This is a genomic window from Nocardia seriolae NBRC 15557 (genome assembly GCF_007990715.1).
GTDB classification, from domain to species: Bacteria; Actinomycetota; Actinomycetes; order Mycobacteriales; family Mycobacteriaceae; genus Nocardia; species Nocardia seriolae.
On record NZ_BJWY01000051.1, the window covers coordinates 1 to 45,757 of the forward strand.

Here is a 45,757-nt window from a genome sequence, read left to right on the forward strand (position 1 = left end):
GTATTAAGAGTCTGTTCAGTGAAATGCAAGGCGCAGCACCGACGATTTGGTTCGAAAGTTCAAACGCCGTGCCTGCGTGTGGAGGGATGCCATGACGATCGACCGACCCGAGGTCGACGCGACGATCGAACGCCCAGAGGCCGCAGCGACGATCGCGAACTCCGAATCCGGGAACTCGGAACTCGGGAACTCGACCCCCGAGGGTGAATTCCGCCGGCCCCCGCTCGACGGCCCGCCGCCGATTTCGAATGTCTGGGTCTACAACGGCAAAGCCTACGACCTCAGCGACTGGATTTCCAAGCACCCGGGCGGCGAGTTCTTCATCGGCCGCACCAAGAACCGCGACATCACCTCGATTGTCGGTTCGTACCACAAGAATCCGGAAGCCATCGGAAGGATCCTGAAGAAGTACTCGCTGGATCGCGACGCGCTGCCCGAGGACATCCACCCCAAGGCCAACGCGCCCGCCTTCCTCTTCAACGAGGGCTTCGACAGCTGGCGCGACACCCCGAAGTTCAGCTTCGACAACAAGGACGACCTGCTCCACAAGGTGAAGGCCCGCCTCAAGGAGCCCGAACTCGCCGCGCGCATCCGCCGCATGGACACCTACTTCAATATCGTGGTGGCCCTGCTGGCGGTGGCGTACTTCGCGGTGCAGGGGCTGCGGCTGTTCGAGCGCAGCTGGATGCCGTTGCCGGTGTTCGTGATCGCCATGGTGCTGCTGCGCAGCGGCCTGGCCGGTTTCGGGCACTACGCCATCCACCGCGCCCAGAAGGGCATGAACAAGATCTACACGAATGCCTTCGACTGCAATTACGTCGCACTGGCTTTCGTGACCGCCGACGGCCACGCCCTGCTGCACCACCCGCACACCCAGAGTGAAGTCGACATCAAGAAGAACGTCTTCACCATGATGATGCGGATCCCGCGGCTGTACCGGGTGCCGATCCACACCATGCACAAGTTCGGCCACACCGTGACCGGCATGACCATCCGCCTGCTCGATGTCTGCCGCCTCACCCGCATGGTAGGCATCAAGGACATGTACGGCACCTGGGGTGGCGCGCTACCGCACTTCATCGGTTCCTTCGGCGTGCGGTTCCTGCTGCTGGGCGAGCTGATCGTGTTCACCGTGATGGGCGATTTCTGGGCCTGGGCACTGCAATTCGTGCTCACCCTGTGGGTCTCGACCTTCCTGGTGGTGGCCAGCCACGACTTCGAGGTCGAAGCCGAGGAGCTCGAGCACAATACCGAGGACTGGGGCGTCGACCAGATCGAGCAGGCCTACGACCTCAAGGTAGTCGGCAACCGGTATGTGGACTGCTTCCTGTCGGCGGGCCTGAGCTCGCACCGGGTGCACCACGTATTGCCGTACCAGCGCAGTGGTTTCGCGAATATCGCGACCGAGGATGTGCTGCGCGAGGAGTCCGCGAAGTTCGGTGTCGAGTGGCTGCCGGCGAAGAGTTTCTTCACCGACCGCTTTCCCAAGCAGATCCGCACCTACATTCTGGCGCCGTCCGACGACGCGGTGGAACGCAAGTGGGGATTCGTGAAGGAGCACTTCTCACCGCTCGCCCTGAAGACCTGCGCCGTCTACACGGTTCAGGGCTTCACCGGAATCGGAACGGTCTGAACCGATTCCGATAACCGCGGTGCGTTCGATTCATGCGCCGAGCGCACCGCGGGTTGTCAGTTGAAAACGAGGGGAGTATTTCGTGTCTATCACCATCGATGAAGGGGGCGCTCTGCCCACTTCGGCAGGATTGCCCACGTCGGCAGCGGCGACCCGGTTCGTGGGAGGCGAGCCCGGCTCTGCTTATTTCAAAAGCGGAGACTTCGCACCGACCCCGCTACCGCCGACCCCGCCGACCGCCGTCGGAGTGATCGAGTCCATCGCCACCGGCGCACCGGCCCAGATCTTCTCGCAGGCCGACGCCGCCGCCCAGGTGGCCGGACTGTTCAGCGATCCGGCGCAGCAGGCCCGGATTCCGCGGATCTACCAGACGACCCGGGTCACCACCCGGCACCTGGCGGTCAACCCGATCGATCCCGAATTCCTGTCCTACAGCCGGGAAGTCGGCACCATCCGGGGCCGGATGAACACCTTCTACGACCACGCGGTGCCGCTGGCCGTGGACGTGGCCGGGCGTGCCATCGCCCACCTCGAGGATCCGGCGTCGGAGATCGGCATGCTGGTCTTCGCCACCAGCACCGGCTTCATCGCGCCCGGCGTGGACGTGGCCGTGGTCAAGCAGCTGGGGCTCTCCCCCGCGATCAACCGCCTGATGGTGAACTTCATGGGCTGCGCCGCCGCCATGAACTCGGTGCGGGCCGCCGTGGATTTCGTCCGCGCGCACCCGGACAAGAAGGCGCTGGTCATCTGCCTCGAACTGAGCTCGGTGAACGCCGTCTTCGACGACAATGTCAATGACGTCATCATTCACAGCCTCTTCGGTGACGGCTGCGGCGCGGTGGTCATCGGCGCCAGCAACCCGCAGCAGCAGCTGCCCGCGGGCGCGGTCGTCATCCGCGACAGCTTCAGCTTCCTGTTCGACGACGCGGAGGACGGCATCGTGCTGGGCGTCAACGACAATGGCATCACCTGCGAGCTGTCGGAGAACCTGCCGCAGTACATTCTGCGCGGGGTCGATCCGGTGGTGACCGACGTGCTGGCGCGCAACGGCCTGACCAAGTCCGAGATCGACGCCTGGGCGATCCACCCGGGCGGCCCGAAGATCATCGAGGAGTCGGCGCGCTCGCTGGGCCTGGACCCGGAGCAGGCGGCGACCAGCTGGGACGTGCTCGCCGAATACGGCAACATGCTCAGCGTCTCACTGATCTTCGTGCTCGAGCAGCTCATCGCGCAGCAGGCGGGCAAGCCGATCTCGACGGGTGTGGCGTTCTCCTTCGCGCCGGGCGTCACGCTCGAAGGCATCCTGTTCGACATCATCCGCCCCTGATCTCAGGCGCACAGCCCCTTCGGAAAAGGCTCAGCAGTCATGCAACTCATCAGATTCCTCATCTCCATCTCGTGGATGCGGATCGCGGGCGTCATCGTCTCCGGTCTGGTCTGCGGTGCGGCCAATACCTACCTGGTGACATTGATTCGGGGAGTGGTGTCACCGGAACCGCACCCGGCCGTCACCGTGCAGGCCTTCGTGGCGACCGCGCTGGTCATCCTGATCAGCGGGGTGATCTCGCAGGTGCTGCTGATCCGGCTCGCGCAGGAGGCCATCTACCGCCTGCGGGCGGACCTGAGCGCGAATATCGTGTCCGCGCCGCTCGAGCATCTCGAGCGGCTCGGGCAGCACCGGCTGATCGCGACCCTGACCGAGGATGTGCGGTCACTGTCGCAGGCGGTCACGGCGATTCCGAGCATCTGCATCGACCTGGCGACCATCATCGGCTGCTTCGTGTTCCTGGCGATCGTGTCCGGTCCCATCTTCGCCACCACGGTCGCGGGCACGCTGCTCGGAATCGCCTGTGTCGAAACGGTTCTCAAGAAGGTGCGGCACCTGTACCGGGACGCCCGCGAGAACGAGGACGGGCTGCTGCGCTCGTTCCAGGAGGTGTCGCTGGGCATCAAGGAGCTCAAGCTGCACCGCGGGCGGCGGCGCGACTTCATGGATCAGCATCTGCTCGGCTCGGCCGAGAAGCTGCGGGTGCAGAATGTCGAGGCCGGTTCCAAGTTCACCTTCGCCCAGGGCTTCGGCCAGCTGTTGCAGCTGGGCACCATGGCCCTGATCCTGTTCGGCCTGGCGCGGGCGCTGGAGCTGCCGCAGAACGTCATGGTCGGCTATGTCCTTGTCACCACGTTCCTTTCGATGCCCATGCAGAACTTCATGCACCGGATTCCGGATCTGCTGCGCGGTGACGTGGCGCTGGCCAAGATCCGCTCGCTGAACCTGTCCATCCGGACCGCGCACGACGAGTCGACGTTGCCCTACACCGAGCGGCCGGCCGCCACCGCAGCGCGGCTGGAACTCAATGACGTCGGCTATCGCTATCTGACCGAGGCTCCTCCGGCCTTTCCGCCCGTGCCGGGTGGGCCGCCGCCAGGAACCGGAGCTCACCCGGGTGGCGGTGCGCGGCCGCACCCGGGTGGGTCGGGACGTCCCGGCGCGCCCGGCGCGCCGATGGGCGGTCGTCCCGGAGCGCATCCGCCGCGTCCGGGTGGACGACCCGATGGTCCCCCGCCCGGGCCGCGGCCCGGCGGCGATCGGCCGGATGTCAACGGCCACAGGTTCATCGAGCACGGCGGCCATCCGGTCCCGATGGGCGCGCCCGTGGCCCCGCCCGAGGCCGACGGTTCCGGCTTCTCGCTGGGCCCGCTGGACCTGACCTTCCCCCCCAGCCAGATCTCGTTCATCGTCGGCGGCAACGGCAGCGGCAAATCCACGCTGGCCAAACTGATCACGGGCCTCTACGTCCCGCAGCGCGGCCACCTGTCGCTCAATGGCGAGACCATCGATCACGAGAACATCGAGTGGTTCCGGCAGAACACCTCGGCGGTCTTCACCGACTTCCACCTGTTCGAGGACTACCTGGGCTTCGAGCCCGGCATCGACGACGAGGTCCGGAAGTACCTGAAGGAACTGCGGATCGACCACAAGGTCACCGTGGAGAACGGCCGCCTGTCGATGATCGCGCTGTCCCAGGGCCAGCGCAAGCGGATGGCGCTGCTCACCGCACTGCTCGAGGATCGCCCGATCTACATGTTCGACGAGTGGGCGGCGGATCAGGAGCCCCAGTTCCGTGATGTCTTCTACCGCGAGATCATCGTGAAGCTCAAGGAACGCGGCAAGACGGTCATCGTCATCACCCACGACGACCGCTACTTCGACTGCGCTGACCAGATCATCAAACTCGATTTCGGACATATCGCCGAGGTCAAGGAGCTGAGCCAGCCGCTGGCCGCCGCCGAGTAGCAGCGAAATACGAAGGCCCCATACCACTTCCGGTACGGGGCCTTCGTCTGCGAGCGGGAACCGCTGCCCGTCAGCGCAGGGCGGCTGCCTTGCGGCGGGCGGCCGCCGCCTTCTTGGCGGCGGTGGTCTGGGCTTCGGTCTTCGGGGCGGCCTTCTTCGCCGGGGCCTTCTTGGCCGCCTTCTTCGCCGGTGCAGGTGCGGCGAGGGCAGCGGGCTCGGCGGCCAGGACGTCCTTCAGGAATTGGCCGGTGTAGCTTTCCGCCACGGCCGCAACGTCTTCGGGGGTGCCCTGGGCGATGACGGTGCCGCCGCCGGAGCCGCCCTCGGGGCCCATGTCGATGACCCAGTCGGAGGTCTTGATGACGTCCAGGTTGTGCTCGATGACGATGACCGTATTGCCCTTGTCCACCAGGCCGTTGATGACCGTGAGCAGCTTGCGGATGTCTTCGAAGTGCAGGCCCGTGGTGGGCTCGTCGAGGATGTAGACGGTGCGGCCGGTGGAGCGCTTCTGGAGCTCGGCGGACAGCTTGACGCGCTGCGCCTCACCACCCGACAGCGTCGGGGCCGACTGGCCCAGGCGCACATAGCCGAGGCCGACTTCCACCAGGGTCTTGAGATAGCGGTGGATGGAGGTCACCGGCTCGAAGAACTCCGCCGCCTCCTCGATCGGCATGTCCAGGACCTCGGCGATGGTCTTGCCCTTGTAGTGGACTTCCAGGGTCTCGCGGTTGTAGCGGGCGCCGTGGCAGACCTCGCAGGGGACGTAAACGTCCGGCAGGAAGTTCATTTCGATCTTCAGGGTGCCGTCGCCCGAGCACGCCTCGCAGCGGCCGCCCTTGACATTGAAGGAGAACCGGCCGGGCTGGTAGCCGCGCACCTTGGCCTCGGTGGTGGCCGCGAACAGGGTGCGAATCTTGTCGAAAACACCCGTGTACGTGGCGGGATTCGAGCGCGGCGTGCGGCCGATGGGCGACTGGTCGACCTGGACCAGCTTGTCCAGGTGAGCGAGACCGTTCACCCGGGTGTGGCGGCCCGGCACCTGGCGCGCGCCGTTCAGCTTGTTCTGGAGCACGGTCGCCAGAATGTCGTTGACCAGGGTCGACTTGCCCGAACCCGAGACACCGGTGATCGAGGTGAGCACGCCCAGCGGGAAACTCACGTCGATGTTCTTCAGGTTGTGCTCGACCGCGCCCACCACCGTGAGCTGCTTGCGCTTGTCGATGGGCCGCCGCACCAGCGGCACCTCGATCCGCTCGCGCCCGGAAAGGTAAGCGCCCGTGAGCGATCCCTTGTCCTTCAGCAGCCCCTCGTAGGGACCCGAGTACACCACTTGACCGCCGTGCTCACCGGCCAGCGGGCCGATATCGACCACCCAGTCCGAGGCGTGGATGGTGTCCTCGTCGTGCTCGACCACGATCAGCGTATTGCCGAGACTCTTGAGGCGCGTGAGGGTTTCGATCAGCCGCCGGTTGTCGCGCTGGTGCAGGCCGATGGACGGCTCGTCGAGCACGTACAGCACGCCCACCAGGCCGGAACCGATCTGCGTGGCCAGGCGGATGCGCTGCGCCTCACCGCCGGACAGCGTGGCCGCCGCGCGCGAGAGCGTCAGATACTGCAGGCCGACATCGAGCAGGAAGCCCAGCCGCGCCTGAATCTCCTTGACCACCTGCGCCGCGATCGCGGCCTGGCGTTCGTCGAGGGTCAGCGTATCGAGGAACTGGGCCGCGTCCCCGATCGCCAGATCCGACAGGTCCGCGATGGACATGCGGTCCTTGCCCGCCGACAGCGTGACCGCCAGAATCTCCGGCCGCAGGCGCGCGCCGTTGCACACCGGGCACGGGATGTCGCGCATGTACCCGTCGTAGTGTTCCTTCATCGCCTCCGACTCGGTGGCGTCCATGCGCCGCTGCAGGAACGGCATCACGCCCTCGAAATCGGCGTAGTACGAACGCTTGCGGCCGTAGCGGTTGGTGTAGGAGACGTGCACCTGTTCGGAGCTGCCCTCCAGCACGGCCTTGCGGGCCTTGAGCGGCAGCTGACTCCACGGCGTGTCCATGGAGAAGCCGATGGCCTCGGCCAGACCCGAAAGCAGCCGGGTGAAGTATTCGGCGGTCTGCCCGCGCGACCACGGCGCGATGGCGCCCTCGTTCAGGCTCAGATCCGGGTCGGGCACAACGAGATCGGGATCGACCTCCTTGCGAATGCCCAGACCGGTGCAATCCGGGCAGGCGCCGTAGGGCGAGTTGAAGGAGAACGACCGCGGTTCCAGATCCTCGATATCGAGGGGGTGCCCGTTGGGGCAGGCCAGCCGCTCGGAGAAGCGCCGCTCCCGATCGTGGGCGTGCTCGTCGCGATCCACGAAGTCCAGCACCACGATGCCGTCGGCCAGCCGCAGCGCGGTCTCGATCGAATCCGTCAGGCGCTGTTTGGAACTCGGCTTCACGGCGAGGCGGTCCACGACCACCTCGACATCGTGCTTCTCCTGCTTCTTGAGCTTGGGCGGATCGGTCAGCGGATGCACCACGCCGTCGACCCGGACGCGCGAATAGCCCTGCGAGTTCAGCGACTCGAACAGGTCCACGAATTCGCCCTTGCGGGTGCGCACCACGGGCGCGAGCACCTGGAACTTGGTGCCCTCGGCCATGGCCAGCACCTGATCCACGATCTGCTGCGGGGTCTGCTTGGCGATCAGGTGACCGCACACCGGGCAGTGCGGGGTGCCCGCGCGCGCGAACAGCAGACGCAGGTAGTCGTAGACCTCGGTGATGGTGCCGACCGTGGAACGCGGATTGCGGTTGGTCGACTTCTGATCGATGGACACCGCGGGCGAGAGGCCCTCGATGAAATCCACATCCGGCTTGTCCATCTGACCGAGGAACTGCCGCGCGTACGCCGACAGCGATTCCACGTACCGCCGCTGCCCTTCGGCGAAGATGGTGTCGAAGGCCAGCGAGGACTTGCCGGAACCGGACAGACCAGTGAAAACGATGAGACTGTCGCGAGGTAGGTCGAGATCGACCCCTTTGAGGTTGTGCTCCCGCGCTCCGCGCACCGTCAGGCGATCCGCCACCGGCCATCCCTTCCATCGATAGTCATATCGCTGGTTGGCAACCCGAGGCGATCCGCCACTGGCCATCCTTCCAACGTTTCAGCAATCCAGACTTACCCCCGACGCCATGCTAGGGGCACCCACCGACAAGTTTGGTTACGCCCGCTGAAACGCTGCTCACACTGTGTTTATTGCGCGGTGCCCGCGCCCGCCACGCTGGGCAGTGCCCGCCGCACGCAGCCCGCGATCGCCCGCGGCTGCAACCCCCGATCCCGTTCCCGCATCCGGTCCTCGGACCCGTTCGCGGTCACCAGCGACAGATTCCCGTCGAAGCGCCGGTACAGCAGCCGCCCGCGCCGGGTGTCGGAATCGGTGAAGAACAGATACGGCAGCCCGCCCGTGCACAACCGCGAAACCGCTTCGTCCTCGAGCAGCGCGGGCACGGTGTCGCGCACCCGCCGCACGGTCCGCACCCCCAGCGGCCCGGTCCAGCACACCACCGCCTCGGACCCGCTCTCGGAATCGATGAACAGATGGGCGTCGTAATCCATGGCGTCCAGCACCCGCGCCGCCGCCGCGGGTGTGGCCACCTGTAGTCGACAGTCCTTGCGCCGCACGATCGGTCGCGGACCGGTGACCGCGGAGAGCGAGGGCCGCGCGGGATCCGGCCAGGGGCGCGACAATTCGTCCGGCGGGCAACCCAGCCGCAGGTCCAATCGCTCCAGTGCGAAGGTGGCGGCGAACCGGCCCGGCCCGGCGACCTGCACCCGGAACGCCTTCCCCAGCGCTCGGACACTCGCCTGCACCAGCGTGGTCTCGGCCTCGTGCTCGGGCCAGTGCAGGCGGACCCGCACCGGCCCCTCCACGCCGTGACGGCGCAGAATTCTGCCCAGCCCGCGCACCACCCGCGTCACCTCACCCGACGGGACGGGCCCGTGTGTGATCACCACGAAATCAGGATCTATCCCACTCGACCACACATCGAACGCGCCCATCAGCCGACCCCTCTCTCCCTGTTCCGACCCGGCAACCCGACTCCATGGCAACACAGCACCGCAACCCTTGACAGTGCCGAAAGTCCCAAAACAGACCACTTTCAGGGAAAATTCTCCGACAAAAAAATCATCACCGGTCCGCAGCCGCCCGAAATTAGGGACCTTCGGCGGTATCCCCGGGCCCTGCCGCGAGTTACGTTGGGCCTCTTACCGCGCCGGGCAAACTCCGCGCGCCGGCGACACCGATGAGCTTGGAGGCCGTCGTGATCAAAGTCTTTCTGGTCGACGATCACGAAATCGTCCGCCGCGGTCTGACCGACCTGCTGGAGGAGGATCCCGAACTCACGGTGGTCGGCGAGGCCGGTGACGCGGCCCAGGCGCTGGCCCGGATTCCGGCCCTGCGCCCCGACGTGGCGGTGCTCGATGTGCGCCTGCCCGACGGCAACGGCATCGAACTGTGCCGGGACCTGCTGGCCGACAGCGACGAGCTGCGCTGCCTGATCCTCACCTCCTACACCGACGAGCAGGCCATGATGGACGCCATCCTGGCCGGCGCGAGCGGCTACGTGGTCAAGGACATCAAGGGCATGGAACTGGCCAAGGCCATCAAGGAGGTGGGCGCGGGCCGCTCGCTGCTGGACAATCGCGCGGCCGCCGCCCTGATGGCGCGGCTGCGGCACAGCACCGAATTCGACGGCCCGCTGACCGGTTTGACCGAACAGGAACGCAAGCTGCTGGATCTGCTCGGCGACGGCCTGACCAACCGCCAGATCGCCGAGCGGATGTTCCTGGCGGAGAAGACCGTCAAGAACTATGTCTCCCGGCTGCTGGCCAAACTCGGCATGGAACGCCGCACCCAGGCCGCGGTGCTGGCCTCGAAATTGCGTACGGGTCAGTCCCGTTCGGCATAACAGCCTTCCGGCAACCTCGAGCCGAATAGAATTTCGGTGCCGTGTCGTCTCCGCCGGACCGCAGGACAACCATGCACGACATTCCGCGCACCGGCCCCTACTCGGTGCGTGAAACGCTGTCGCAGCTGCGATTACGCGAATTGCTCACCGAGGTCAAGGACCGGGTCGAACAGATCATCGACGCCCGCGATCGCATCGACGGGCTGGTCGAAGCCATGCTCGCGGTCACCTCCGGCCTCGATCTGGACCAGACGCTGAGCACCATCGTGCGCGCCGCCACCATCCTGGTCGACGCCCGCTACGGGGCGCTCGCGGTGCGCGGGCACGAAAAGCAGATCAGCCAGTTCATCTTTCACGGCATCGACGAGCAGACCCGGGCGTCGATCGGCGATCTGCCCGAGGGCCACGGCGTCCTCGGTCTGCTGCTGGACAAGCCCGAACCGGTGCGACTGGACGAGCTGGCGCGCCATCCGGCCGCCGCCGGCTTCCCGCCGCACCACCCGATCATGCGCACCCTGCTGGCCATGCCGGTGCGAATTCGCGGCGAGGTGTTCGGAAGCCTGTACCTGTGTGAGAAATCCGGCGGCCATCCCTTCACCGAGGACGATGAGGTGCTGTTGCAGGCGCTGGCCGCCGCGGCCGGCATCGCCGTCGACAACGCGCGGCTCTACGAGCAGGCCCGCACCCGCCAGGCGTGGATCGAGGCCACCCGCGATATCGCCACCGAATTCCTGGCCGACACCGAGCCGAACAAGGTGCTGGCCCACGTGGTCGAGCACGCGCGGGAGCTGACCGCCTCGCAGCGCGCGCTGCTGGCCGTGGTCGACCCCGACGATCTGCCCGAACACATCACCGAACTCGTGGTGGCGCAATGGTCCGGCCCGGACGAGCCGCCCGCCGGGCACGCGGTGCGCGCCGCGGGGACCGCCGTCGGGCAGGCGCTCACCACCCGCGCGCCGCTGCGTTTCGACGACGCCCGCCACGTCGATCTGGGCACCTCCCTCGCCGATGTCGGGCCCGCGCTGGTGTTGCCGCTGCACACGCCCGATTCCACCCTGGGCGTGCTGATCATGCTGCGCGCGGCCGAATCCGCGCCCTACACCGACGAATTGGTGGAGCTGATCGCCGCCTTCACCGATCAGGCCGCGCTGGCCATGCAATTGGCGGTGGCCCAGCGGCGCATGCGCGAGCTGGACATCCTCACCGACCGCGACCGCATCGCCCGCGACCTGCACGATCACGTCATCCAGCGGCTGTTCGCCATCGGCCTGTCGCTGCAGGGCACGGTGCCGCGCGCCCGGGTGCCCGAGGTGCAGCAGCGGCTCTCCGACGCCATCAACGATCTGCAGGACGTGGTGCAGGAGATCCGGACCTCCATCTTCGACCTGCACGGCGGCGACGGGCACAGCACCCGGCTGCGGCAGCGCCTCGAGCGCGCGGTCAAACAGCAGACCACCGCCACCGAGATCCGGGCGCTCCTGCACGTCACCGGGCCGCTCTCGGTGGTCGAACCGGCCCTGGCCGACCATGCGGAAGCCGTTGTGCGCGAGGCGGTCTCGAACGCGGTCCGGCATTCGGGCGCGGACACCATCACCATCGACATCGGGGTGGCCGACGATCTCACCATCGTCGTCGCCGACAACGGCTGCGGCATCCCGGAGAGCATCACCCCCAGCGGCCTCACCAATCTGGCCCGCCGCGCCGAACAGTCCGGCGGCAGCCTGGCGGTGTACCCCCGCCGCGGGGCCGACGGCGGCTCGGCCGGCAGCGGCACCAAACTGCACTGGTCGGTGCCGCTGCACTGAAGCCGCGTTCAGCCGACCGGGCCGAGCACCACCGCCGAGTTGTGGCCGCCCATGCCGAGTGCCGTCTTCACCGTGATGCCGTCCACGCCCGGCTGCACGCCGTCGACCAGGCGCGGGTGCGCGGGGGCGACGATCGGCGACGAGACCAGCACCCCGCGGTCGTAACCCAGTGCGGCGGCGGCCAATTCGACCCCGGCCGAGGCGGCCTGGCAGTGCCCGGCCAACGGCTTGATCGCCACCACCTGCGGGCCGTCGTCGAAAAGCTTTGCCAGCAGCTCTGTTTCGGCCACGTCGCACTGCGCGGTGCCGGACCCGTGGGTGTTGAGCACGGCCACCTCGTCGGGGCGGACATCGGCGCTGGCCAGCGCGCGGCGCACGCAGTCGAAGATCTGCTCGTGCGAGGAATCCACCGAGACGACGTGATAGCCGTCGTTGGACATGCCCCCGCCCAGCACCGCCGCGTAGGGCCGGTCCGCCTCCCGGGTCACCACGAACGCCACCGACGCCTCACCGAAGACGAAGCCGCGGCTACCCTCCTGGAAGGGACGGCAGGCATCGAGCGGATCGGCGTCGTCGACCGCCGCGCCCAGTCCCACGAAGGGCTGCACCATCTCCGGAATGGCGGACAGATCGGTCGCCACCACCAGCACGTCGTCGGCGATGCCGTGCGCCAGCCACAGCTGCGCGGTGATCATCGCCACATTCGCCGACGAGCAGGCGGCGGTGACGCTCTGGGCCGGGCCGTGAAAACCGAACTCGTGCATCAGCATCGCGACCGGTGTCGAGGGGAGTAATCGCAGATAGTCGCGGCTGCGCCGCTGTCCGCCGTGCACGGTGTAAAAGTCCCGCCACTCATAGACATTGCCGAGCACGATGGCGTGCAGCAGGCCGACCGTGCGCCCCGGCCGCCACCCGCGTTCCTGCGCGTCGGCCACCGCCTCGCGCGCCGCGCTCATGATCGCCCGGATGTACCGGCTGTCGGGTAAATCCGGATCACCACCCTCCGGCACGCGGGCAACCCACCCGTTGCGATCGCGTTCCGGCCCGTACCCTGGAAAGAGCCGGGCGGCGGGCTTGCCGCTCAGCAAACCTTCCCAGAGGGTTTCGCGGCCCCAGCCATACCCGGTCACGGCACCGATACCGGCGATCGTCATATGATCTTGGTGCTGACCCGAGGTCTCGGGTTCAGGGTTGGTGCCAGGCATTTGCATCGCTCCTATCGGTCCGTTGCCCGTAATGATCACCAATCGCGGGCCGATGCTGTGCGGGACTGTGATTCATTCAATACGGTCGGCAACGGGCATCAGCAACTTTTCGGATAACAGAATGGTGCCGTGCTCCGGCGACGTATCGCAACGACGATCAGGGGGTGCATGAGGTGGTGGGTAACGATCGGGCGAATGACCTGGCCGATGCCGAACAGTTGGCCCAGCGATACCGGTCTCTGGTGGACCACAGCCCCGACGGGATCGTGGTGCACGAACGCGGCACCGTCGTCTACGCCAATCCCGCGATGCTGCGCATCCTGGCCGCCGATGACCCCGAGGACGTCATCGGGCAGCCGGTGACCGACTTCGTGGAGCCCGCCTCCGTCGCCCCCATGCTCGACCGCATCCGCCGGCTCACCATCGCCGGCACCGCCTCCGACCCCACCGAGATGATCCTGCGCCGCCGCGACGGCGGCACCGTCGAGGTCGAGACCGTCTCGGTGCTCACCGCCTGGCACGACCACCTGGCCTATCAGGTCGTGGTGCGCGACCTGACCCCGCAGCGCAAGGCCGAGGCCGCCCAGCACCGCGCCGAGCAGTTCTTCACCACCGTGGTGTCGCAGCTCGAGGAGGGCGTGGTGGTGATCGACCGGGACGGGCGCATCGAATCCGCGAACCCGGCCGCGCGCCGCATCTTCGGCTACGACGCCGAGGACCTGGTCGGCACCCACATCTACGACATCCCGCTGAGCCTGCTCGACGCCAACGCCCAGCCCATGCCCTCGTCCTGGTACCCGATCATCCGCACCCTCGCCACCGGGGAGACGGTGACACGCTTCGTGTTCGGACTGGACCGGCCCGACGGGCAGCGGCGCTGGCTCTCGGTCAACAGTCGCCTGCTCAACCCGGACGATCCGGAATCGGCGGCGGTGTCCTCGTTCAATGACATCACCGAATTCCGGGCCAGCCGAAGGCAATTGGAGTATCAGGCCACCCACGACCCGCTCACCGGGCTGGCGAATCGGGCGCTGGTGCTGTCCCGGCTGGCCGCAGCGCTGGGCACCACCGAGACGCTGCCGGTGTCGAGCGTGCTCTTCATCGACCTGGACGGCTTCAAGGCCATCAACGACACCCTGGGCCACGCCATCGGCGACACCGTGCTGCAGATCGTGGCGCAGCGCCTGCAGCGCGGGCTGCGCGCCGACGACGTGGTGGGACGCATCGGCGGCGACGAATTCCTGGTGCTGCTCTCCGGCCACGCCCGCGGCGACGACCTCGACACGCTCATCACCCGGCTGCGCCAGACCATGGCCGAGCCCATCATCGCGCGCGGCCACCGCATCCACGTCGACGCCTCCATCGGCGTCGCGCACCTGCACGTGGGTGACACCCGCACCCCCGAGGCGGTACTGCACGATGCCGATGTCGCGATGTACCGCGCCAAACCCCCGAATCACCAGGGCGGGACGTTGAGCCGCCGCAGTGACAGCACGCACGCCTCGTAGTCGGGGGTTCCGGGGCGAAGCCCCTGCGAGTACCGAGAGTTGGGCCCGGTTACCTGGGGATACGGCGTCGAGTGGAAAGTCCCAGTAGACTCGACAACTCTGTTCTCGATGCTTCGCGCGCCGTGCCGACACGGCGGATGTGGTGAACAAGGAGTTCCGTTTTGCCCGACCTCACCGAGGAGCGTTCCGTGTCCGATTCCGCCAGCGCGGTATCCCCGGACCTGGAACGCGAGCAGCAGTACCTGACGAAGCTTTACGAACAGCTCGACGGCATGCGCGCCTACGCCCAGCGGCGGCTGCGGACCGTTCTTCTGGAGACCGGCGGCACGCCGCAGGCGCGCAGCGAGCGCGAATCGTTCACGCAGCTCTACTCCGAGGACCTGTCCAAATACGACGCCGCCGAACACGGCCTATGCTTCGGCCGCATCGACCTCACCGAATCCGCGAACGGCGACGGCGAAACCCGGGACGCCGATGGCGAACTGCGCTACATCGGCCGTATCGGCATCCTCGACGAGAGCGCCGATTACGAGACACTGCTGCTGGATTGGCGCGCTCCCCTGGCCCGCCCGTTCTACCTGGCCACCACCGCCGCGCCCGACGGCGTCACCCGCCGCCGCCACATCCGCTCGCGCAACCGCAAGATCACCGCGATCAATGACGAGTACCTGAACCTGGACGCCGCCCGGCGCGCCGGGGTGATCGGCGGCGACGGCGGCGTGGGCAGCGAGAGCGCGCTGCTGGCCGCGCTCAATGCCGCCCGCACCGGGCACATGAACGACATCGTGGAAACCATTCAGCACGAGCAGGACTCGATCATCCGCTCCGAGCACAAGAGCGTGCTGGTGGTACAGGGCGGGCCCGGCACCGGCAAGACCGCGGTGGCGCTGCACCGCGCGGCCTACCTGCTGTACACCTACCGCCAGCAGCTCGACAAGGCCGGGGTGCTCATCATCGGCCCCAACTCCACCTTCCTCGACTACATCGGCCAGGTGCTGCCCTCGCTCGGTGAGACCGGCGTGCTGCTGTCCACCGTCGGCAACCTGTATCCGGGAGTGCAAGCGACACTGGAGGATTCGCTGCGCGCCGGGGAGCTCAAGGGCTCCCTCGACATGCTCGAGGTGCTCAAGAAGGCGGTGCGGGACTGGCAGGAGGTGCCGCGCGAGCCGATCCGGCTCTACTTCGACGGGCATCAGCTGGAGCTGGACCGCAGGATCGCCACCAAGGCCCGCGGCCGGGCCCGCTCCTCGCGCCGCGCGCACAATCTGGCCCGGCCCATCTTCGCCGCCTCGGTGGTGGACGCACTCACCGATCAGCTGGCCGCCGCCATCGGCGCCAACCCGCTGGGCGGGCGAAACCTGTTGAGCCAGACCGATCTCACCGAGATCCGCGACGAGATGCGCGCCGATCCGGAGATCCAGCGCGCCATCGCCGGACTGTGGCCACTGCTCACCCCGCAGGAGGTGCTGGGCGGTCTCTGGGCCGACCCCAAGCGCCTGGCCGATGCCGCGGGAACGATGAGCGAGGCCGATCGCGCCGAACTGCGCCGCTCCGACAGCGGCGAATTCTCCGACGCCGACGCGCCCCTGCTCGATGAGCTCGCCGAACTGCTCGGCATCGACGACAGCGAGGAGCGCGAGCGCTCCCGCCGCCGCTGGCGCGCCCAGCTGGCCGAGGCCCAGGACGCCCTGGACATCCTCACCGGATCCGCGCCCCAGGACCTCGAGGACGACCTGGATCCGGAACTGCTCATGGCCTACGACCTCATCGACGCCTCCCAGCTGGCCGAGCGCCAGCAGGTGCGCACCCGGCAGACCACCGCCGAACGCGCCGCCGGCGACCGCACCTGGACCTACGGGCACGTCATCGTGGATGAGGCGCAGGAGCTTTCGCAGATGGCGTGGCGAATGGTGATGCGCCGCATCCCGAACCGCTGGATCACCGCGGTCGGCGATGTCGCGCAGACCGGCGATCCGGCCGGGGCGTCGTCGTGGCAGCAGGTGCTGGAACCGTATGTGGCCAAACGGTGGAAGCTCACCGAGCTGACGGTCAACTACCGCACGCCCTCGGAGATCATGGCGGTGGCCGCCGACGTGCTGGCCGCCATCGACCCGGGCGCGCCCGCGCCGCGCTCGGTCCGCGACTCCGGCTTCGCGCCGACCGCGACCCGGGTGGCGGGCACCGAGCTGGCCGACGAGATCAAGCGGCTGCTCGCGGCCGAGGCCGAGCAGCCCGGCACCACCGCGGTCATCGTGCCGCACGACCTCGCGCCGAACCTGTCTCACCTGAGCGATGATTCGGCGCGCGTGCTCACCGTCCACGACGTGAAGGGCCTGGAGTTCGACGCGGTCGTCCTGGCCGAGCCGCATGCGATTCTGAGCGAATCACCGCGCGGCCTCAACGACCTGTACGTGGCGCTGACCCGCGCCACCCAGCGACTGGCCGTCGTGCACTCCGAGGAACTCCCCCGGGTCCTGCACCGGTTGAGCTGACCGGACCGGCGAACAACGAAGCGGCCGGGCCCGATCGGGCCCGGCCGCTTCGTTGGCACGGGGATTCCGGGGGCGAAGCCCCCGTTTCCTCCGGGTGTGGGGCGAAGCCCCACTCAGCGCACGGTGTGCACGATCAGGACGTCCGAGCGCGACTTGCGGGCCACATCCGACGGGACCGAGCCGAGCAGGCGACCGGCCAGGGTGTTGAGGCCGCGATTGCCCACCACGAGCAGGTCGGCGTCGACCTCCTTGAGCAGGTCCAGCAGCGACTCGACGGGCTCGCCGACGACGGCCTTCTCCACCACGTTCACCGCACCGACGGCGACGGCCTTGTCCCGCGCCACGCGCAGGATCTCGCTGGTGGGCGCGGAGCCGCGCACCTGGTAGGCCTCGTCCTTCAGCACGTCGGCGGCCGCGGCCACGTCGCGGTCGTCGGTCGGGAAATACGCGCAGGCGATGTACAGCGTGGCGCCCTCGTCGCCGGCCAGAGCCGCGGCCCGCTCGACGGCGACGTACGACGAGTCCGAGCCATCGGTACCGACGACGATCGTCCGGTAGGCGGTCATTTCTCCTCCAAGTACAAGGGTCGGGGCCGCGACGTCCACAACGGTGGGGTTACCGCCGCGGCAACTTCGCCTGACAATAGCGGCATATCCGGCGGAAATATTCGATATCGCAACACATCACACTCACGTGGCGCGCCCGGCGCCCGGCGCATTCCGGTTCGAACCCCGGCACAGCCTTGACTACCAGGGAATTTCCGGGGCGCGGCGATGAACGCCACAAATCGTTAACGGCGTTGCGGCGCTGGGAGATTCGTCACAAGCCCGATATCACGAACAGACGGTTCGGGCCGTTCGTTGTGACAAGACACAACGAACGGCCCTTGAAACAGTGACTTCGCCTTGCTTCACAGCTCGCGATATTCGGCCCACAACCAGCCGAGAATCGCGCTGAGGAGGGCGGTATCCACCAAACGCATGCGACCCTCTTCCTCCGGCCGATCAATGACGCGCAATACTAACGCGCCGCACACGGATCAGCGGCCGAAAAGCGGTCCGGCAGGCTTCAGGAGGGCAGCGAGGTGCGGGCGTATTCCAGCGGCGGCATGCCGACCTCCTTGGCGAACTCGTTGGAGAAGTGCGCCTGGTCGAAGTAGCCGAGTTCGACGGCCAGGGCGGCCAGATCCGAGGTGCGGCCCTGGGCCAGCAGATGCGCGCCGTCCTGTAGTCGGTAGCGGCGCAGCACCCACTTCGGGCTGCCGCCGACATAGCGGCGGAACAGGCGCTGCAGGGTGCGGATCGGAATGTCGAAACGCTGTGTGACCTGGTCGACCCGAGTCAGCTCCGGATCCTGCTCCATGGCCTCGATGATCGCCAGCACCAGGTGATAGGCGGTGTCGTCGCCCTCGCGATGTTGGACCGCGACCAGGAAGTCCTCGATCAGTTCGCGGCGGCGCTCGGAATCGGTCACGGCGAGAACGGCTTCGGCCAGGGCGTCGGCGGCCGGGAAGATATCGGTGGCCGGGACCGAGGTGTCGCTCAGCGCTCCGACGTCCAGCCCCGTGAACGCGCCGAAGCCGCCCGCGCGGAACTTGACGCCGAAAGTCTCGCCCTCCCCGGCCAATTCGCGGACGTACTTGGTGGTCCAGACACCGGTGACGAAGGCGCCGGTGCGTTCGTGGGTGCGTTCGAAGGTCAGGTTCACGCACGGATACGGCAGCACCTCGGCGTGGAAGGGCGGCTGGCCGCGCCGATCCCAGCGCGCCCACCAGTACCACTCGACATAGCGGGACACCCGGGGTCCGGCGGGCAGCCGGGAGTGATTGTTGGCCGCGTTCTGCTGGCGCGGCAGCAGGATGCCCTTCGCGGTCTCCGGCGGCGGCACCGGCCGCGGCGCGAACCGGCCTTCCGCATCGTTGTCGCTGGTCATCGCACCTGTCGCTTTCTTACAAGACCATTCGAGCCGCGCCGACGAGAGTTATCGCCATGAGCGAAACAGTGCATCCCATCCCCGAGGGCTACCACTCCATCACCTGCTTCCTGGCGGTCCCCGAAGCCAATGCGGCCATCGACTTCTACACCGCCGTCTTCGGCGCGAAGGTGCTGAGCCGCAACGATCTTCCCGACGGCCAGGCCGCCCACGCCGAACTGCTGATCGGCGACTCCACCATCCAGGTCGGCATGCCCATGCCCGACGAGGGCCTGCGCGCCCCCGCCGACGACTGGGTCCACACCAGCGTCGTCCACTACTGCCCCGACGTCGACGCCGTCACCGAACTCGCCACCGAACACAACGCCCGCTTCGTAGCCGAACCCGCCACCTTCGTCACCGGCGACCGCTACGGCCGCGTCATGGACCCCTTCGGCCACCGCTGGATCGTCATGACCCGAGTCGAAGACGTCTCCCGAGAAGAGGCCGAACGCCGAGTCAATGAATGGATGGTCAATTCCGCCTCCCCGAGCCTTTAGCGGACGGCCGAGAGCCGCCGGCACCGGGCAACCCATGCCGACGGCCAGGTGCCGAACCGATTTTGGACGTACCCCACGAGTTACCCTCATCGCAACGAAACCAGCTGTCGCGGTGACAATCGAACGCGAATGGGTGTCGTCACACCAATCCGGCGGCGTCCATGCCGCGTAGTTCCTTCTTCAGGTCGGCGATCTCGTCGCGGAGGCGGCCGGCCAGCTCGAATTGGAGTTCGCGGGCGGCGTTCATCATCTGGGCGGTCATGTCCTTGATGAGGTCGGCCAGTTCGGCGCGGGGCATGTTCTTGACGTCGCGGCCCTCGTAGACGCCCGCGCTCACCGCGCGGCCGGGTTCGCCCTGGGCGCGGCGGCCGCGGCTGGCATTGCGGCCGGAGCCGCCGACCTCGACCTCGGTCTCCTCGGCCTCGCGGTAGACCTGGTCGAGGATGTCATTGATCTTCTTGCGCAACGGTTGCGGGTCGATACCGCGTTCCTCGTTGTAGGCGACCTGCTTGGCGCGGCGGCGCTCGGTCTCGTCGATGGCGTGGCGCATGGAGTCGGTGATCTTGTCCGCGTACATGTGGACCTCGCCCGAGACATTGCGCGCCGCACGGCCGATGGTCTGGATGAGGCTGGTCGAGGAGCGCAGGAAGCCTTCCTTGTCGGCATCCAGGATCGCGACCAGCGACACCTCGGGCAGGTCCAGACCCTCGCGCAACAGGTTGATGCCGACCAGTACGTCGTACTCGCCCAGCCGCAGCTGACGCAGCAACTCCACCCGGCGCAGGGTGTCGATCTCCGAATGCAGATACCGCACGCGCACACCGAGACCCAGCAGATAGTCGGTGAGATCCTCGGCCATCTTCTTGGTCAGGGTGGTGACCAGCACGCGCTCGTCGCGCTCGGTGCGCAGCTTGATCTCGTGCACCAGATCGTCGATCTGTCCCTTGGTCGGCTTCACCACCACGTGTGGATCCACCAGGCCGGTCGGGCGGATGACCTGCTCGACGAATTCGCCTCCGGTCTGGCCCAATTCGTAGGGGCCCGGCGTGGCCGACAGGTACACCGCCTGCCCGATCCGCTCGGCGAACTCCTCCCAGGTGAGCGGCCGATTGTCCACCGCCGACGGCAGCCGGAAGCCGTACTCCACCAGGTTCCGCTTGCGCGACATATCGCCCTCGTACATGCCGCCGATCTGCGGCACGGTCACATGCGATTCGTCGATGACGAGCAGGAAATCCTCGGGGAAGTAATCCAGCAGCGTCGCGGGCGCGGACCCGGCGGGCCGCCCGTCGATATGCCGCGAATAATTCTCGATGCCCGAGCAGAAGCCGACCTGTTTGATCATCTCCAGGTCGTATTGGGTGCGCATCCGAAGCCGTTGCGCCTCCAGCAATTTGCCCTGCTTCTCCAATTCCGCCAGCCGCGCCTCGAGTTCCACCTCGATATCGCCGACCGCGCGCTCCATCCGATCCGGACCCGCCACGTAGTGGGTGGCCGGGAAAATCCGGACCATATCCACCTGCCGCACCACATCACCGGTCAGCGGGTGCAGATAGTAGAGCGCCTCGACCTCGTCCCCGAAGAATTCGATGCGCACCGCCAATTCCTCATAGGAGGGAATGATTTCGACGGTATCGCCGCGCACCCGGAACGAGCCGCGGGTGAACGACATGTCATTACGGGTGTATTGCACGTCGACCAGCAATCGCAGCAGCCGATCCCGGTCGATCTCCTCGCCGACCTCGAGCTGCACCGACCGATCGAGGTAGGACTGCGGGGTACCGAGGCCGTAGATGCACGACACCGAGGCGACCACCACCACGTCCCGCCGCGAGAGCAGGCTGGAGGTGGCCGAATGCCGCAGCCGCTCGACATCGTCGTTGATCGAGCTGTCCTTCTCGATGTAGGTATCGGTCTGCGCGATGTACGCCTCGGGCTGGTAGTAGTCGTAGTACGAGACGAAGTACTCGACCGCGTTGTTCGGCAGCATCTCGCGCAACTCGTTGGCCAGCTGCGCCGCCAGCGTCTTGTTGGGCGCCATGACCAGCGTGGGCCGCTGCAACTTCTCGATCAGCCAGGCCGTGGTGGCGGATTTACCGGTACCGGTGGCTCCGAGCAGCACCACGTCCTTCTCCCCCGCCCGGATCCGCCGTTCCAGCTCCTCGATGGCGGCAGGCTGGTCACCGGCGGGGACATGCTCGCTGACCACCTGAAATTGCCCCTGGACGCGCTCGATCTCACCGATGGGCCGGTGCTCGGAATGAGCCAGCGGCAGGTCGTCCGGGATCTCGGTTGCGAAAGCCATGCCCCCAGCCTAGGACGCCCCACCGACAAGTTCGGCGCGGCCGGTGCCCGGAATTCGCGGAGCGATGGCTCCGACCGCGAACCCACGTTCGCGCCGCAATGTCCCGGCCCGAAGTCTCTAGTCTCGCACTCAATTCGGTAAAGGACTTCCAATGTCCGAATTGCCGCCCAGCCCAATGGATTTCACGCCGACCCGGCTCCGCGATGTCGCGTAGATCTCAGTCCGTTCACGGGGGTTTGAATCACGTTCCCCGGGTGTACTCTGGGCTCGCTGGTCGCACGATTCGAGAAGAGGCAGGGCGATGACCGGTCTGCATACGCCACAGCGGAATTCCATCAATGGCGCACGCGCACACCACACGATCGGCGACACTCCTGCGGTGCCACCGCATCGCCCCAGGCTCGAATACTTCAATATCGCGGATCTCTCGTGGACCGATTATCGCGGGTTCTTACACCCCGTGGAGCGGATCCATGCAGAACCGTTCGGTCTGTATGTGGAACGGACCGTGGACAATCCGCGCTACCACTACATCGAGACCTGGATGCTGCCCGAGCTCGGGCTGCGCGCCACGGTCTACCACCTGCGCCCCGGCCACGACCGCGGCCAGACCTACTACCTCGACATCGGCGACTACGGCCCGTGCGAGGCCAAGAAGTGGCGGGCCGAGAGCCACTATCTGCACGTGGTGGCGCGCCCGGGCCAGGTCCCCGAGCTGGTCGGCATCGACGAGTTGCTGACCGCCCACGCCGCAGGGCATTTCGACACCGAGCGCACCCACGGAGCCATCGCGCGGGCCGCGGCGGTGGTGGACGGCATCGCCGGTTGCGGTCACGATGTCGATCGCTGGCTGGCGAGCCAGGGCATCACGCTCAGCTGGCTCTAGCGACGACACCGCCATAAAGACAACCGCCCGGTCCGAAAGGCGGACCGGGCGGGGCCGAAGCTTGCTGTCCGTCCTCCGACTAGCCGGACAGGCTCGGCAGCAGTCCGTTCAGGCCGCAGCCGAAGCTACCGAAGCTGCTGGCCGGATCCACCTGGACGGTAATCGACTTCGAGATCAGGTCCTGGGTGGCGGTCAGCGTGTGCGACCCGGCGGTGCTGGGCGTCCAGTTGATGGTGGCCTTGCCGTTCAACAGGCCCGGGCTGACCGGACTGCCGGTCAGTTCGGTGCCGTTGTCCCGGAAGGCCACCGACAGCAGCCGGTCCACATCCAGGGTCGCGGTCAGGGTGTAGGAGCAGCCGACATTGTGGGTGGATCCGCCCGACACTTGCAGATCGGACGGCCACGCCCCGGCCTGCGGCGCAGCCAGGACGATCACTCCGGCCACCGCGCCGAAGGTCGTGACTCCCAGGCCGGCCCGGCGGGCGCGGGCTGTTTGTTCGTTCATGCAGGTAATTTCCTTGGGTTGAGGTACCCGCCCAGGCGCGGCGGGTGGTCGCGCGAAGAAGCAGCGCACCCGCACATTAGCGAAACACGAGCGCTTCAGATGTTGTTTTCGGTAAATTCGCCCCGCTCGGCACCCGATTCCAGCAATCTATGGGCGACGCGACATCCGCTCCCCTGGACGACCGCCGCCGGACACGCGATGCTGAATGGCATGACTCGGGCACCCGCGGTAGACCTGCACCGACCCAAGGTTGAGTACTTCAATATCGACGAGCTCACCAATATCGACCCCAAGGGTTTCGTGCGGCAGGTGGAGCGCTACCAGGTCGAGCCCTGGGGCCTGTACATGGCCCGAACCTCCGACCATCCCGAGTTCCACTACATCGAATCCTGGCTGCTGCCAACGGTGTCGCTGCGCGCCACGGTCTTCCACTTCACCCCCGCGCACCTGGCGCGACCAGGACTACTACGTCGACATCGGCGAATTCGAGCAGGTCGCCCCGAAGCAGTGGAAGTCCGTGGACCACTACCTGGACCTGGTGGTGCGCCAGGGCCGCGAGGTCGAGCTACTCGACGTGGACGAACTGCTCGCCGCCCACGCCGCGGGTTACCTCACCCTGACCGAGGCCCAGCAGGCCATCGAATCGGCCACCGCGACCATCGACGGAATCGCCGCGCACGGCCACAATTTCGAGGACTGGCTGGCCTCGAAGGGGATCACGCTGACCTGGATGTGAGGCGCGCGAAGACCGCGTCGAACCACGGTTCCTTCACGGCGAGATAGGCCTCCATGGCAGCGGCGCCGGTCAGGCCCGCCGCCTTCGCCTCCGCCGCGCGCTTGACCTCGACGTACTCCGCGCGCGCCGACGCATCGGACCGCAGCCGGTCACGGAAGTCCAGCGCGAACCGCTGACCGGGCGAACCGGCCACGCGCACATGGATATTCGCCAACCGGCCGGGATCGGCGTTGCCGTGCAGCCGCTTGGCCCACAGCGCGGTATCGAGGCCCATCGGATCGGCGGCGGTCGGCTTGGGATTGTCGCCGGTGATGTGCTCGACGCGCGGGAAACCCGCGCCCGTCAACCGGTCCCGCAGCGCGTCGGCGACCTCCAGGCTCGCCACGGAGATCTGCAGGTCGATGACGTCCTTGGCGGGCAGTCCGGGCACCGAGGTCGAGCCGATGTGCTCGATGCCCAGCGCGTCGCCGCCGCACACCATTGCCAGCCGCGCGATCAGCCGCTGCGCCTGGACCGGCCACTCCGGATTCGAATCCACCAGCCGCGGCGACCCTTCCGCCCGCGCGGGGGTGCCGGTGCGGAGATTGCGCTCGAACGGAATCAGCCGCTCGTCCCAGAGGCGGTGCACCGCCGCGTCGATCTCGCCGTTCGCGCCATTGTTGTCGAGCAGCACGTCGGCCGCGGCATGTCGTTGCGCGTCGGTGGCCTGGGCGGCGATGCGGGCGCGCGCGTCGGCCTCGTCGATACCGCGGAACCGCACCAGGCGCTCGACGCGGGTCTCCTCGGCGACGTCGACGATGACCACCAGGTTCATGAACGGCCCCAGCCCGTTCTCGACCAGCAGCGGAATGTCCTGCACCACAAGGCCGTCGGCGGGTGCGGCGGCGATGAGTTCGGCGGTGCGCTTGCCGACCAGCGGGTGGGTGATGCCGTTGAGGGTGGCGCGGGCCTCGTCGGTGGCGAAGGCCTTGGCGGCCAGGGCCGGTCGGTCCAGGCTGCCGTCGGCGTCGAGGATGTCATCGCCGAACGCCGCGACCAGGGCGGCCAGGCCCTCGGTGCCGGGTGCGACCACCTCGCGGGCGATGACATCGCTGTCCACCACGACGGCGCCGAGCTCGGTGAGAATGCGGGCCACGGTGGATTTGCCCGCGCCCATGCCTCCGGTGAGACCGATTCGCAACATTCGACCAGTCTCGCATTGCGGCCGGTCGCGGGGGCGTTCAGGGTTACCCACTCGGAGCTGCGGTTTCACCTGCAAGCACACCGCTTGGCCATTCCGTGATATCGGCGAGATCATTTCGCAACTTTTTCGGTCGATCCAGACCGTTTGTCGGCAACATTCCGACACGCCGGGGCACACGTCGCGCAAAATTCGGTAACCCGCACTTTTGTTCGGCTAAGGTTCGCCGCAGGCGATAGTGGGCCGGTAACACGCAAGAGAAGGAACATCAGTGGGCACCAACAAACTCCAGACGGGTCGCCACCGTCTGGGCCTGGCGGGCACCGTGCATTGCCTCGAGATCCCCGCCGTCGCAGCCGCTCTCGCCGAATACCGGCGACCCTGGCTCACCGCGCTGCTCAGTCCGGCCCGGCACAGCATGGCGGCCCTGCGAAAACGATCACCCGAGACGGCCGTGATGCGCCGCTGGGTGCCTGCCACCGTCGGCTGATTCCACCCCCGAAACGCACAGTGGCTCAGCCCTTTCGGACCGAGCCACTGGTTTCGTGTGCGTGTTACCCGAAGCAGTTCGGGCGATTACGCAGGGTCACCGGATACCGCTGGGCCGACGCCGCGTGCCGGGATCCTGCACGGGCATGGCGTTGGGCGGCACCGGGTAGGGCGCTCCCGCACCCGCCGTACCGAGCCCGATATTCGGACCGCATTGCGCGAGCGCCTCATTGACCTTCCGATCCGCCGGGGCGAACACGGGCTTCGAGGCGTCCGGACCCGAGGCGAAGTCGAAGGCCGAGGTCATGTCCCCGGTCACGCCCCGCCGCCACGCGGTCAGGTTGGGCACGTCCACGCCGAAGCGCTTCTCGATCAGCCGCAGCTGCGAGGTGTGGTCGAAGGTCTCCGACGCCACCAGGCCGCCCCGGCTGTAGGGCGAGATCACCAGGCACGGAACGCGATAGCCGAGCCCGATCGGACCGGTGATGCCCTCGAACTTCGAGGCCAGCGGCGCGGTGATGAACTCACCCGGGGTGCCCGCGGGCGGGGTCGGCGGGGTGACGTGGTCGAAGAAGCCGCCGTTCTCGTCGTAGCTGATGATCAGCGCGGTCTTCTCCCACACCGCCGGATTCGAGGTGAGGATGTCGAGCACCTGCATGATGCCGACCGCGCCGAAGGCGGGCGGCAGCGCCGGGTGCTCGCAGTTGAGCAGCGACGGGATCACCCAGGACACCGCGGGTAGCTGGTTGGCGGCCACATCGGCGGCGAAGTCCGACGGGTAGGCCGGGGCCTTACCGCGCCGTGCCAGTTCGGAATTCGGGTCGGCGGCCTGCTTGAAGCAGCCCAGCATGCCGTCGAGGATCACCGAGGACAGCGGGCCGATATCGCGGTTGTTGTAGATCTTCCAGCTCACGCCCGCGTCGGAGAGGTTCTCCGGCATGGTCCGCCAGCTGTAGGCGTTCTGCGGGATCAGCGTCGGGGTCTCGAGCAGCGGGCCGCCGTTGAGACCGTCCGGGTCGATGGTGCCCGACATCCAGTACAGGCGGTTGGGGTCGGTCGGGCCGAGCACCGAGCAGTGGTAGTTGTCGCACACGGTGAAGGCATCGGCGAGATCCCAGTGCACCGGGATGTCGTCCTTGGTGTAGTAACCCATTGCGGCGGGCCCGTTTCCGGCGCCGACGGCCTCGATGGACATGGGCATCCAGGCGTCGTTCTTGCCGCCGTTCCACGCCTTGTGCATGCCGACCCAGCCGTGGTCGGGGTCGTTGATGCACTCACCGTCGAGGCTCGCGCCGCGGGTGGTGTCGAGGCGGAACGGGTTGATGAAGCCGTCCGGGGTCGGGCCGACGCCGGGCGCGTAGCCGTACTGGTTCCAGGCCGGGGACGGGTCGCCGAAGCCGCGCACGCCGGACATGGTGCCGAAGTAGTGGTCGAAGGACCGGTTCTCCTGCATGAGCAGCACGATGTGCTCGATGTCGCCGAGCCCGCCCATGCCCGCCGGATCCGCGGCGTAGGCCCGCTCGATGATCGGGCCGGCCAGTGAGGCAAGGGAAGCCGCACCACCCGCAGCCATGGCTTTCGCCAGAAAATCACGTCTGTTGATGCCGGCGAACACGCCCATGCTCCGGTAGTGCCTTCCCGCTAGGAGTGAAGTGAATGATCCGCGCAGAACCTATCCGGTCGCACGTCCAGTTCGCATCCAACCTTCGAATGATGACGGCCTAGCGAACCACTCGTAACCGTAGTGGGTCCAGTCGTGGATTCCTGACAGTGACTTGCACCCCATTGCCGGGGCGGCCTAAGCTTGCGGCCATATCTGATAGTGACTATCAGGTATCAACCGCGGGAGGCACCATGACCAGTCCGGCGCTCGCCGATCCGCCCCGATCCCCGGACTCCGCGCCCCGGCCCGGCCGCCTCGGCCGCTGGGGCGAGCTCATGGCCCGATATCCGAAGCTCGTGATCGGCGTCTGGCTGGTGCTGATCGCGGTGTGCGGCGCGGCGTATCCGGCCCTGCACGCGCGGCTGGGCGCACCGGACTACAGCGTCCCGGGATCCGACTCGGCGGCCACCGAAAGCCTTGTCGCACGGCACTTCTCACAGCTCGGCGCGGAGCAGGACCTCATCGTCCTGCATTCGGACCGCTACACCGTGGACGATCCGCGCTTCCGGGCGGCCATCGACCGAGCGGTGGGCGCGGCCCGCGAGGTCTCGGGCGTCGCGGGGGCGGTCGGGCCGTTCGAGGGCGATCCGAGACAGCAGATCTCCGCCGACCGCCACACCGCACTGGGCATCGCGGGCTTGAACGGCGGCATGTCCGAGCGGATCGATGTGGCCGCCCGGCTGCAGACCGCCCTGACCGCCGCCTCCGACGCCGACGTCCGGGCGAACCTGACCGGGTACTCGCCGGTCGAGGGCGAGCTGATCCGGATGGAGACCGCCGACATCACGCGCGGCGAGGCCATCGGCCTGCCGATCGCGGCGGTCGTGCTGGTGCTGGCGCTGGGCGCGATCGTCGCGGCCACCCTGCCGATCTCGGTCACCGCCGCCGGGATCGCGCTGGCGGTGGGCGTGCTGTTCGGGCTCGCGAGCTTCCTGAGCTTCGACTCCTTCGTGCTGTCGGTGGCGACCATGATCGGCACCGGTACCGCCATCGACTACGCCATGTTCCTGGTGAGCCGTTTCAACGAGGAGCTGACCAAGCGCGGCATCCGGGATCGCAAGACCCGCAGGGAGATTCGGGAGGCCGTCGGGGCGGCCTTCGACACCACCGGCCGCACCATCCTGGCCTCGGGACTGATCGTCATGATCTCGCTGAGCTCGCTGACGGTGGTCGGGCTGCCCATGCTCGACGGCGTGGCGCTGGGCGTCGTCACCGCCGTGATCGGCACGCTGATCGCCGCCTTCACACTGCTGCCCGCCCTGCTGTCGGTGCTCGGCCCGGCCGTCAACCGGGGTGCCCTCCCGGCGCGGCTGCGACCGGCCGAGACCCGTTCGACCGCGGCGTCGAGCGCCTGGGCGCGCTGGGCGCACCTGGTGATGGGCAGGCCCCTGGTGTTCGGCGTGCTCGGAGTGGCACTGCTGGCACTGTTGTCGCTCCCGATCACCGGTATTCGCTACGGCATCGACATGGGTCTGAACTCGCTGGGAGATCGGCCGACGGGGCAGGCGACGCGCCTGGTGCAGAAGGAATTCGGCCCCGGTCTGCTGTCCCCCATCCAGGTCGTCGCCTCCGGCCCCGGCGACACCGCGCTCTCCGCCGACGGCCGCACCCAGGTGCTGCGGCTGGTCACCGACCTGGCCCGCGACCCCCGCGTGGCCACCGTGCTCCCGCAGCAGACCGACGGCCGCTATCTGGCCACCGTGGTACCCAAGGACGCCTTCGACTCCACCACGGTCAGCGAGCTCACCGCCGATATCCGTTCCCGCGCAACGGCTGCCGACTCGGCGCGGGTGCTGGTCGGCGGCACGCCCGCCATGTTCGGCGACGTGTCGGGCCTGATCTCCCGGGGCTTCCCCTGGGTCATCGCACTCGTGCTGACCGCGTCGCTGGCCTTCCTGGTGGTGACCTTCCGCTCGATCGTGCTGGCGCTCAAGGCGATCGCGCTCAATCTGCTGGCCACCGGCGCGGCCCTGGGCATTACGGTCATCGTCTTCCAGCACGGCGTCGGCCAGTCGGCACTGGGCTTTCACAGCGCCGGGTTCCTCCAGGTCTTCCTGCCCATGCTGGTGTTCGCCGTGCTGTTCGGATTGTCCATGGACTATGAGGTTTTCCTGATTCGCCGCATGAAGGAGGCATGGGAGCGCACCCACGACAATGCCACCGCGGTGGCCGAGGGCCTGCAACGCACCGCCCGGCCCATCACCGCCGCGGCCGCCATCATGGTCGCGGTGTTCGCGAGCTTCCTGAGCGCGGATGTCACGGAGTTGAAGGAGGTCGGCTTCGCCCTGGCCGTCGCGGTGGCCATCGATGCGGTGATCGTGCGCCTGATCCTGGTCCCGGCGTTCATGCGGCTGTTCGGCCGCTGGAACTGGTGGCTGCCCAGCCTGCCCGGTCTGGTACGCCGGTTCGGTCGTCAGCCGAAGATCGACTCCAGCGACACCAGGATCGACGCCACCACCTCGGCGTAGACATCCTTCAACCGGCCCTCGAAACCCGTTCCGGCCCAATGGTCCAGGGCCGCCATGCACACCCAGATGATGATGGCCGACGCGGTCCGCACCTGGAGATCGTTGGCGTCGCGCCCGGTGACCTCCGCGAGCGCGATCCGGAACTCGTCCTCGAGTTCGCGCATCCGCTCGGCCTGGCGCAGCTTCACCTCGGGAATGGTCGCCACGAATTCCATCCGCACCCGGGTGCGCTGCTCGACGTCCTCGGTCACGATCTCGTCGAGCACCGGCGCGACCAAAGGCCGTGCGATGACCAGTAATTCGCGAAGTTCGCGCGGCTGCCCGCCGCCCACCGCGCGCAGGATCTCCAGGGTCTTCGGGTCGGTCTCGTCGTAGAGGACCAGCATCTCCTTGGTCCCGAAGTACCGATAGATCGAACTCGGCGACACCCCGGCCGCCGCGGCCACCCGCTCGACGGTGATCTCGCGATATCCGTGCGCGGTGAACAAATCCAGCGCGACCCGCTGGATCCGGCTCATGGCCTCGATCTTGCGGCGCTCCCACAGCGAGGGCGTGGACTCAATGGTTGACTCGGACATCTCAATTCCGAGAATAGCGAAAGCCCCCGGGTCCTTGGTGGACCCGGGGGCTTCCTACTTGCCTATTCCCGCACGGGAAGCGAATCAGGCGTTGCCCGACAGCTTCTCACGCAGGGCAGCCAACTGCGCGTCGCTCGCGAGCGAGCCACCGGCCGACTCGGAGGAGGACGAAGCGGCAGCCTGCGAACCGGACTCCGAGGAGTAGTTCTGCGGCCCGCCGTTGGCGGCCTCAGCGGCGGCGTCGGCCGCCATCTTCTCCATCTGAGCGGTGTGCATCTTGTGGCGACGCTCGGCCTCGGCGTACCGGGTCTCCCACTCTTCACGCTGCTTCTCGAAGCCCTCGAGCCATTCGTTGGTCTCGGAGTCGAAGCCCTCGGGGAAGATGTAGTTGCCCTGGTCGTCGTAGCTGTCGGCCATGCCGTACTTCGACGGGTCGAACTCGGCGGTGTAGTCCTCGTTGGCCTGCTTCAGCGACAGCGAGATCCGGCGACGCTCGAGGTCGATGTCGATGACCTTGACCATGGCGTCGTCGCCGACGGCGACAACCTGGTCCGGGACCTCGACGTGGCGCTCGGCCAGCTCGGAGATGTGAACCAGGCCCTCGATGCCCTCTTCGACGCGCACGAACGCACCGAACGGAACCAGCTTGGTGACCTTGCCCGGCCCGATCTGACCGATCGCGTGGGTGCGGGCGAACTGACGCCACGGGTCTTCCTGGGTCGCCTTGAGCGACAGGGAGACACGCTCGCGGTCGAGATCGACGTCGAGAACCTCGACGGTGACCTCGTTGCCGACCTCGACAACCTCGGACGGGTGGTCGATGTGCTTCCAGGACAGCTCGGAGACGTGCACCAGACCGTCGACGCCACCCAGGTCCACGAAGGCACCGAAGTTGACGATGGAGGACACGACGCCCTTGCGGACCTGGCCCTTCTGGAGCTGGTGCAGGAACTCGCTGCGGACCTCGGACTGGGTCTGCTCGAGCCAGGCGCGACGCGACAGGACCACGTTGTTGCGGTTCTTGTCGAGCTCGATGATCTTGGCCTCGATCTCCTTGCCGACGTACGGCTGGAGGTCGCGGACACGGCGCATCTCGACCAGCGAAGCCGGGAGGAAGCCGCGCAGACCGATGTCCAGGATCAGGCCGCCCTTGACGACCTCGATGACGGTGCCCTTGACGGCCTCGTCCTTCTCCTTGAGCTCCTCGATCGTGCCCCAAGCCCGCTCGTACTGAGCGCGCTTCTTCGACAGGATCAGGCGGCCTTCCTTGTCCTCCTTGGTGAGAACGAGGGCCTCGACCTCATCGCCCACGGAAACGACCTCGGCCGGGTCGACATCGTGCTTGATGGACAGTTCGCGAGACGGGATCACGCCTTCGGTCTTGTAACCGATGTCGAGAAGGACCTCATCGCGATCGACCTTGACGATGGTTCCTTCGACGATGTCACCGTCGTTGAAGTACTTGATGGTCTTGTCGATGGCGGCGAGGAAGTCCTCGGCAGTGCCGATGTCGTTGACGGCAACCTGCGGCGAGGTGACAGTGGTGGGCATGTGTTGGGAGGCTCCGGACGGATTGTGGTCGGTAGTGGACATGTGGACTTTCGGTATTGCTGCGAACACACAGCTGTTGGAACTAACGTTTGCAGACATGCACAGCACATCGCTGCGACGCTGCGCAACGCTGCCCTGAGAAGCATGCGGACTCACAGCACGATTGTCTGCTCTACTCGGTCTCGAGAAACCGGGTACAGAAGACACTCGCGGAAAACAGCGTACGCGACGCGTGTTGTACCAAGCAAACATGGGTCCCATCGCAACCCTCGATAGGGTGAGCCCATGTCCGAAGATCACTCTGCCACCCCCGACGACGCCCGGCACGCCGAGGCCAATGCCCTTCTCGGAACGGTCGGAGTGACCCGCGCCAAGATTGACTCCGAGACCAGTCAGCGCGCCAGCCGCAAGTGGTGGGACGCCGACGCGGCCGCCTATCACGACACCCACGCCGACTTCCTCGGCGTGGACTCCCCCGCCGGCGAGTTCGTGTGGTGCCCGGAGGGATTGCACGAAGGTGACTGGCATCTGCTCGGGGATATAGAAGGAAAGCGGATCCTGGAGATCGGCTGCGGTTCGGCCCCTTGCTCGCGCTGGCTCGCCTCGCACGGCGCGCACCCGGTCGGCCTCGATATCTCCCGTTCCATGCTGGATCGAGGGCTCGCCGCCATGGCCGCGGGCGGCCCGCGCGTCCCGCTCATTCAGGCGGGTGCCGAAGAGTTGCCCTTCGCCGACGAGTCCTTCGACCTGGCCTGCTCCGCCTTCGGCGCGGTCCCCTTCGTCGCCGACTCCGGTCAGGTCATGCGCGAGGTCCACCGCGTCCTCAAGCCGGGCGGCCGCTGGGTCTTCTCCGTCAACCACCCCATGCGCTGGATCTTCCCCGACGACCCGGGCCCCGACGGCCTGCGCGCCACCATCCCCTACTTCGACCGCACCCCCTACGTCGAAATGGACTCCGAGGGCGAGCCCACCTACGTCGAGCACCACCGCACCATCGGCGACCGCGTCCGCGAAATCGTCGCCGCCGGCCTCACCCTCGTCGACATCATCGAACCCGACTGGCCCGAATGGCTCGACCGCGAGTGGGGTCAGTGGAGCCCCCTGCGCGGCGAGATCTTCCCCGGCACAGCCATATTCGTCACCGAGAAGCGCGCCTGATCCCATCGCCGTTACCCTCGGGGTGAATCAGGGGGTGTGGCGTGCAGGAGAGCTCGTTCGGCCGATATCGGCTGCTCGATGTGCTCGGCGCGGGCGGCATGGGGCAGGTGTTCCGTGCCTTCGACACCGGGACGAACCGGATCGTGGCGCTCAAGGTGCTGCCGCCGGTGCTCGCGCACGATCCGGTGTACCGGGAGCGGTTCCGCCGCGCGGCGCTGGCCACCGCGCGGCTGACCGAGCCGCATGTCATTCCGATCCACGATTTCGGGGAGATCGACGGGCGGCTGTTCCTGGATATGCGTCTGGTCGAGGGCGTGGATCTGGGTACCCGGCTCGGCCTGGACGGGCCGCTGGCTCCGGCCTCGGCAGTGGCGGTCATCGGCCAGATCGCGGCGGCGCTGGACGCGGCGCATCGCGCCGGGCTGGTGCATCGCGATGTGAAGCCGTCGAACATCCTCATCACCGCGGACGATTTCGCGTATCTGATCGACTTCGGCATCGCGCGCGGCGGCGACGACACCGGGCTCACCACCGACGGCGCGGCGATCGGCACCTTCGCCTACATGGCCCCGGAACGCCTGGAGGATGGGGACTACGACGCGCGCGCCGACGTGTACTCGCTGGCCTGTGTGCTCTACGAATGCCTGACCGGTTCGAAACCGTTCCCGGGCACCAGTGTCGAGCGGCAGATCGCTGCGCATCTGTCCGCGCCGCCACCGCGGCCCTCGGTCGAAGGACGGGTGCCGGGTGCGTTCGACGCGGTCATCGGCCACGGCATGGCGAAGGATCCGAATCACCGCTACCCGTCGGCCGGGGCCTTGGCCGCCGCCGCGCAGGCGGCGCTGGCCGGAGCCGAACCGCCCACCGCGCAGCTACCGGCGCGGGTGAAAGAGGCCGCCGTACGGTCGAATCCGCCGTCGGGCGCGACGGTCACCGAACGCGCGCACCGTCCCGCCGATCCGGCGAAACGGTCACTGCGCGCATTGGTGTGGGCGGCCTCGATGGCGGTGGCGGCGATCGTCGCGGTAACCCTGGTGACCGGTCAATTACGCACGGGCGGAAACAATTCGGCGAGCTCGCCATCGCCCGCGACCTATGCGACCGCAACCTCGCCGCTGGCGCTCCCGGGCCCGGCCACCGCCGCACCGTCGACAGTCCCGTTCCTGTCCACCGCCGCACCCGGCCCCGTGACCTCGACCCCCACGCAGGCCACTGCCCTGGCGGACTTCGTCCGCGCGCACTACGCGCTGCTGCCCGCCGACACGTCGACCGCCTGGGCCCGCCTGACCACGCGGTACCAGACCTTCATCGGTGGCTACGACGCCTACCGAAACTTCTGGGGCACAGTCGAATCGGCTACGGCGTGGGACGTCTCTGCGGATGCGGCGCAGCAGACCGTGACGTACCGCCTGAACCTGCGCTACCGTGACGGCCGCACCGCGACCGAGCTGCGGCGGGCACGCCTGGTCCCGACCGGTGGCAGCTATTTGATCGACAGCGCCGAACTGGTGTCGTGAGCTCTGCGCCGGCGAATGGCCGCTGCCCCGGCCGGTTTCGGCCGAGGCAGCGGGTCGGGATGATCATTTCGGTTCGCGGCCGACGTTTTTGAGGGCCATCCTGAGCGCGTATTCGATTTGGGCGTTGATGCTGCGGAGGTCGTCGGCGGCCCATTTGGCGATGGCGTCGTGGACCGTCGGGTCGAGCCGGAGCAGCACCTTTTTCGGCTCGCGCTTGGACATCAGGCGTAGAGGGAGCCGGCGTTGACGACGGGGGCGGCGGAGCGGTCACCGCAGAGGACCACCAGAAGGTTGGAGACCATTGCCGCTTTGCGCTCCTCGTCGAGTTCGACCACACCCTGTTCCGAGAGGCGGTCCAGGGCCATGCCGACCATACCGACCGCGCCTTCGACAATGCGGCTGCGGGCGGCGACCACCTGGGCGGCCTGCTGGCGGACCAGCATGGCCTGGGCGATCTCCGGCGCGTAGGCCAGGTGGGTGATGCGGGCCTCGATGATCTCGATCCCGGCCAGCTGGGTGCGTTCGCGCAGTTCGGCGGTGAGCTCACCGGCGACCTCGGTGCCGTCGCGCAGGCTCGCGGTGCCCGAATCATCGGTCTGATACGGGTGAGTGGTGGCCAGGTGCCGGACCGCGGTCTCGGACTGGGTGGTCACGAAGTCCTCGTAGTCGTCGACGGCGAAGGCGGCCTTGTAGCTGTCGACCACCTGATAGACCACGACCGAAGCGATCTCGACCGGATTGCCGTCGGAATCATTGACCTTGAGCTTCTGAGTCTCGAAGTTGCGCACCCGCAACGAGATCCCGCGCCGGCTGGACAACGGTGTCACCCAATGGAACCCGGCCTCACTGACCGACCCGATGTACCGGCCGAAGAACTGAATCACCTTGGCCTGGTTGGGATTCACGGTAATGAAACCCGACGCCACCAGCACGGCGGCCAGAATCGTCACCGCCAGCAGCACACCGAGCACGGTCGACGAACCCCCGTCACCATTGCCCCGCCCGTTCAACCCGTACGTCTCGGCCGCGATCGCGACGACCAGCAGTACCAGTACCCCCAACATGACGAAGCCGTTCAGCCGGAAGGCTCGACGCAACTCCATGACATTCTCCTAGTATCGAAGTGATATCACGACGATACTGCTGCGATAGCGCTTCGGCAAGGACCCTCGCGAGTTGCTCAGGCCCCTGCCAGCCGGTCTCAGCGCGGGCGGATATTGCGGTTGTTGCGGAACAGGTTGGCCGGGTCGTATTTCGACTTCAGGGCGGCCAGGCGGTCGTAGGTGGTCGGGCTGTAGCCCGCGCGGGTCTGGTTCTCGTCGGCGCGCTCGCCGCCGCCGTAGAGGAAGTTCAGGTTGTGGCCGAGGGTCCAGGGGTGCACGGTCTTCAGGACGTCCGCGAAACGGGTGTCGATCTGGTCCGCGTTGTCGGTGGTGGGCATGGCCAGGACTCGCACGATGTATTCGGCGGCACGGTGATCCATCGAAATGCCGTTCGGTCCCGGGCGGCCCAGTGCGCCGCCCAGGTGGCGGAACCCCGCGATGACCGGTAGTCCCGACCCCGGAGCGGTGGCGTCGAGGAAGGCGTCGGTGGCGTCGGCGGGCAGCTCGGACAGCAGCGCGTTGCGGGCGACGTAGGCGTGCGGGTGTTCCGGATCCCGGTAGATGGCATGGCTTTCCGTGTAGGGCATCTCCCGCAGGTCGTCGGCCATCCGTGCGCCGACCGCGCGCAGCGGGGCGACCAGCCGTTCGCCCTCCTCGGCCGAACCGGTGAAGGCGATATTGATGGTCGCGACGTACCGGCCGCGCAGGTGCGGCGGGAAGGCCGGGATATCCGGGAAGGACATCGTGGTGATGGCCGAGGTCATCTGCTCGGGCAGGTCCTGGGTCCACAGCCGCCACGCCTCCAGCGCGGGCGCGACCAGCGGGGTGTCGAATTGCAGCTGGCCGCCGTACACCGTGGTGACCGGCAGCAGCGCCAATTCCAGCGCGGTGACCACGCCGAAGTTCCCACCGGTGCCCAGCACCGCGCCGAACAGCTCGTCGCCCGGTTCCAGCCGCCGCAACCGGCCGTCGGCGGTGACCATCTCGATGGCCCGCACATGCTCTGCGGCATAACCGAATTCGCGAGCCAGGATGCCGATCCCGCCGCCCAGGGTGTAGCCGACCACGCCGACCGAGAGCGAAGATCCGTTCAGCGGCGCGAGGCCGTGCGCGGCGGCCGCCTCGATCAGGGTTCCGGCCTGGACGCCCGCCGCCACCCGGGCGGTGCGGCGCTCGGCGTCGATGCGGATATCGGTCATGCGCCGGGTGGTGACGAGCACGCCGCCGTCGGTGGCGACCGACAGGCCGTGGCCGGTGTTCTGCACGGCGATCGGAAGTCCGTGGCGCGCCGCGTATTCCACGGCGGCCCGGACGTCCTCGGCGTGGGCCGCGCCGACGACCACGGCGGGGCGGTGGGTGTAAGCGGTTTGGAATCCGGCGATTTCGGCCTCGTAGCCGGTGTCGCCGGGCTGGAAGACCGGGCCGGTGGCGGTGGGCAGTTCGGTGATCGCTGTCTTCGTCATGTCCATAACCCTGCCCGGATCCGATCTAGAACTCCAACAGATAGTTTTTCTTGTAGCTAGAATCAGAAGTTATGGAACTGCGTCAGCTGCGGTACTTCGTCACGGTCGCCGAGGAAGCCAACTTCACCCGCGCGGCGGCCCGCCTGCATCTGGCGCAGCCCGGCCTCAGCGCCCAGATCAAACAGCTGGAACACGAACTGGGACAACCACTCCTGGATCGCACCAGCCGCTCGGTCACGCTGACACCGGTCGGCGAGGCAGTGCTGCCATTGGCCCGGGCCGCCCTCGAACAGGTCGAGCGCATCACCCAAACGGTCGACGAGTTCACCGGTCTGCTGCGCGGGCACGTGCGGGTCGGGCTGATCGCGGGCGCGGCACTCGACGAGATCGACACCGCGCAGGTACTGGCCGACTTCCACCGCGATCATCCGCAGATCGGCATCTCCCTGACCGAGGACACCTCCGACGCCATGTACGCCGCCCTGCGCCGCGGCGGCCTGGACATCGGCGTGCTCAGCATCTCCGGCGATCTCGACCCGGTCATCGGCACCGAAACCGTGTACGACAGCGCCATTGTCGCGGCCGTGGCCGCCGACGCCGAGGGCTTCGGCGAACGGATCACCCTGGCGGAGTTGTGCGCCCATCCGCTGATCAGCCTGCCGCCCGGCACGGGACTGCGGGGCCTGCTCGAAAATGCCTGCGCCGCAGCCGGTCTGGTACCCGACGTGGCGTTCGAGGCCGCCGCTCCCCCGCTGCTGATCCGCCTGGCCGCCCACGAGCTGGGCGTGGCCGTGATCCCCCGGCTGCCACCGCAGGACGCGGCCGCGCTCGGCGTACGCACGCTCGAGATCGACCCGCCGATGCGCGGCCGATTGGTCCTGGCCTGGAACGCCGAGCGGCCGATGAGCCCGGCCACGAAGGTCCTGCTCGGCCAGCTCCGGATCGCGCTGACCCGATGGAAGACCCCGTCCAGATAATTACTCAACCGTCCCTATTGAGATTACCGATAGGGATGTTTAAGGTAGTTTTCGTGACTGATCGTCTGTATTCCGTCGACGAGGTCGCGGAACGACTCGGCCTGCACGTCCGGACCGTCCGCGGCTATGTCCGCGACGGCAAGCTGCCCGCCACCCGGATCGGCAAGCAGTACCGCATCAACCGGACCGATCTGGCGGCGTTCACGGGCCTGCCCGCCCCCGACAGTCCACGCGAAACCGCTGTCCGGCAACGCCATTCGGAGGTGTCGAGCATTGTCGAGGTGGACGCGGTGGAACCGCCGACCGCCGACCGCGTCACCACCCTCTTGACCGGTGCGGCGGCCACCCGGCCCGCGGACGGCACACCGCTGCGCGTCCAGACCTTCTACGACCGCGAACGCGCCCGCCTGAAGGTCATGCTCGTGGGCGGCCTGGGCGATACCGCCCGGCTGCTCGAATACATGGAAGGAGTCCTCGCGTCGTGAGCGCGATCTACAAGTCCGAGGCCGGTCGCCAGGCCATCCAGGCCCGCTACCGGGAGATCCTGCGGCAGTGGCCGATTCCCGCCGAGCAGCTGCACGTCGCGACTCGCGAGGGCGACACCTTCGTGCTGGCGTCCGGCCCCCAGGACGCGCCGCCGCTCGTGCTGCTGCACGGTTCCGGCTCCAACTCCTCCGCCTGGCGCGGCGATATCGCTTCCTGGGCAGCGGATTTCCGCGTCTACGCGGTCGACATGCCCGGCGAGCCCGGCGGCAGCGCCGAGTCGCGCCCCGAGCTGGGCTCCGACGCGATCGCGGCATGGCTCGACGATGTTCTCGCGGGCCTGGGCATTTCGGCCGCGAGCTTTGTCGGCATGTCGCTGGGCGGCTGGACCGCACTGGATTACGCCGTCCGCCGCCCCGCGCGGGTCACCGAGCTGGCCCTGTACTGCCCCGGCGGCATCGGCAAGCAGCGCTTCGGCTGGATCTTCAAGAACCTCCTGGACCACCTGTTCAGCAATCACGACCTGCGCCGCTCCGCCGCCATCGTCACCGGCCTGAACCTGACCGACCACGCCGAGATCCTCGACGACGTGACGCTGACCTTCACCCACTTCAACCCGCGCACCGGCAAACTGCCGATCTTCACCGACGCCCAGCTGAGCAGCCTGAAGATGCCGGTCCTGGTAATCGTCGGCGCGGACGACGCCATGTTCAAGTCCGCCGAAACCGCCCGCCGCGCCGAACAACTCATCCCCGACGCCACCATCCGCGTCCTGCCCGGCGTGGGCCACGCCATCCTCGGGCAAACCGATGCGGTCCACGAGTTCCTGCGCGGGCGACACATCTGATCACTACGCATTCGCGCCGCACCGAGCAGGTACGGCGGGCGCTTTCCCGCACCGGTTTCGAGTACCGCGGCACTCGTGCCCGCAACGCCCGGCGTACCACCCTGGCATTCGAGCCCGAAGTCAGGAGCGAACAATGGACAGCCACACCGGGGAAACCCCGAACACCATCGGCACGCACGGCATGCTCGTCTTCGGCACCCAGTCGACGACGTACTTCTCGCATCTGCCGATGTTCATGTCACCGCACAACTTTCAGGTGCTGCTCGAAGTCGATCTCGACGATGAGTCTCACACCGCGCTGGCGGTGGACCGGCACGCCGGATTCCACGGCATCCACACCTTCGATCCGGAGGTGTTCCCGATCACGGAGCTGGATCCGTCCGGCGGCGGCCCGAAGCTGACCTCGATTCGGGGCAGCCTGGTGCACGGCCACTTCGAACGCGGCGGCAGGACCATGGTCAAGGACGCGGTCGCCACCGTCCGGAATGTGGTCTGGTTCGGCGAATTGGCCATGGACGAGCCGATCGGCGGCTGACCTATCTGTGCTTCGGCAAACCGGGGAACCTGTTCCTGGCGCACCACATTCAGGGGCGGCCGAATTTCGATCAGGTGCTGGCGGTGCATCCGGTCCCGGGCAGTGTCACCGATCCGATGGGCGAGCCACTGCCCGACGATGAGGTGGGGAGCATCGGTTTCGAACACGCTCAGTTCGCGATCCTCGGAGATCGCGAATTCTCCGGGGACCGGCTGAAGGCCGGAGACACCGAAACCGCCTGGCTGCCCGGCGGAACGCCGCCCAGCGGCACCCACGGCTTCGGAGTGCGGCTCGTCGTCGATGACGAGATCTACCTGGAGGAGAACGAGCTGCAGTAGACCCTCCGGCGAGTGCGCCTGCCCGCCGACAGCATTCACCCCCGCTCCGATGCTCCGGAACGGGGGCGAACGAATGCTGTTGCGGCAGCTACAGAATCCGTGAAAGGAACGCCTTGGTGCGGTCGTGCTGGGGGTTGGCCAGCACCTCGCGGGGGTTGCCCGCCTCGACCACCACGCCGCCGTCCATGAAGACCAGCTGGTCTGCGACCTCACGGGCGAAGCCCATTTCGTGGGTCACCACCACCATGGTCATGCCCGACGCCGCGAGCTCGCGCATGGTGCCGAGCACCTCGCCGACCAGCTCGGGGTCCAGCGCCGAGGTGGGCTCGTCGAAGAGCATCAGCTTGGGGTCCATGGCCAGCGCCCTGGCGATCGCCACCCGCTGCTGCTGGCCGCCCGAGAGCTGGGCGGGGTAGGCATCGGCCTTGTCCGCCAAGCCGACTCGGCCCAGCAGTTCCTTGGCCCGGGCCACCGCTTCGGCGCGCTTGAGCTTCTTGACCTGGGTCGGCGCTTCGATGATGTTCTCCAGCGCCGTGCGGTGCGGGAACAGATTGAAGTGCTGGAACACCATGCCGATATCGCGACGTTGCTTGGCGGCGTCGCGCGGGCTCATTTCGTAGAGCTTGCCGTTCTTCTCGCGGTAGCCGACCAGATCGCCGTCCACGTAGAGCCGTCCGGCGTTCACCTGCTCGAGGTGGTTGATGCAGCGCAGGAAGGTGGACTTGCCGGAACCGGACGGGCCGATCAGGCACAGCACCTCGCCGCGCTTCACCTCCAGGGTGATGCCCTTGAGCACCTGCAGCGCGCCGAAGCTCTTGCAGACGCGGTCCGCGCGCACCATGGGCACGCCCGACGGCGGCAGCGCGTCCTCGACGAGCGGAGTGGGATTCTTGGAGAACGACATCGAGTCCTCGGACATATCAGCGTTCACCTATCCCGTTCCGCCGGCGACCTGCGCCTGGGCCAGCGCACGCAACTGCTTGGCGGTCAGCTGTCGCGAGGAACCCCGCGAGTAGTACCGCTCCAGGTAGTACTGGCCGATCATGAGCACGCTGGTGATGAGCAGGTACCAGGTGGCCGCCACCAGCAGCAGCGGGATCGGCTGGAAGTTCACGCTGTAGATGTCGCGCGCCCGCCCGTACAGGTCGGTGGTGAGCGGGATGGCCGTCACCAGCGAGGTGGTCTTCAGCATGGAGATGAGCTCGTTGCCGGTCGGCGGGATGATCACCCGCATGGCCTGCGGCAGCACCGTGCGGGTCATGGTCTGGGTCCACGACATGCCCAGCGCCACCGACGCCTCGCGCTGCCCCTCGCCCACGGAATTGATTCCGGCGCGCACGATTTCGGCCATGTAGGCAGCCTCGTTGAGACCCAGGCCGATCATGGCGAAGAAGAACGGCGCCGACCAGTGCTGCACATCGAAGCTGGTGAACGACGGCCCGAACGGCACACCCACCGTGATGGTCTTGTACAGCGAGGGGAACAGGCCCCAGAACACCAGCTGCACATAGACCGGGGTCCCGCGGAAGATCCACAGGTAGGCCCACGCCACCGAGCGCAGCACCGGGTTCGGCGAGAGCCGCATGACGGCCAGCACCACGCCCAGCACCACGCCGATGAGCATGGCCAGCACGGTCAGTTCCAGGGTCACCGACGCGCCCTGGGCGATTCGCTTGTCACCCAGGTACTTGAAGTAGGTGTTCCAGTGATAGGCCTCGTTGGTCTTGGCGCCGTAGATGAACAGCGCCAGGGCGATGAGGATGACGGCGGCGGCGATCCACCGGCCCGGCCGTCGCAGCGGAATCGCTTTGATCGGCTCGGGCTCGGTGCTCGCGACCGCGGCTGCAGCCAATGCTGCGGAGTTGGTCTCGTCCTGCGACATAACGACTTAGCTCGTCGCCCCGTTGATGACCGACTTGGTGATCACGCCCTCCTGGACGCCCCAGTTCTCGGCGATCTTCTTGTACTGGCCGTTGTCGATCAGATACTGCACAGCTTCCTGCAGCACCGGCGCCAGCGTGGAGCCCTTCTTGAGCGGCCAGCCGTAGGGCGCGGAGTCGAAGATCTTGCCCGCGGCCTCGATCTTGTCGCTGGCCTGCTTGATGGCGTACGCGGTCACCGGGGAGTCGGCGGACATGGCGTCGACCTGACCCTGCACCAGCGCGTTGGCGGCGGCGGACTGCTCGTCGTAGGCGACCTTCTGGATCTCCGCCTTGCCCGCGGCCACACACGCCTTGGACTTGGCCGGGATCTCGTCGGTGTCCTGAACGGTGGTGCGCTGCACCGCGACTCGCTTGCCGCAGGCATTGTCCGGGTCGACCGTCTTGCCCTTCTGCTGGGCCCACTGGCTGCCCGCGGAGAAGTAGGTGACGAAGTCGGCAGTGGCCTCGCGCTCCTTGTTGTCGGTGAACGAGGACATGCCGACGTTGAAGGTGCCCGCCTCGATGGAGGGGATGATCTTCTCGAAGTCGGCTTCCTTGTAGTCCGCGTTCAGGCCCATCACCTTGGCGACCGCGTCCATCAGGTCGACGTCGAAGCCGACGATCTTGCCGCTGCTCGGATCCCGGTACTCGTTGGGCTGGTAGGGCACGTTCACGCCGACGATGAGCTTGCCGGACGACTTGATGTCGGCGGGCACCTTGGCGGCGATGGTGTCGACCTTGGCCACGTCGATCTTGGCGACCGCGGGACCACTGGACTCGGTGTTGTTGCTACAGGCGGTCAGCACGAGGGCGCCGCCGGCTAGCACGCAGGCGGCCCGCAGGGCACGCCCGCGGAGTGAGTTACGAACAGACACAGCAGTCCTCCACGAGTTCGGGTGCGCGACGTCCGGGCGTCGCTCGCCGTTTGAAATGTAGGCGAGTGACACCGTCCGCGTCGGTCGGTAACCGAACATTAATCGGCGACACGCCATCGCGTGGCCGAACACGCCCGGTCCCGGAAGTGCGCGCTCACCAGCGGTGCAGCCGGGCGCGCACCTGCTCGGTGAATTCGGAGGTAGATGCTAACCCACCCAAATCGGATGTGGCGACTCCGGCCCGCAACGTATCCGCAACCGCGTGTTCAATGCGCTCCCCCACCCGTTACAGGGCGCTGTAGCGCTGGGTGCGGCTCATCCAGCGCAGCATGCCGGCCGCGGAATTGAACAGCGCCACCGGATTCGCGCGATTGCGCCCGGCCAGCGCGGGGGCCGCGCCGTGCACGGCCTGCGCCATGATCTGGGTGTCGGAGCAGTTCACCGACGCCGCCATGCCGAGCGAACCGCTCAGCTCCCCGGCCAGATCGGAAAGGATGTCGCCGAACAGGTTTTCGGTGACGATCACGTCGTAGTCCTGGGGCGCGCGCACCAGGTGCGCGGCGGCGGCGTCGACGTGCTCATCGTTCGTCTCGACCTCCGGATACTGCGCAGCGACCTCATAGCAGACATCCCGGAACAGGCCCATGGTCATCGGCAGCGCATTGGCCTTGTGCACGATGGTGAGCTTCTTGCCGCGCTCGGTGGCGATCTCGAAACCCAGGTGCGCGATGCGCTCGATGGCCGCGCGGGTGAACACGCCCACGGCCAGCGCCACATCCCGCGACGGCTGGAACTCCCCGGACCCGGCCGCCATATTGCGGTCGGCATAGAGGCCCTCGGTGTTCTCGCGCAGGATCAGCAGGTCCATGGCCGGGGCCACGGAGCGCACGCCCTCGAGGGTGCGGGCCGGGCGGATATTGGCGTAGAGGCCGAAGCGTTTGCGGATCCTGCCCGCGGGCGGCAGGCCGGTGCGGAATTCGGGTGCGTAGGAGGCGCTGTCGTGCGGGCCCATGATCCAGGCGTCGAGCCCGGCCAGGCCCTCGATGGTGCACTCGGGCACGGGATCGCCGTACTCCTCGATCGCCTCGCGGCCCAGCGGCAACGGCACCCACTCCACCGGCGACAGCCCCGTCGCCGCGACGGCGTCGTCGACCACGTCGCGGGTGACGCGCACGATTTCCGGGCCGATGCCGTCGCCCGCCAGCAGGCCCAGTCGTAGTGGAGTGTCGGAGTCGTTCATGGCAGCCATCCTTGCGCAAACGCGCCCGTGGCGACGCCCCGGCACACTCCCCGCGCATGTTTCGAGACCTGGGCGCGGTTGGGAAACACCGCGTCGGTTCGGAACACCGCGTTGCTTCGGGCGACCGCGTAAGTTCGACGCACGATGGTGCAATCGGTGGAGTTGGTGCTGGACACGGCGGCCGAGGCGGAGGTGCGGCGGCAGTGGGCGGTGTTGCGCGAGCTCGGATTGCACGCGCCCGGCCCGGAGCACCGGCCGCACATCACCGTCGCGGTCGCCGCGGAGATCTGGCCGCGGCTCGACAAGGCGTTGGGGCAGCAGGATTTCCGGCCTTTCCAGGTCCGGCTCGGCGGACTGCTGGTGTTCGGTTCGCACGCGCCGATCCTGGTGCGGGCCGTGGTACCGTCCGCGCCGCTGATCACGTTGCAGCACAGGCTGTTCCGCGTGGTCGCCGACTGCCCCGGTATCCCGGCGAACGTCCGCCCCGACGGCTGGACACCGCACGTCACCCTGGCCCGGCGGCTGCGGCCCGGCCAGCTCCAGGCCGCGCTCGATGCGGTGGCCTGGGACACGGATTTCCGGGCTACCGTGGAGGGTATCCGGCGGTGGGATGGTGACCGGCGTCTCGAATGGCCCGTCGCCCAGGGAAGATATCCATAGGGCCCGGTGTTGGTACCGGGGACATCGAATACGAGAGGAAACCATGGCCACCCAGACCCTGACCGAGCAGAACTTCGACGAGGTAGTCACCGGCAACGACGTCGTTCTCGTCGACTTCTGGGCATCGTGGTGCGGACCGTGCCGCAGCTTCGCCCCCACCTTCGAGAAGTCGTCCGAGGCGCACCCCGACGTGGTGCACGGCAAGGTCGACACCGAGGATCAGCAGGGACTGGCCGCGGCCGCGAACATCCGCTCGATCCCCACGATCATGGCTTTCCGCGAGGGCGTGCTCGTCTTCGCCCAGCCCGGCGCGCTGCCCCCGGCCGCCCTCGAGGATCTGGTCACCCAGGTGAAGGCCCTCGACATGGACGAGGTTCGCAAGCAGATCGCCGAGCAGGAATCGAAGTAAGCTCCGCACACACCGTCGAGCGCCGCATCTCCCCCGAAAAGAGATGCGGCGCTTGACGTTTCAGAAGTGCGAACCCAGGTGGTTGATGCCCGCGATCATGGCGCGGATGGTCGACTCGGCCGGGTCGTCGGCGAGCGCCGCACCCCAGCCGCGACGGCCGTTGAACTCGCACTGCACGAAGGTGGCCGTGCCGTCCTCGGTGCGGCGCTGGTGGAACTGGAGGATCTCCACCGGGTAGCCCTCGTCGTAGAGGGCCGAGGTGAGCGCGGCCACCGGGCTGCCCGCCGCGGTGACGGTGCGCAGGTGATCGGCGATTTCGAGGGTGGCCGTCCCGGCGCGGTGGCCGATCGGGGTCCAGTCGCTGAGCTTGACCGGGCCGTTGGGCTCGCAGTACCGGTCGTGGAACTCGGCGGGGCTCAGGCCGATGCATTCGGCCCGCAGGCTCGCGGGGGCAGCGGCGAGGAACATGGGGGTATCGATGGTGATAGTCATTGAACTAGTGTCC

General features: G+C 67.6%; 38 protein-coding genes and 2 pseudogenes. 21 read left to right on the plus strand and 19 right to left on the minus strand.

Translation table 11 applies throughout. The annotated features are described in order from the left end of the window. Window positions 1-241: 241 nt before the first annotated feature. The 3 genes from NS2_RS17240 (at window position 242) to NS2_RS17250 (ending at window position 4,928) form a co-directional block, all read left to right on the plus strand. The gene (locus NS2_RS17240) at window positions 242-1,633 is read left to right on the plus strand and encodes a fatty acid desaturase (RefSeq protein WP_033088364.1); all 1,392 of its coding nucleotides are present in this window, start codon (window positions 242-244) and stop codon (window positions 1,631-1,633) included. A 160-nt stretch (window positions 1,634-1,793) separates the two neighbouring features. After that, window positions 1,794-2,960 (plus strand): type III polyketide synthase, encoded by a 1,167-nt coding sequence (locus NS2_RS17245; protein ID WP_045437990.1) that lies wholly within the window; start codon window positions 1,794-1,796, stop codon window positions 2,958-2,960. Window positions 2,961-2,999: 39 nt separating this feature from the next. After that, entirely contained in the window at window positions 3,000-4,928 is a 1,929-nt protein-coding gene (locus NS2_RS17250; protein ID WP_147207213.1) for an ATP-binding cassette domain-containing protein, read from the plus strand. 70 nt (window positions 4,929-4,998) lie between these two features. Here the strand turns inward: NS2_RS17250 and uvrA are convergent, their stop codons facing one another. Next, a complete protein-coding gene (gene uvrA, locus NS2_RS17255) occupies window positions 4,999-7,998 on the minus strand; it encodes an excinuclease ABC subunit UvrA (protein ID WP_033088344.1) in 3,000 nt (999 codons plus the stop codon). Window positions 7,999-8,165: 167 nt separating this feature from the next. Further along, the gene (locus tag NS2_RS17260; RefSeq protein ID WP_063865006.1) at window positions 8,166-8,927 is read right to left on the minus strand and encodes a sigma 54 modulation/S30EA ribosomal C-terminal domain-containing protein; all 762 of its coding nucleotides are present in this window, start codon (window positions 8,925-8,927) and stop codon (window positions 8,166-8,168) included. 308 nt (window positions 8,928-9,235) lie between these two features. Here NS2_RS17260 and NS2_RS17265 point away from each other — a divergent pair, with 308 nt between their 5' ends. Continuing rightward, on the plus strand, window positions 9,236-9,883 hold the full coding sequence (locus tag NS2_RS17265; RefSeq protein ID WP_033088367.1) for a response regulator transcription factor: 648 nt from the start codon (window positions 9,236-9,238) through the stop codon (window positions 9,881-9,883). Between the two features lie 71 nt (window positions 9,884-9,954). After that, complete coding sequence (locus NS2_RS17270; protein ID WP_033088345.1) at window positions 9,955-11,688, plus strand: GAF domain-containing sensor histidine kinase; 1,734 nt, start codon at window positions 9,955-9,957, stop codon at window positions 11,686-11,688. 8 nt (window positions 11,689-11,696) lie between these two features. Here the strand turns inward: NS2_RS17270 and NS2_RS17275 are convergent, their stop codons facing one another. Next, window positions 11,697-12,842 carry a beta-ketoacyl synthase N-terminal-like domain-containing protein gene (locus tag NS2_RS17275; protein WP_033088346.1) on the minus strand — a complete coding sequence of 382 codons (1,146 nt, stop codon included), beginning with the start codon at window positions 12,840-12,842 and terminating at the stop codon, window positions 11,697-11,699. Window positions 12,843-13,057: 215 nt separating this feature from the next. On the opposite strand from NS2_RS17275, the gene NS2_RS17280 reads away from it, so the two are divergent. After that, window positions 13,058-14,401, plus strand: a complete 1,344-nt coding sequence (locus NS2_RS17280; RefSeq protein WP_228102735.1) for a diguanylate cyclase domain-containing protein — start codon at window positions 13,058-13,060, stop codon at window positions 14,399-14,401. Between the two features lie 188 nt (window positions 14,402-14,589). Beyond that, on the plus strand, window positions 14,590-16,893 hold the full coding sequence (locus tag NS2_RS17285) for a HelD family protein (RefSeq protein WP_033088369.1): 2,304 nt from the start codon (window positions 14,590-14,592) through the stop codon (window positions 16,891-16,893). Window positions 16,894-17,006: 113 nt separating this feature from the next. Here NS2_RS17285 and NS2_RS17290 read toward each other — a convergent pair whose 3' ends face one another. Together NS2_RS17290 and NS2_RS17295 are read right to left on the minus strand one after the other, a co-directional pair. Beyond that, the gene (locus NS2_RS17290; protein WP_033088347.1) at window positions 17,007-17,459 is read right to left on the minus strand and encodes a universal stress protein; all 453 of its coding nucleotides are present in this window, start codon (window positions 17,457-17,459) and stop codon (window positions 17,007-17,009) included. Window positions 17,460-17,961: 502 nt separating this feature from the next. Continuing rightward, window positions 17,962-18,825 (minus strand): helix-turn-helix domain-containing protein, encoded by an 864-nt coding sequence (locus tag NS2_RS17295; RefSeq protein ID WP_052086541.1) that lies wholly within the window; start codon window positions 18,823-18,825, stop codon window positions 17,962-17,964. A gap of 56 nt (window positions 18,826-18,881) precedes the next feature. On the opposite strand from NS2_RS17295, the gene NS2_RS17300 reads away from it, so the two are divergent. Continuing rightward, window positions 18,882-19,364 carry a VOC family protein gene (locus NS2_RS17300; RefSeq protein WP_033088348.1) on the plus strand — a complete coding sequence of 161 codons (483 nt, stop codon included), beginning with the start codon at window positions 18,882-18,884 and terminating at the stop codon, window positions 19,362-19,364. 139 nt (window positions 19,365-19,503) lie between these two features. On the opposite strand, the gene uvrB is transcribed toward NS2_RS17300, so the two are convergent. Continuing rightward, complete coding sequence (gene uvrB, locus NS2_RS17305) at window positions 19,504-21,669, minus strand: excinuclease ABC subunit UvrB (RefSeq protein WP_033088349.1); 2,166 nt, start codon at window positions 21,667-21,669, stop codon at window positions 19,504-19,506. Between the two features lie 301 nt (window positions 21,670-21,970). On the opposite strand from uvrB, the gene NS2_RS17310 reads away from it, so the two are divergent. Further along, window positions 21,971-22,555 carry a DUF402 domain-containing protein gene (locus NS2_RS17310; RefSeq protein ID WP_081985977.1) on the plus strand — a complete coding sequence of 195 codons (585 nt, stop codon included), beginning with the start codon at window positions 21,971-21,973 and terminating at the stop codon, window positions 22,553-22,555. A 79-nt stretch (window positions 22,556-22,634) separates the two neighbouring features. Here NS2_RS17310 and NS2_RS17315 read toward each other — a convergent pair whose 3' ends face one another. Beyond that, entirely contained in the window at window positions 22,635-23,060 is a 426-nt protein-coding gene (locus NS2_RS17315) for a hypothetical protein (protein WP_033088350.1), read from the minus strand. Between the two features lie 210 nt (window positions 23,061-23,270). On the opposite strand from NS2_RS17315, the pseudogene NS2_RS17320 reads away from it, so the two are divergent. Then, window positions 23,271-23,796: pseudogene (locus NS2_RS17320) on the plus strand (ribonuclease FAU-1 family protein). Here NS2_RS17320 and coaE read toward each other — a convergent pair. Then, on the minus strand, window positions 23,777-24,979 hold the full coding sequence (gene coaE, locus NS2_RS17325) for a dephospho-CoA kinase (protein WP_033088351.1): 1,203 nt from the start codon (window positions 24,977-24,979) through the stop codon (window positions 23,777-23,779). The pseudogene NS2_RS17320 and the gene coaE sit on opposite strands and share 20 nt — an antisense overlap. 268 nt (window positions 24,980-25,247) lie before the next feature. Here coaE and NS2_RS17330 point away from each other — a divergent pair, with 268 nt between their 5' ends. Beyond that, entirely contained in the window at window positions 25,248-25,466 is a 219-nt protein-coding gene (locus NS2_RS17330) for a hypothetical protein (RefSeq protein WP_033088352.1), read from the plus strand. A 96-nt stretch (window positions 25,467-25,562) separates the two neighbouring features. On the opposite strand, the gene NS2_RS17335 is transcribed toward NS2_RS17330, so the two are convergent. Continuing rightward, window positions 25,563-27,086, minus strand: coding sequence for a phospholipase C (locus NS2_RS17335; RefSeq protein WP_033088353.1), 1,524 nt, complete (start codon window positions 27,084-27,086; stop codon window positions 25,563-25,565). Between the two features lie 233 nt (window positions 27,087-27,319). Here NS2_RS17335 and NS2_RS17340 point away from each other — a divergent pair, with 233 nt between their 5' ends. Next, window positions 27,320-29,596: an MMPL family transporter gene (locus NS2_RS17340; RefSeq protein WP_045437983.1), complete on the plus strand. Its 2,277-nt coding sequence runs from the start codon at window positions 27,320-27,322 to the stop codon at window positions 29,594-29,596. Here NS2_RS17340 and NS2_RS17345 read toward each other — a convergent pair. Together NS2_RS17345 and rpsA are read right to left on the minus strand one after the other, a co-directional pair. Continuing rightward, a complete protein-coding gene (locus NS2_RS17345) occupies window positions 29,542-30,174 on the minus strand; it encodes a TetR/AcrR family transcriptional regulator (protein ID WP_052086542.1) in 633 nt (210 codons plus the stop codon). The two genes, NS2_RS17340 and NS2_RS17345, sit on opposite strands and share 55 nt — an antisense overlap. Before the next feature lie 84 nt (window positions 30,175-30,258). After that, window positions 30,259-31,725, minus strand: a complete 1,467-nt coding sequence (rpsA, locus tag NS2_RS17350) for a 30S ribosomal protein S1 (protein WP_033088354.1) — start codon at window positions 31,723-31,725, stop codon at window positions 30,259-30,261. Between the two features lie 285 nt (window positions 31,726-32,010). Here rpsA and NS2_RS17355 point away from each other — a divergent pair, with 285 nt between their 5' ends. Both NS2_RS17355 and NS2_RS17360 read left to right on the plus strand, forming a co-directional pair. Then, the gene (locus NS2_RS17355; RefSeq protein ID WP_033088355.1) at window positions 32,011-32,883 is read left to right on the plus strand and encodes a class I SAM-dependent methyltransferase; all 873 of its coding nucleotides are present in this window, start codon (window positions 32,011-32,013) and stop codon (window positions 32,881-32,883) included. A 41-nt stretch (window positions 32,884-32,924) separates the two neighbouring features. Further along, window positions 32,925-34,400, plus strand: a complete 1,476-nt coding sequence (locus tag NS2_RS17360; RefSeq protein WP_052086543.1) for a serine/threonine-protein kinase — start codon at window positions 32,925-32,927, stop codon at window positions 34,398-34,400. A 63-nt stretch (window positions 34,401-34,463) separates the two neighbouring features. On the opposite strand, the gene NS2_RS36090 is transcribed toward NS2_RS17360, so the two are convergent. The 3 genes from NS2_RS36090 to NS2_RS17370 all read right to left on the minus strand — a co-directional run bounded on the left by NS2_RS36090 (window position 34,464) and on the right by NS2_RS17370 (window position 36,966). Beyond that, complete coding sequence (locus NS2_RS36090; RefSeq protein ID WP_162836611.1) at window positions 34,464-34,622, minus strand: type II toxin-antitoxin system antitoxin; 159 nt, start codon at window positions 34,620-34,622, stop codon at window positions 34,464-34,466. After that, complete coding sequence (locus NS2_RS17365; RefSeq protein ID WP_033088356.1) at window positions 34,622-35,503, minus strand: SPFH domain-containing protein; 882 nt, start codon at window positions 35,501-35,503, stop codon at window positions 34,622-34,624. Before NS2_RS17365 ends, NS2_RS36090 begins: the two co-directional genes overlap by 1 nt. A 98-nt stretch (window positions 35,504-35,601) precedes the next feature. Beyond that, window positions 35,602-36,966, minus strand: a complete 1,365-nt coding sequence (locus tag NS2_RS17370; RefSeq protein WP_033088375.1) for an FAD-binding oxidoreductase — start codon at window positions 36,964-36,966, stop codon at window positions 35,602-35,604. A gap of 71 nt (window positions 36,967-37,037) precedes the next feature. Between NS2_RS17370 and NS2_RS17375 the strand changes: the two genes are divergently transcribed. The 5 genes from NS2_RS17375 to NS2_RS17395 all read left to right on the plus strand — a co-directional run bounded on the left by NS2_RS17375 (window position 37,038) and on the right by NS2_RS17395 (window position 40,146). Then, the gene (locus NS2_RS17375) at window positions 37,038-37,943 is read left to right on the plus strand and encodes a LysR family transcriptional regulator (protein ID WP_033088357.1); all 906 of its coding nucleotides are present in this window, start codon (window positions 37,038-37,040) and stop codon (window positions 37,941-37,943) included. Window positions 37,944-37,996: 53 nt separating this feature from the next. Next, window positions 37,997-38,428: a helix-turn-helix domain-containing protein gene (locus NS2_RS17380; RefSeq protein ID WP_033088358.1), complete on the plus strand. Its 432-nt coding sequence runs from the start codon at window positions 37,997-37,999 to the stop codon at window positions 38,426-38,428. Continuing rightward, window positions 38,425-39,273 (plus strand): alpha/beta fold hydrolase, encoded by an 849-nt coding sequence (locus NS2_RS17385; RefSeq protein WP_033088359.1) that lies wholly within the window; start codon window positions 38,425-38,427, stop codon window positions 39,271-39,273. The genes NS2_RS17380 and NS2_RS17385 overlap by 4 nt, the downstream gene beginning before the upstream one ends. Before the next feature lie 133 nt (window positions 39,274-39,406). Beyond that, complete coding sequence (locus NS2_RS17390; protein ID WP_052086545.1) at window positions 39,407-39,808, plus strand: hypothetical protein; 402 nt, start codon at window positions 39,407-39,409, stop codon at window positions 39,806-39,808. Window positions 39,809-39,891: 83 nt separating this feature from the next. After that, on the plus strand, window positions 39,892-40,146 hold the full coding sequence (locus tag NS2_RS17395; protein WP_143161367.1) for a hypothetical protein: 255 nt from the start codon (window positions 39,892-39,894) through the stop codon (window positions 40,144-40,146). A gap of 88 nt (window positions 40,147-40,234) precedes the next feature. On the opposite strand, the gene NS2_RS17400 is transcribed toward NS2_RS17395, so the two are convergent. The 4 genes and pseudogenes from NS2_RS17400 to NS2_RS17415 form a co-directional block, all read right to left on the minus strand. Then, window positions 40,235-40,987, minus strand: coding sequence for an amino acid ABC transporter ATP-binding protein (locus tag NS2_RS17400; protein WP_143161516.1), 753 nt, complete (start codon window positions 40,985-40,987; stop codon window positions 40,235-40,237). Window positions 40,988-41,077: 90 nt separating this feature from the next. Continuing rightward, window positions 41,078-42,028: an amino acid ABC transporter permease gene (locus NS2_RS17405; protein ID WP_033088360.1), complete on the minus strand. Its 951-nt coding sequence runs from the start codon at window positions 42,026-42,028 to the stop codon at window positions 41,078-41,080. A gap of 6 nt (window positions 42,029-42,034) precedes the next feature. After that, window positions 42,035-42,943: an ABC transporter substrate-binding protein gene (locus NS2_RS17410; protein WP_052086547.1), complete on the minus strand. Its 909-nt coding sequence runs from the start codon at window positions 42,941-42,943 to the stop codon at window positions 42,035-42,037. A 154-nt stretch (window positions 42,944-43,097) separates the two neighbouring features. Next, window positions 43,098-44,183: pseudogene (locus NS2_RS17415) on the minus strand (isocitrate/isopropylmalate dehydrogenase family protein). Between the two features lie 156 nt (window positions 44,184-44,339). Here NS2_RS17415 and NS2_RS17420 point away from each other — a divergent pair. Continuing rightward, complete coding sequence (locus NS2_RS17420) at window positions 44,340-44,843, plus strand: 2'-5' RNA ligase family protein (protein WP_228102733.1); 504 nt, start codon at window positions 44,340-44,342, stop codon at window positions 44,841-44,843. Between the two features lie 43 nt (window positions 44,844-44,886). After that, the gene (gene trxA, locus NS2_RS17425) at window positions 44,887-45,252 is read left to right on the plus strand and encodes a thioredoxin (protein ID WP_033088362.1); all 366 of its coding nucleotides are present in this window, start codon (window positions 44,887-44,889) and stop codon (window positions 45,250-45,252) included. 60 nt (window positions 45,253-45,312) lie between these two features. On the opposite strand, the gene NS2_RS17430 is transcribed toward trxA, so the two are convergent. After that, entirely contained in the window at window positions 45,313-45,744 is a 432-nt protein-coding gene (locus NS2_RS17430; RefSeq protein WP_033088363.1) for a 2-isopropylmalate synthase, read from the minus strand. Window positions 45,745-45,757: the final 13 nt, after the last annotated feature.

Bases quoted from the DNA above. Each gene is read 5' to 3' on its own strand.
- NS2_RS17365 (WP_033088356.1), bottom strand. From the start codon at position 35,503: ATGGAGTTGCGTCGAGCCTTCCGGCTGAACGGCTTCGTCATGTTGGGG.
- NS2_RS17275 (WP_033088346.1), bottom strand. From the start codon at position 12,842: ATGACGATCGCCGGTATCGGTGCCGTGACCGGGTATGGCTGGGGCCGC.
- NS2_RS17315 (WP_033088350.1), bottom strand. From the start codon at position 23,060: ATGAACGAACAAACAGCCCGCGCCCGCCGGGCCGGCCTGGGAGTCACG.
- NS2_RS17290 (WP_033088347.1), bottom strand. From the start codon at position 17,459: ATGACCGCCTACCGGACGATCGTCGTCGGTACCGATGGCTCGGACTCG.
- NS2_RS17270 (WP_033088345.1), top strand. From the start codon at position 9,955: ATGCACGACATTCCGCGCACCGGCCCCTACTCGGTGCGTGAAACGCTG.
- coaE (WP_033088351.1), bottom strand. From the start codon at position 24,979: ATGTTGCGAATCGGTCTCACCGGAGGCATGGGCGCGGGCAAATCCACC.
- trxA (WP_033088362.1), top strand. From the start codon at position 44,887: ATGGCCACCCAGACCCTGACCGAGCAGAACTTCGACGAGGTAGTCACC.
- NS2_RS17300 (WP_033088348.1), top strand. From the start codon at position 18,882: ATGAGCGAAACAGTGCATCCCATCCCCGAGGGCTACCACTCCATCACC.
- NS2_RS17340 (WP_045437983.1), top strand. From the start codon at position 27,320: ATGACCAGTCCGGCGCTCGCCGATCCGCCCCGATCCCCGGACTCCGCG.
- NS2_RS17250 (WP_147207213.1), top strand. From the start codon at position 3,000: ATGCAACTCATCAGATTCCTCATCTCCATCTCGTGGATGCGGATCGCG.
- NS2_RS17345 (WP_052086542.1), bottom strand. From the start codon at position 30,174: ATGTCCGAGTCAACCATTGAGTCCACGCCCTCGCTGTGGGAGCGCCGC.
- NS2_RS17400 (WP_143161516.1), bottom strand. From the start codon at position 40,987: ATGGTGCGCGCGGACCGCGTCTGCAAGAGCTTCGGCGCGCTGCAGGTG.
- NS2_RS17355 (WP_033088355.1), top strand. From the start codon at position 32,011: ATGTCCGAAGATCACTCTGCCACCCCCGACGACGCCCGGCACGCCGAG.
- NS2_RS17310 (WP_081985977.1), top strand. From the start codon at position 21,971: ATGACCGGTCTGCATACGCCACAGCGGAATTCCATCAATGGCGCACGC.
- NS2_RS17390 (WP_052086545.1), top strand. From the start codon at position 39,407: ATGGACAGCCACACCGGGGAAACCCCGAACACCATCGGCACGCACGGC.
- NS2_RS17405 (WP_033088360.1), bottom strand. From the start codon at position 42,028: ATGTCGCAGGACGAGACCAACTCCGCAGCATTGGCTGCAGCCGCGGTC.
- uvrB (WP_033088349.1), bottom strand. From the start codon at position 21,669: ATGGCTTTCGCAACCGAGATCCCGGACGACCTGCCGCTGGCTCATTCC.
- NS2_RS17295 (WP_052086541.1), bottom strand. From the start codon at position 18,825: ATGACCAGCGACAACGATGCGGAAGGCCGGTTCGCGCCGCGGCCGGTG.
- NS2_RS17370 (WP_033088375.1), bottom strand. From the start codon at position 36,966: ATGACGAAGACAGCGATCACCGAACTGCCCACCGCCACCGGCCCGGTC.
- NS2_RS17335 (WP_033088353.1), bottom strand. From the start codon at position 27,086: ATGGGCGTGTTCGCCGGCATCAACAGACGTGATTTTCTGGCGAAAGCC.
- rpsA (WP_033088354.1), bottom strand. From the start codon at position 31,725: ATGCCCACCACTGTCACCTCGCCGCAGGTTGCCGTCAACGACATCGGC.
- NS2_RS17430 (WP_033088363.1), bottom strand. From the start codon at position 45,744: ATGACTATCACCATCGATACCCCCATGTTCCTCGCCGCTGCCCCCGCG.
- NS2_RS36090 (WP_162836611.1), bottom strand. From the start codon at position 34,622: ATGTCCAAGCGCGAGCCGAAAAAGGTGCTGCTCCGGCTCGACCCGACG.
- NS2_RS17375 (WP_033088357.1), top strand. From the start codon at position 37,038: ATGGAACTGCGTCAGCTGCGGTACTTCGTCACGGTCGCCGAGGAAGCC.